The organism is Tenacibaculum xiamenense, assembly GCF_964513065.1.
Lineage (GTDB): Bacteria > Bacteroidota > Bacteroidia > Flavobacteriales > Flavobacteriaceae > Polaribacter > Polaribacter xiamenense.
The window spans coordinates 1-57,671 of record NZ_CAZEQU010000014.1; the positions used below are offsets into that span (position 1 = coordinate 1).

45 protein-coding genes and 1 pseudogene (1 of these 46 running past the window's edge) are annotated in these 57,671 nt (G+C 32.6%); 32 read left to right on the forward strand and 14 right to left on the reverse strand.

What is annotated here, in order from left to right; translation table 11 throughout:
* The 4 genes and pseudogenes from ACKTTV_RS05280 to murQ form a co-directional block, all read right to left on the reverse strand.
* Positions 1–933, reverse strand: a pseudogene (locus ACKTTV_RS05280) (hypothetical protein); the annotation flags it as partial.
* Positions 934–1,037: 104 nt separating this feature from the next.
* Positions 1,038–2,087 carry an ATP-grasp domain-containing protein gene (locus ACKTTV_RS05285; RefSeq protein ID WP_408029777.1) on the reverse strand — a complete coding sequence of 350 codons (1,050 nt, stop codon included), beginning with the start codon at positions 2,085–2,087 and terminating at the stop codon, positions 1,038–1,040.
* 11 nt (positions 2,088–2,098) lie between these two features.
* Positions 2,099–2,320 (reverse strand): DUF6095 family protein, encoded by a 222-nt coding sequence (locus ACKTTV_RS05290; protein ID WP_408029778.1) that lies wholly within the window; start codon positions 2,318–2,320, stop codon positions 2,099–2,101.
* 4 nt (positions 2,321–2,324) lie between these two features.
* Entirely contained in the window at positions 2,325–3,140 is an 816-nt protein-coding gene (gene murQ, locus ACKTTV_RS05295) for an N-acetylmuramic acid 6-phosphate etherase (protein WP_408029779.1), read from the reverse strand.
* A gap of 107 nt (positions 3,141–3,247) precedes the next feature.
* On the opposite strand from murQ, the gene ACKTTV_RS05300 reads away from it, so the two are divergent.
* Positions 3,248–4,078: a mechanosensitive ion channel family protein gene (locus tag ACKTTV_RS05300; RefSeq protein ID WP_408029780.1), complete on the forward strand. Its 831-nt coding sequence runs from the start codon at positions 3,248–3,250 to the stop codon at positions 4,076–4,078.
* Between the two features lie 72 nt (positions 4,079–4,150).
* Here ACKTTV_RS05300 and ACKTTV_RS05305 read toward each other — a convergent pair whose 3' ends face one another.
* Together ACKTTV_RS05305 and rplS are read right to left on the reverse strand one after the other, a co-directional pair.
* Positions 4,151–6,391 (reverse strand): NADP-dependent isocitrate dehydrogenase, encoded by a 2,241-nt coding sequence (locus ACKTTV_RS05305; RefSeq protein ID WP_408029781.1) that lies wholly within the window; start codon positions 6,389–6,391, stop codon positions 4,151–4,153.
* Positions 6,392–6,936: 545 nt separating this feature from the next.
* Entirely contained in the window at positions 6,937–7,287 is a 351-nt protein-coding gene (gene rplS, locus ACKTTV_RS05310; RefSeq protein WP_408029782.1) for a 50S ribosomal protein L19, read from the reverse strand.
* Positions 7,288–7,553: 266 nt separating this feature from the next.
* On the opposite strand from rplS, the gene ACKTTV_RS05315 reads away from it, so the two are divergent.
* Positions 7,554–8,249, forward strand: coding sequence for a phosphatase PAP2 family protein (locus ACKTTV_RS05315; protein WP_408029783.1), 696 nt, complete (start codon positions 7,554–7,556; stop codon positions 8,247–8,249).
* A gap of 5 nt (positions 8,250–8,254) precedes the next feature.
* Positions 8,255–9,751 carry an ArnT family glycosyltransferase gene (locus ACKTTV_RS05320; protein WP_408029784.1) on the forward strand — a complete coding sequence of 499 codons (1,497 nt, stop codon included), beginning with the start codon at positions 8,255–8,257 and terminating at the stop codon, positions 9,749–9,751.
* Here ACKTTV_RS05320 and ACKTTV_RS05325 read toward each other — a convergent pair.
* Together ACKTTV_RS05325 and trmD are read right to left on the reverse strand one after the other, a co-directional pair.
* Positions 9,741–11,219, reverse strand: coding sequence for an ArnT family glycosyltransferase (locus ACKTTV_RS05325; protein WP_408029785.1), 1,479 nt, complete (start codon positions 11,217–11,219; stop codon positions 9,741–9,743). The two genes, ACKTTV_RS05320 and ACKTTV_RS05325, sit on opposite strands and share 11 nt — an antisense overlap.
* A gap of 69 nt (positions 11,220–11,288) precedes the next feature.
* On the reverse strand, positions 11,289–11,966 hold the full coding sequence (gene trmD / locus ACKTTV_RS05330) for a tRNA (guanosine(37)-N1)-methyltransferase TrmD (protein WP_408029786.1): 678 nt from the start codon (positions 11,964–11,966) through the stop codon (positions 11,289–11,291).
* A 273-nt stretch (positions 11,967–12,239) separates the two neighbouring features.
* Between trmD and ACKTTV_RS05335 the strand changes: the two genes are divergently transcribed.
* From ACKTTV_RS05335 to ACKTTV_RS05465, 27 genes are all read left to right on the forward strand, one after another.
* Positions 12,240–13,088 carry a helix-turn-helix transcriptional regulator gene (locus tag ACKTTV_RS05335; protein WP_408029787.1) on the forward strand — a complete coding sequence of 283 codons (849 nt, stop codon included), beginning with the start codon at positions 12,240–12,242 and terminating at the stop codon, positions 13,086–13,088.
* A gap of 379 nt (positions 13,089–13,467) precedes the next feature.
* Positions 13,468–14,037 carry a Pvc16 family protein gene (locus ACKTTV_RS05340; RefSeq protein ID WP_408029788.1) on the forward strand — a complete coding sequence of 190 codons (570 nt, stop codon included), beginning with the start codon at positions 13,468–13,470 and terminating at the stop codon, positions 14,035–14,037.
* A gap of 1 nt (position 14,038) precedes the next feature.
* Positions 14,039–14,842, forward strand: coding sequence for a hypothetical protein (locus ACKTTV_RS05345; protein ID WP_408029789.1), 804 nt, complete (start codon positions 14,039–14,041; stop codon positions 14,840–14,842).
* Positions 14,843–14,974: 132 nt separating this feature from the next.
* On the forward strand, positions 14,975–16,555 hold the full coding sequence (locus ACKTTV_RS05350; protein ID WP_408029790.1) for a phage tail sheath family protein: 1,581 nt from the start codon (positions 14,975–14,977) through the stop codon (positions 16,553–16,555).
* A gap of 61 nt (positions 16,556–16,616) precedes the next feature.
* Positions 16,617–17,078, forward strand: coding sequence for a phage tail protein (locus tag ACKTTV_RS05355; protein ID WP_408029791.1), 462 nt, complete (start codon positions 16,617–16,619; stop codon positions 17,076–17,078).
* On the forward strand, positions 17,071–17,541 hold the full coding sequence (locus ACKTTV_RS05360; protein WP_408029792.1) for a phage tail protein: 471 nt from the start codon (positions 17,071–17,073) through the stop codon (positions 17,539–17,541). Before ACKTTV_RS05355 ends, ACKTTV_RS05360 begins: the two co-directional genes overlap by 8 nt.
* A gap of 35 nt (positions 17,542–17,576) precedes the next feature.
* Positions 17,577–17,747, forward strand: a complete 171-nt coding sequence (locus ACKTTV_RS05365) for a DUF5908 family protein (protein ID WP_408029793.1) — start codon at positions 17,577–17,579, stop codon at positions 17,745–17,747.
* An 8-nt stretch (positions 17,748–17,755) separates the two neighbouring features.
* A complete protein-coding gene (locus ACKTTV_RS05370; RefSeq protein ID WP_408029794.1) occupies positions 17,756–18,430 on the forward strand; it encodes a CIS tube protein in 675 nt (224 codons plus the stop codon).
* Positions 18,427–20,226, forward strand: a complete 1,800-nt coding sequence (vgrG, locus tag ACKTTV_RS05375) for a type VI secretion system tip protein VgrG (protein ID WP_408029795.1) — start codon at positions 18,427–18,429, stop codon at positions 20,224–20,226. Before ACKTTV_RS05370 ends, vgrG begins: the two co-directional genes overlap by 4 nt.
* Before the next feature lie 121 nt (positions 20,227–20,347).
* On the forward strand, positions 20,348–20,650 hold the full coding sequence (locus ACKTTV_RS05380) for a PAAR domain-containing protein (RefSeq protein ID WP_408029796.1): 303 nt from the start codon (positions 20,348–20,350) through the stop codon (positions 20,648–20,650).
* Between the two features lies 1 nt (position 20,651).
* Complete coding sequence (locus ACKTTV_RS05385; protein ID WP_408029797.1) at positions 20,652–21,068, forward strand: GPW/gp25 family protein; 417 nt, start codon at positions 20,652–20,654, stop codon at positions 21,066–21,068.
* 35 nt (positions 21,069–21,103) lie between these two features.
* The gene (locus ACKTTV_RS05390) at positions 21,104–25,711 is read left to right on the forward strand and encodes a hypothetical protein (protein WP_408029798.1); all 4,608 of its coding nucleotides are present in this window, start codon (positions 21,104–21,106) and stop codon (positions 25,709–25,711) included.
* Positions 25,708–28,353, forward strand: coding sequence for a hypothetical protein (locus tag ACKTTV_RS05395; RefSeq protein WP_408029799.1), 2,646 nt, complete (start codon positions 25,708–25,710; stop codon positions 28,351–28,353). The genes ACKTTV_RS05390 and ACKTTV_RS05395 overlap by 4 nt, the downstream gene beginning before the upstream one ends.
* Positions 28,350–32,516 carry a contractile injection system tape measure protein gene (locus tag ACKTTV_RS05400; RefSeq protein WP_408029800.1) on the forward strand — a complete coding sequence of 1,389 codons (4,167 nt, stop codon included), beginning with the start codon at positions 28,350–28,352 and terminating at the stop codon, positions 32,514–32,516. Before ACKTTV_RS05395 ends, ACKTTV_RS05400 begins: the two co-directional genes overlap by 4 nt.
* Before the next feature lie 140 nt (positions 32,517–32,656).
* Entirely contained in the window at positions 32,657–34,825 is a 2,169-nt protein-coding gene (locus ACKTTV_RS05405; RefSeq protein ID WP_408029801.1) for a hypothetical protein, read from the forward strand.
* Between the two features lie 2 nt (positions 34,826–34,827).
* A complete protein-coding gene (locus ACKTTV_RS05410) occupies positions 34,828–35,655 on the forward strand; it encodes a hypothetical protein (protein ID WP_408029802.1) in 828 nt (275 codons plus the stop codon).
* 491 nt (positions 35,656–36,146) lie between these two features.
* Entirely contained in the window at positions 36,147–37,067 is a 921-nt protein-coding gene (locus tag ACKTTV_RS05415) for a hypothetical protein (RefSeq protein WP_408029803.1), read from the forward strand.
* Positions 37,064–38,413, forward strand: coding sequence for an ATP-binding protein (locus tag ACKTTV_RS05420; RefSeq protein WP_408029804.1), 1,350 nt, complete (start codon positions 37,064–37,066; stop codon positions 38,411–38,413). Before ACKTTV_RS05415 ends, ACKTTV_RS05420 begins: the two co-directional genes overlap by 4 nt.
* A gap of 75 nt (positions 38,414–38,488) precedes the next feature.
* Complete coding sequence (locus tag ACKTTV_RS05425) at positions 38,489–39,010, forward strand: hypothetical protein (RefSeq protein WP_408029805.1); 522 nt, start codon at positions 38,489–38,491, stop codon at positions 39,008–39,010.
* A 93-nt stretch (positions 39,011–39,103) separates the two neighbouring features.
* The gene (locus ACKTTV_RS05430) at positions 39,104–39,775 is read left to right on the forward strand and encodes a hypothetical protein (RefSeq protein ID WP_408029806.1); all 672 of its coding nucleotides are present in this window, start codon (positions 39,104–39,106) and stop codon (positions 39,773–39,775) included.
* 49 nt (positions 39,776–39,824) lie between these two features.
* Positions 39,825–40,484, forward strand: coding sequence for a hypothetical protein (locus ACKTTV_RS05435; protein WP_408029807.1), 660 nt, complete (start codon positions 39,825–39,827; stop codon positions 40,482–40,484).
* A gap of 93 nt (positions 40,485–40,577) precedes the next feature.
* The gene (locus ACKTTV_RS05440; RefSeq protein WP_408029808.1) at positions 40,578–41,627 is read left to right on the forward strand and encodes a hypothetical protein; all 1,050 of its coding nucleotides are present in this window, start codon (positions 40,578–40,580) and stop codon (positions 41,625–41,627) included.
* Positions 41,628–41,713: 86 nt separating this feature from the next.
* Positions 41,714–43,321, forward strand: coding sequence for an eCIS core domain-containing protein (locus ACKTTV_RS05445; RefSeq protein ID WP_408029809.1), 1,608 nt, complete (start codon positions 41,714–41,716; stop codon positions 43,319–43,321).
* Between the two features lie 19 nt (positions 43,322–43,340).
* On the forward strand, positions 43,341–44,951 hold the full coding sequence (locus tag ACKTTV_RS05450; RefSeq protein WP_408029810.1) for an eCIS core domain-containing protein: 1,611 nt from the start codon (positions 43,341–43,343) through the stop codon (positions 44,949–44,951).
* A 223-nt stretch (positions 44,952–45,174) separates the two neighbouring features.
* The gene (locus ACKTTV_RS05455) at positions 45,175–46,155 is read left to right on the forward strand and encodes a hypothetical protein (RefSeq protein ID WP_408029811.1); all 981 of its coding nucleotides are present in this window, start codon (positions 45,175–45,177) and stop codon (positions 46,153–46,155) included.
* 270 nt (positions 46,156–46,425) lie between these two features.
* On the forward strand, positions 46,426–46,920 hold the full coding sequence (locus ACKTTV_RS05460; protein WP_408029812.1) for a cupin domain-containing protein: 495 nt from the start codon (positions 46,426–46,428) through the stop codon (positions 46,918–46,920).
* Positions 46,921–46,937: 17 nt separating this feature from the next.
* The gene (locus ACKTTV_RS05465) at positions 46,938–47,984 is read left to right on the forward strand and encodes a hypothetical protein (protein WP_408029813.1); all 1,047 of its coding nucleotides are present in this window, start codon (positions 46,938–46,940) and stop codon (positions 47,982–47,984) included.
* Positions 47,985–48,030: 46 nt separating this feature from the next.
* Here ACKTTV_RS05465 and ACKTTV_RS05470 read toward each other — a convergent pair whose 3' ends face one another.
* From ACKTTV_RS05470 to ACKTTV_RS05480, 3 genes are all read right to left on the reverse strand, one after another.
* Positions 48,031–48,528: a hypothetical protein gene (locus tag ACKTTV_RS05470; RefSeq protein ID WP_408029814.1), complete on the reverse strand. Its 498-nt coding sequence runs from the start codon at positions 48,526–48,528 to the stop codon at positions 48,031–48,033.
* A gap of 51 nt (positions 48,529–48,579) precedes the next feature.
* Complete coding sequence (locus ACKTTV_RS05475; RefSeq protein WP_408029815.1) at positions 48,580–49,443, reverse strand: RluA family pseudouridine synthase; 864 nt, start codon at positions 49,441–49,443, stop codon at positions 48,580–48,582.
* Positions 49,444–49,600: 157 nt separating this feature from the next.
* Positions 49,601–52,888: a S41 family peptidase gene (locus ACKTTV_RS05480; RefSeq protein ID WP_408029816.1), complete on the reverse strand. Its 3,288-nt coding sequence runs from the start codon at positions 52,886–52,888 to the stop codon at positions 49,601–49,603.
* A 188-nt stretch (positions 52,889–53,076) separates the two neighbouring features.
* Here ACKTTV_RS05480 and ACKTTV_RS05485 point away from each other — a divergent pair, with 188 nt between their 5' ends.
* Positions 53,077–53,616: an HD domain-containing protein gene (locus tag ACKTTV_RS05485; protein WP_408029817.1), complete on the forward strand. Its 540-nt coding sequence runs from the start codon at positions 53,077–53,079 to the stop codon at positions 53,614–53,616.
* A 36-nt stretch (positions 53,617–53,652) separates the two neighbouring features.
* Here the strand turns inward: ACKTTV_RS05485 and ACKTTV_RS05490 are convergent, their stop codons facing one another.
* The 3 genes from ACKTTV_RS05490 to ACKTTV_RS05500 are packed head-to-tail and all read right to left on the reverse strand — an operon-like array spanning position 53,653 to position 57,343.
* Positions 53,653–55,437 carry an aminopeptidase P family protein gene (locus tag ACKTTV_RS05490; protein ID WP_408029818.1) on the reverse strand — a complete coding sequence of 595 codons (1,785 nt, stop codon included), beginning with the start codon at positions 55,435–55,437 and terminating at the stop codon, positions 53,653–53,655.
* Between the two features lie 10 nt (positions 55,438–55,447).
* Positions 55,448–56,362 carry a 3-hydroxybutyryl-CoA dehydrogenase gene (locus ACKTTV_RS05495; protein ID WP_408029990.1) on the reverse strand — a complete coding sequence of 305 codons (915 nt, stop codon included), beginning with the start codon at positions 56,360–56,362 and terminating at the stop codon, positions 55,448–55,450.
* Positions 56,363–56,377: 15 nt separating this feature from the next.
* Positions 56,378–57,343 (reverse strand): Gfo/Idh/MocA family protein, encoded by a 966-nt coding sequence (locus ACKTTV_RS05500; protein WP_408029819.1) that lies wholly within the window; start codon positions 57,341–57,343, stop codon positions 56,378–56,380.
* 184 nt (positions 57,344–57,527) lie between these two features.
* Between ACKTTV_RS05500 and ACKTTV_RS05505 the strand changes: the two genes are divergently transcribed.
* On the forward strand, positions 57,528–57,671 hold the 5' portion of the coding sequence (locus ACKTTV_RS05505) for a protein-L-isoaspartate(D-aspartate) O-methyltransferase (RefSeq protein WP_408029820.1). The gene runs 498 nt beyond the window's last position; 144 of the gene's 642 nt are visible here — the first part of the coding sequence; the start codon lies at positions 57,528–57,530; its stop codon lies off the right edge, out of view.

The window sequence follows — 57,671 nt, forward strand, 5'->3', positions numbered from 1 at the left end:
CTCATCGGTATAAGTAAAGGTACCATTAGCGTTTTCAGCAATAGTTGTTAAAGTTTCAAGATTTCTAACAATATTGGTAAGGTCTAATTGAGTTGTAACCCCATCCTCGTCAGTATAATCGATGTTTGTATTATCTGCATTTAGAGCAATTGTAGTAAGCGTTTCAAGATTCTTAACATCAATATCGGTAGTTCCTCCATTTTCATCGGTATAAGTAAAGGTACCATTAGCATTTTCAGTAATAGTTGTTAAGGTTTCAAGGTTTCTAACAACATTAGTAAGGTCTAATTGAGTTGTAACCCCATCCTCATCGGTATAATCAATATTGATATTATCATTATTAAGAACAATAGATGTTAGTGTTTCAAGGTTTTTAACATCAATAACGGTTGGAGTACCACTTTCATTAGTATATGTAAATGTTCCATTATTATTTTCGACAATTGTTGTAATGGTTTCAATGTCACTTATAATGTCACCTAAATTTACACTACCTCCATTAACTAAATTTAATGTATTCGTAGTATTATCGAAAGTTAGTACTTGAATTTCGTTTGTAGGATCATTATCGGCATCATCAATTAGTGAGCTCAAATTAACTTGCCCCCAATCACCTAATGATAATATGTTGGTGTTGGTATCAAATTCGAGAGGTCTACTTCCAACTTGATCACATAAACTTGTCCAGGTCATATTTCCATATTGGTAAATACAGTCCTGATCGGTATTGTAGACAATTGCTCCTTCCAAAGGGAAAATTAAATTCATCTGAGCATCAGTAACTCGAGTAATGACAAGTACTTTATCACTACTTTCAAGTTCTAGAACAGAGCTTCCATTAATTACGTTGGGATTGTCTCCAATTTTTACTTGACCTAAGGTACTAGCAATTGATGTAAAAATCAGAGCAAATAAAATAATAATTCTCTTCATAATATCACGTTATTAATCCACCGAAGTTGAGATGGCTCCAGTAGATATAAGGGGTTATATAATATTTAGACGTTGTTTTCTTTAAATAGTCACAAATATAGGGTTTAAATTATATTTTTAATAGTTGATATATAGTTTTTTAACTGTAAGATTTCCTTTGAAAATTCTCTTGTATTTTTGTAAGGAATCTTTAATGCTTTATGGTTTGTAGTAGATATATTGTATAGGTTTTTCCAGTGATTTCGAATTTCTTTTAAGGCTTCTAGGTAGGTAAAGTTCTCACTATCATATATGTGAGTGGGTTCAGCAATGATGCCGTTAATTTCCAGTATTTTTATATTTTCTCCTCTTTCAAGTTCTTCGAAGGAGTTGTATTTGATGTCAAGACGTCCGTAATACCATCCATTAATTGATTTATTTATTTTATCAAAGGTGTCATGAAGCTTCTGACTAATCAAATAATTGCCATTTATGAATTGAGTTCCTTTACAATGATTTCCTATAACAGACAGTTTTATCGATTCATTTTTCGCAGGGATTTTTTCCAATTCAGAAAACTTAGTTTGACAAATAATATCAAAATAGAGTTTGGCCCTATCATCGTTCAAAACAAGATCTTTTAATTTAGTAACCCCATCTCCTTTAACAGAAAGAAACTTCTTTAAGGTTATTGATGTTATTTTACCTTTTTCAGCTTTAGGGTTTCTTACATAGAAAATACCACATTCATTATTTAAGTCAACGTATTCCTGAATAATGATGTCAATTTTATACTTCTCTAAATAATTTTTTAATTCGCTTTCAGATTTTATTTTTTTTACCAGCAATCCTCTAAATCCAATATCAGGTTTCGCTATTAATGGGAAGATAATTTTATTTCTATTTAAATCTTCAAGAACAGAGTTGAAACTGGTATTAGGTTTAACAAGTAAAGACTTTGGTCTTAAATCTTCTGGGATTAACTGTATTGTTTCATACTTACTTTCGGTACCATTACCAGAGCTTTTTATGCTTGGATTTGCAGCTGTGAAAAAGGTGAGTTTCTTTGCTCTCCATGCCAAATAAAATGCATAGGGAAGATTGGGGATGTAGAAAAATGACGATGGCCAATACTCCCAATTAAAGATTTTATGGTACTTTTTACTATACTTCAAATTAACGTTCTTTATTCTTTGAAAAGAGAATCTAAAATGGTTTTTATTGTTTTAAATCCGAAATATATTGTATATAAAGTTAAGAAAATACTTAGAATAAATAAAGAATAAGCAATAAATATTTTTGGAGATGTTGTAAAAACTCTCAAAGCTTTAAACGAAATATTTAATAATATGGGGGATAATATTAGCAAAAAAAGAAGGATAAGTGTATTTCTAAAACCTTTTTCCATAGTATTATTTTTGTTTAAAATTTTTCAGGGCATTTCTTACACTTCCATGAGTTTTTAAGAGGTTTTCGGCTTCAAGTTCTTCGATGTTGAGTTCAGACTTGAGAATGTCAATACCTCTTTTTACAAGTTTATTGTTAGAAAGCTGCATATCAACCATTTTATTGCCTTTTACTTTCCCAAGTTGAATCATAGTTGAAGTAGAAATCATATTAAGAACTAACTTTTGTGCTGTTCCTGCTTTCATTCTTGAACTACCTGTAACATATTCTGGTCCAACAATTACGACAACTGGGAATTGAGCGGTTAATGCTAATGGGCTTTTATCATTACAAGTTATGCATCCAGTGATAATGTTATTTTCATTACATTTTTCAAGAGCAGCAATAACATAAGGTGTTGTTCCAGAAGCTGCTATTCCAATAACAACATCATTGTCGTTAATATCGTGTTCTGATAGATCTTTCCATCCTTGTGTTTTTGAGTCTTCGGCAAACTCAACGGATTTACGAATGGCTTGATCTCCTCCAGCAATTAACCCTACTACAAGTTCATGAGAAACACCAAAGGTAGGTGGACATTCACTTGCGTCAACAATACCGAGTCTGCCGCTTGTTCCTGCTCCAATGTAAAAAAGTCTACCACCGTTTTTAAGTTTAGCAACAATTTGGGTAACGAGTGCTTTAATTTGAGGGATAGCTTTTTCAACAGCGATTGGAACCGTTTTGTCCTCACGATTCATATCACTAAGGATTTCCAAAAGCTCTTTTTTTTCTAAATTATTGTAGTTAGAATCTTGTTCTGTTGTCTTTATAAATGTCATAGAACAAAGTTACAAATATTCACTTTACTGAAGTATTAAATTTCTTAAAGTGACCAACAAAAAAAAGAGGGGTCATACTATATGTAAAAACAAAAAATTAAAGTATAATGGAAACAATACAAAATTCTTTAACCAACTTTTATAATTCTATTGCTGCTGGTATTGGTGATTGGGGACTTAAACTTCTTGGAGCACTAGCTGCGCTGATAATTGGGTTGTGGATAATCCGATTTATTATGAAAGCGGTTTCTCGTGCCTTTGAGTCAAAACATGTGGATGAAACGCTAAGGCCTTTTTTAGTTACTCTTTTAGGGTTTGTGCTGAAGGCATTACTTATTATTTCAATAGCGGGAATAGTTGGGGTTCCAATAGCGACTTTTGCGGCTTTAATAGCTGGTGTAGGTGTTGCGATTGGTGCAGCATTTAATGGTTCGTTAGGGCATTTAGCTTCAGGTATTATGTTGTTAATTTTCCGACCTTTTAAAGTTGGAGATTTAATAAAGACAAATGGCGCTTTTGGTTTTGTGAAGGAGATATCTGTTTTTGTAACCGTTATTGAAACTTTTCAAAAAGAAACTGAGATTATACCTAATTCAGCAATTACTGCAGGAAAAATAACCAATTTATCAACTGTAGGGAGTTTGCGTATAGATATGCCATTCGCAATTCGATATGGTGCTGATATTTCTAAAGCAAAAGATATAGTACTTGATGTTTTGGTTAAAGATATTAATGTATTGAAAATAGAAGGGATGCAGCCGAGAGTTGCTGTTAATAATCTGGGAGAGAATAGTGTTGAATTGTTAGCTTTACCATATGTGAAAAGTGAAAACTATTGGGATGTGTATTGGGATACCAGGCAAAAAATAGTTGAAGCTTTAGGTAGTGCTGGTTATGAAGCTCCATTACCACAGAGAGTTGTAACGATGCATAAGTAATGATACAATAGATATAAAATAAAAAAGGAATCAAATTTGATTCCTTTTTTATTTTATATTGTAATCTCTGTATTAAGAAACAGCAACGTTTATATTATCAATAATTGAATTGAATGTGTTACTTGGTCTCATAATAGCATCAGCAAGTTTATCGTTTGGTTCATAATAACCACCAATATTTGCACTAACACCTTGAACAGAGTTTAGTTCTTCTACAATAGTAGCTTCACTTTCAGCTAAACTTTTAGCGATACCCTCAAATTGAGATCTTAATTCATTATCTAAATCTTGTGTAGCTAAAGCTTCTGCCCAGTATAGAGCTAAGTAAAAATGAGAACCTCTATTATCTAATTCACCAGTCTTTCTTGAAGGACTCTTTTTGTTTTCTAAAAGTTTTCCAGTAGCGAAATCTAATGAGTCGGCAAGTACTTTAGCTTTTGGGTTATTATTTACTTCAGATAAGTGTTCTAAAGAAACAGCTAAAGCCAAAAACTCACCAAGAGAGTCCCAACGTAAGTGATTTTCCCCTGTTAATTGCTCAACATGCTTTGGAGCAGAACCACCAGCACCAGTTTCAAATAAACCACCACCATTCATTAAAGGAACAATTGATAACATTTTTGCAGATGTACCAAGCTCAAGAATAGGGAAGAGGTCAGTTAAGTAATCACGTAAAACGTTTCCTGTTACGGAAATTGTGTCTTCACCTGCTTTAACTCTTTCTAAAGTATATTTAGTAGCTTCTACTGGAGATAAGATTTTAATTTCTAACCCAGAAGTATCATGATTAGGTAAATATTTCTCTACTTTCTTAATGATTTCAGCGTCATGAGCTCTATTTTTACCTAACCAGAAAACTGCAGGCGATCCAGTAGCTCTTGCTCTTGAAACAGCTAATTTAATCCAATCTTGAATAGGAGCATCTTTTGTTTGACACATTCTCCAAATATCTCCTTCTTCAACGTCATGTTCAATAAGAACATTGTTGTTGCTATCTAAAACTTGAACTTTACCGTTTGAAGCTATTTCAAAAGTTTTGTCGTGAGAACCATATTCTTCAGCTTTCTTTGCCATTAAACCAACATTAGGAACAGTTCCCATTGTAGTTGGATCAAAAGCTCCATTCTTTTTACAGAAATCAATTGTTTCTTGATATAGTCCTGCATAAGAACTGTCAGGAATCACAGCTTTCGTGTCTTGAGTTTTTCCTTCTTTATTCCACATTTGACCTGAAGTACGGATCATAGCAGGCATAGAAGCATCAATAATAACATCAGAAGGAACATGTAGGTTGGTAATTCCTTTGTCAGAATTTACCATAGCAAGATCAGGGTTGCTCGCATAAATAGCCTCAATATCTTTTAATATTTCAGCTTTCTTTTCATCGGAAACTTCGTCTAAGTTTCTTAATAAGTTACCAAATCCGTTATTTACGTCAACACCAATTTCTTCAAATGTTTCACCATGCTTTTCAAATAAATCTTTAAAGAATACTCTTACTGCATGTCCAAAAATAATAGGATCAGAAACCTTCATCATGGTAGCTTTCATATGCAAAGAGAAAAGAACTCCATCGTTTTTCGCATCAGTAACTTGCTCTTCTAAAAATGCGATAAGTTTCTTTTTGTTCATTACAGAGGCATCAATAACTTCTCCGTCTAATAAAGAAACTTTTTCTTTTAAAACGGTTGAATTTCCATTAGCATCCGTATGAACTATTTTAACATCTGTACCTTTATCTAATGTTACAGATTTTTCATTATGTGCAAAATCACCATCTGTCATTGTAGCAACGTGTGTCTTAGAGTCAGAACTCCAAGCACCCATTGAATGAGGATTTTTCTTAGCGTAATTCTTTACTGCCTTAGGTGCTCTTCTATCAGAGTTTCCTTCACGTAAAACTGGGTTCACAGCAGAACCTTTTACTTTATTATAACGGTCTAAAATAGCTTTCTCGTCATCATTGGTTACTTCTTCAGGGTATTCAGGAAGAGCGAAACCAAGATCTTGTAATTCTTTTATTGCAGCCTTTAATTGAGGTACAGAAGCCGAAATATTTGGAAGTTTAATAATATTAGCCTCTGGTTTTGTTGCTAAATCGCCAAGAAAAGCTAAAGCATCTTCAACTTTTTGGTCTTCTGGTAATAAGTCAGAAAAATTAGCAAGAATACGTCCTGCTAATGAAATATCTTTAATTTCAATTTCTATATTCGATGATTTTGTAAAAGCTTTTACTATAGGTAAAAACGAACGAGTTGCTAACGCTGGAGCTTCATCCGTTTTGGTATACATGATTTTAGCCGTATTGCTCATAAGTAAGAATTAAATTAATTATTTTGAAGTCAGGCAAATTTATGAATAACCTGCGAATTTTTTGATGCAAAATTATTATTAATTCAGTGGTTTTATTGATTTTATAATAATTGTTAAAGGCTTTTTTGAGGATTTGTTGATAAAAGTAAAAGCCATATTAAAATTTTTGGGTTTTAATATGGCTTTTTTAAAATAGTTAAACTTAAGTAGGTTTAGCTATTTTATAGAACCTTGCGGCTCCTATATTAGGTAACTCTTTTCATTAATTCAATAACTATTATTACTTAAATCAAGATATACAACTAATTCATCTTATGAATAAAAATGTATTGTTACTATCCTTCTCATTTGTTAAAAAAAGAACAAAAGTTTACCTAAAATTTATATGATAAAGATCTTTATATTTCAAAGATACAAACTTAACGTGATTTTTACTTCTATTTTAACTGTTTAGTTATTAATAAGTTATGAACCGGGGTTGTTAACTTTTGTTAATAAAAAAAGCGCAGTACAAACTGCGCTTTTCTGAAAATATAAACTTGTGTTTAGTTTCTTCTTTCTTTGATTCTTGCTTTTTTACCAGTAAGACCTCTAAAGTAGTAAATACGTGCTCTACGAACTTTTCCTCTTTTATTAACTTCAATTTTTTGAATTGAAGGTAAGTTTACTGGGAAAATACGCTCAACACCAATAGTTCCTGACATTTTTCTAATAGTAAATGTTTCAGAGCTACCATTACCTCTTCTTTGAATAACAACACCTCTAAAGAACTGAGTACGTGTTTTATTCCCTTCTTTAATTTCGTAATAAACTGTTATTGTATCACCAGCAGCAAATTCTGGTAAGTCATTTTTTGCTACAAATTCGTCTTGTACAAATTTTACTAAAGATTCCATTTTAATCTATATTTTATGGTTTTACGAAAAACAACATTCACGATTCTCGTCAGAGGTTGATTTTGTGCGTGCAAATTTATGACTTTTTTCTATATAATAAACCTAAGAGTTAAATTATTTTTAAGTTATTTTAATTTCAATAGGTTTTTAATAAAATGTTGCGCTAAAGTTAATTAGGTTGAATTCTTTAAACTTCCTTAAGAATATTTTAAAACAGTGGCAATCTTCCTTATATAGATTTACAATCTATTTAAAAGTAAAGGAAAATGAATACCAGCTTAGTATTAAAATCAAATCAAAAACAAAGAAAACAATCTAAAAGAGGCATTTATAAAATCAAAAACATTTTATGGGATTTGATAATATCTATTCGAGTACAAACCTATATTATGTATGGTGTGTTTTTTCTGATTTCATTTTTCTTAGTGATGCTAGTGAATAAATTTACTCTACATACTATTACAAATAAATTTCATAGTTCCTTTTTCGATGTGTTTTTTAAATATGCCACTCATATTGGAGATGGAGTAATGTTTGGAGTGTTAGTGCTAGTATTTTTATCTGTAAAGCGTAAAATGGCATTGGTTTTTTTGGTAGGAGGAATATTAACGCTTCTTGTTACTCATTTATTAAAGAAGGTTGTTTTTAAAGGAATAGCAAGACCTGTTGGTGCTTTAGGGGAAGATGTATTACACTTGGTTGATGGGGTTAAAATAGCATTATGGAATTCATTTCCTTCGGGACATACAATTACCGCATTTACCATTTTTACTATTTTGTCTTTATATTTTACGAAATGCAAATCTCAGTATTTATGGTTTTCGCTAGCTATTATAGCAGCACTCTCACGAGTGTATCTATCTCAGCACTTTTTAATTGACGTTTTTGTTGGATCGTTTATCGGAATTCTAATTGGGTTTCTAAGTATGGCTATTTTTAATAAACCTAAAACAATTCATTAAGAGGAATGGATTATAAGAAAGCCGTTCTGTTGTTAATAGGTGTAAGTACATTCGCTAGAATTATTCTAGCAAATCAATTAGAATTTGGAAATGATGAAGTGTATTATTGGTTGTATGCTAAATATCCAGATCTAAGCCATTTCGACCACCCTCCATTTGTGGGGTTTTTTATTCAGTTTTTTACTTTTGACTTATTTTTTGATAGTGAACTTGCAATTAGGTTAGCCGCAATTTTACCAGCAAGTATTTCAATGTACCTGGTATTTTTAATAGGAAGTTATATCGGAGACGAAAGAACTGGTTTTATTTCAGTTTTGTTATACAATATAAGTATTTACGGATTCATAATTTCAGGTTTATTTATTCTTCCAGATGCTCCGTTGTTACTTTTTTGGTTGTTGAGTTTTTACTGCCTAGTTCAAGCTTTACCGAAAGTACCTGCCAAGAATTCGAGATTGAAACTTTTTTTAGGTTTCTTTTTTATTGGTTGCGCAATTTATTCAAAATATCAAGGAGTGTTTCTATTGCTTGGAGTCCTACTTTATATAATTTTTATTAATAAAGATTGGTTAAAGGATTGGAGCTTGTATGTAGCATTGATTTTTCCGATTTCATTTATTGCTCTCATCGTTTTATGGAATTACAATAATGATTTTATTAGTTATTCATTTCATAATGATAGAGTTTCTTTGTTTAGTTTTAAGTTTAACAGGCACTCTTTTTTGCGGGAATGGTTAGGGCAAATTCTTTACAATAATCCTTATGTATATGTAATGATTATTTTTATGTTTATTGGAATTCTTAAAAAGAAGTTCACTATTCAAAGGGAGTATTTATGGATGTTCTTGTTTTTTAGTCTTCCGTTAATATTTGTAACACTATACCTATCATTGTTTAGAGACACCTTACCTCATTGGTCTGCCTTGTCGTATATAACAATTTTACCTTTATTAGCAGTTTTTCTTGAAAGGAAGAAAAAGCTAGCAAGAAATTTAAAGATTGGGTTCACATTTTTTGTTATGCTCTGTCTTTTAGCTTCGGTATGGATTAATAACGGATGGTTTTCTTCTCAGAAGGGAAATACGAATAAAGAAATGTATGGGAGGAATGATGCGATCTTGGATATGTATGGTTGGGAACAAGCATCAAAGAAGGTTTCTAATTATTTGATGGATAAAAAGCTTTTAAACCTACCGATAGTTTCAGATAAATGGTTTCCAGCAGCACATATAGATTATTACCTGGCTCGACCTAATAATATGAATGTATACGGAATAGGGGAACTTAAGAATATTCATAAGTATTATTGGATAAATAAACAGCGACCATCTATAAAAAATAATGAAGAGTTCTTATACATTACTGATAGCCGAAATTTTAGAAGTCCAAAGGAAGTATACCAAGATAAATATCAAGAATATAAGCTACTTGAAGTATTTCCAATAAGCAGAAATAATCAAGTTGTTAAGAATGTGTTTCTTTACTTATTAATTAAGGGTTAGCATTGTATTCTTTGCAGTAAAACACCCAGAATTTACGCAGCTTTTTGCCGTTTTTTTCAATAATTATAGGTTCAAGTTCAGTAACGTTTGAAAAATAATTATTAAGTAAAGGATTAATTTCTCCTTTTTTATTATCGTTTTTAAAGCGTGTATCAGAATCGATGAAAATGGCATTTTTACCATTTAAAGTGGATAAATCATCTCCTAAATAATCAAAATGTAAAGCGTGTTTTCCGATAATATTTTGAGCATAAACTTTATCATTCATGTAAAAATTAAGAACAGCTGACGTTTTGTATTTATCATCTGAAAAAACAAATGAATCAGGATATTTATTTTGGATTTTTTGAGTTTCTAAAGCTAATTCTTCCCAACCTACCCAAGTATCATCACTTTTGACTGGAACAAAATAAAAAACTACTTGAAGTGCTACTAAAAAATGTAAAACAACTGAGATAATTAATTGGATTTTCAGAAGTTTTCTTGTAATAAACATTGAAGCCAAGATAATTCCCGTAACATACGAAGGCATTAACCAGTTTAGCTTTACCCAGTAAAATGGAGTTAAAATCATAAATCCTAGAAATGTAGGAATAAAAAAAGCTAATAAAAACAATGTTTTTGTACTTGGTAATTTAAATTTTATAAGGGCTCTTTTTACGTATTTGAAGGTGAAAACCAAAAAGATTGAGAATAAGATTGGTAATAATAAAAATAATTGATGACCAAGAGCTCCAAAGAAAAACTTAGGGTGAATTTTGAATCCAGACATTGAGGAGGTTCTCTCTGAAGATTGGAATAAGAATGAAGCAAAATCATGTTGATAATTCCACCACCAAACTGGAAAAGTAATTAATGCAGAAATAACAAGACTTGCCCAAAACCAAGGAGAGAATAACAGCTTTCTCTTTTTATTCGAAAATAAAATAAAGGCGATTAACCCAAATTGAAGTAATAGCGCCGTGTATTTACTGTCAAAAGCCAATCCCATGGTAATTCCTGCATAAATCCAGTAAGCTTTTTTGTTTTCGAAAATAGCTCTATAAAGGAACAAAACACTTAAAGTCCAAAAGAGCATTAACGGAACATCAGGTGTAGAGTTAAACGATAATATCGAAATAAATAAGGTTGAAATTAGTAGTAATAAAGATTTTAATACTTTATCCTTAGATAAAAATAGCGTTGATAATTTATAGAAACTAAGAATAGTTAATGTGGTAACCACGAAATTAGCCAGTTTTACCACAAAAACGTATTTACCAAAGGTTATTGTAAACATTCTTAACATATATCCAATCATTCCTGGATGATCAAAATATGATAACGAAAGATTTTCACCATAAAAATGATAGTAAGCGTCTTGTGGCATTAGCCCCATAGAAGGAAGTAAGCAAAATCTAAATAACTGAAAAGCAATAACAATGGTTATTGCAGGATTTTTTTCAATGAATGTGGTTATTGTGTTCAAATTATCTATTATGGTTTTAAACGCTGTTTTTATTGAAAATCTTTAAGATAAGCTTGTAAGATATGGTATTTACTCATCAAGTAAATCAGGACGAATAGACTTTGTTCTTTCATAAGCCTTTTCAGTTCTCCATTCTTCAATCTTTGGAAAGTTTCCAGATAATAAAACTTCTGGTACTTTCATACCTTCATATTCGGCAGGTCTAGTGTAAACAGGAGGTGATAACAAATTATCTTGAAAAGAATCTGTTAAGGCAGAAGTTTCATCTCCAAGTACTCCAGGAATCAATCGAATTACAGCATCACAGAGAACAGCAGCTGCTAATTCACCTCCGGTTAAAACATAATCTCCAATAGAAACTTCTTTGGTAATATATTTATCACGAACTCTTTGATCAACACCTTTATAATGCCCTGTTAAAATAATGATGTTTTCTTTTAGTGATAAAGTATTCGCAGTAGCCTGATTTAGTGTAGGAGCGTCAGGAGTCATATAAATGATTTCGTCATATTCTCTTTCGGCTTTTAATTTCTCAATACACTTTGCTATTGGTTCAATCATTAAAACCATACCTGCACCACCACCAAATTGATAATCGTCAACTTGACGATAATTTCCAAAGCCAAATTCTCTCAAATTATGAAGATGAACTTCGGCGAGATTTTTTTCAATGGCTCTTTTCATCATTGAGTTTTCAAAAGGACTTCTTAATAAATCTGGTTCTACAGTAATAATATCGATTCGCATTTGGCAAAAGTAAGATTTACATTCTTTATGTTACAAATTATATTTCAAATGATATTCAAACTAAAAAATTTCATAAGGGAAAAACGGTCGCTCTTACCCAAAATTTTAACGCTGATAGATTTTCTTTTAAAGGGATTTAATAATTAACTAACTTAAATGGAAATGGTTATAAATAGTTCTAAAGTTCACCTATGATAGTTCTATTTGTAGACAACTAACGTAAATGGAGCAATTCATTTTGTTTGAGAGTAAATTCTAACTAAACTACACTTAATGATGAAAGAAAAATATATAATCATTGTATCTGATTATAGTAAAACACTTTCTAAAATAATGAATGCGCTTGAGTGTATAAAGGGGTATAACAAGTTAACAATTAACTCTATATCCCTATTAGATCAAATGTCATCGCTTAAACCTGAGCTTATTATTGTAAGTTGTAAAAATAATGTTATCGAACTTACAAAACTGAATAATTTGAAAGAGAAGACTTTACCTAAAGTACTTTGCTTAATTAATAGATTTGAAAATATAAACTATTCTCAGATTAATACACCGCTCATAACATTATCGTTAGAACAGTCTTTAGAGAAAAAATATTTACTTTCGAATGTAAATAGTTTACTTCAGATTAATTGTCAAGTGGAGAAAAACAATTCTCCTTCAAAAGATTATAAGGGGAAGTCGTTGAGTTTAATAAATGAAAATAAAAACCTAGCGAGATATGTTCTTGAACTTGACCAAAAAAGAGAGCTTTTAAAGAATATAGTGGAAAAAGTAAGAGAATTAGGAGGGCTCGTAGATTCTGAAATTAAAGTAAAATTGAATTCTATTATTAATCAAATAAAACTTGATGGTAACTCTAATCATTGGGAAGATTTTAAAGTGTATTTCGAAAATATAAATCCTGGTTTTATAAAGTCGTTAAGCTTAAAATATCCTTCTCTTACTTCTAAAGATTTGAAATATTGTTGCTATCTAAAAATGAATATGTCTAACGAAGACATAAGAAATCTCCTCGGAATTAACCAAGAAAGCGTAAGGACTCATAAATATAGATTAAAGAAGAAGATGGTATTGAAAAAGGAACAAGATTTAAAGAGCTATATCAATTTATTCTAAGAGTTCTTATAATCCTTAAAGCTACAAGCTTTTATTATTTGATTAACTTATTGTTGCTATAACATAACATCCATTAAGCCATATAATTCCTTTTTTGAGATAACCTCAATAGTTATACTTTTTATCCCAATGTTTTTATAATAATACATTTATTTTCTTATATCAATAGGTCTTTTAACCTGTTTTAAGGAAAGGTATGATTAGAACAGAAATCATGTTTTTCTCTTTTAATGTTGTTCCATTGAAAAAGCGCGATGTCTATGAATTGTCTACGCTTAAAAGACTTGTAGAAGTAACTGTATATGAATTGTAGACAGTAGGTATTGGGAAAGAACCTTGCTTGCCAATTAACTTTGTAGATGAACCAAGCAAACTAATAATGATAGCAAGCGCTTTACGATATACTAAGTTAACTTTTGATCAATTTTTGAAGTCAAAATTTGGTTTAAATGATACTATCGTAGCACTTGATAGAATTATAGACCAAAATGGAACAGTTCCTTTAGAAATTAAAAATAAAGTTGTTCTAACCCTTATTCATGTTGAGCAGGAAACTGTCAAACCTTTTTATAATAGAAACAGAGGACTTGATAATGGAAAGTTTGAGCATACTTCAACAGAAGAAAAGTATAATTTATTTCTACTAGTCAGTTCCTGTTTTGATGATTATGAGGAGACATTAAAATTTTTGGATGTTTCAATTCATTTTTTTCAAACTTATGGAACTATAGATAAAAGTGTGAATTCATTAATTCCTAAAGGAATAAAAAAACTGGAATTCGAATTTCAAACAGGAAATGACTATTTGCAAATGCATAATCTATGGAGTGCATTAGGGGCAAAATATCAACCTTCGGTAATTTATAAAATGAAACTAATTACCATTGGAGGTAGCGAGGTGAAAGAATTTATATCAGGAGTTAATCAATCATCAAATACGGTTAATTAAGGTGATAAGTGATTATAAAAAAATATTTCAGTTAAAGGTAAATCATTCATATTATGAAGATGGTGTTTGCAAAGAATTGAGCTATATTCCATCAGATGATACCAAGGAAGTTTTTTCTAGATACCAGTTTAAAACTAAAATTAATAATGACGGTTTTTCTCTGTTTTTTTCTAGTAAAAATAACAGCAATACTTTTTTGAATTATATAATCAAAGCAACTGGGATAAAGGAATTTGAATTTACTATAGCGGCGGATGAGAATTTTTATCAAATAACGCAATGGCCAAATAGTAAAATAGGATATTTCAGTGCAACAACTTCTTCCGTAATAAAGGGAGCTGAAAATTATGATTTAATAAAAACTTTTAATGAAGTTGCTGACTCAAAAAAAGTGGTAAAAATAACATTCAATATTGAAGATTTGTTAAACAATTCAGGTAAAAGTTATGTGCTGAATTTCACGGCAAAAAAAACTCAGTTAAGTTATGCTTTTATCAATCAGAGCAACCAATTTTATAAGAAACTATATATCCAATCCGTTCCGGAAATTAAATTCTCAGATGCTAATAATATTATTCTCGAAAATGGTCAAGATGCTATCTCTTTTCTTTCGGAAAACACGGAAATACAGTTGTCTGAGCGACCGAAGTATCAGCTTAATCTTTGTGCAGAAAACGAAAAGTTAGGTACAAAAAGAAATAAAGTTATTTATAGAGGATTACCACATCCAAACCCATCGGTTTATCAAATATTGAAGCAAGAAAATAAAAACATAATAAGATCCTTAATGTACGTGTACATATGATATTCTTCTAAAGAATTAGGAAGATAACGTTTTAACTCATAGTAAACTATTATTCTGATTGAGCAGATAAAATTGAGTGAACGTATAAATACAAACAAATATTATTTAATAATAAAAATATAATCTGACCTTATGAATCTATCTACTATTAAAACACCCGGGGTGTATATTAATGAATTAAATGCATTTGGTAATTCTGTTGTTCCAGTAGCAACGGCAGTACCCGCATTTATAGGATATACTCCTCAGGCGGTATATGAAGGGAAATCATATACAAACGTTCCAACAAAAATTAGCTCGTTTTCAGAGTTTAAAACAATTTTTTGTTATCCAGACCCTCCAGCACCAGCTGATCCTGCTAAGCAATATAATCCCGAGTATTATTTGGTAGCAGAGAAAAGCCAACCAGAAAAAGGAGACTATATTCTAATTGAAGATACTTACTATTCTATTGTACCAGATCCAAATACCATTTATTATTTATACAACAGTATTCGTTTATTTTATGAAAATGGAGGAGCTGATGCGTATATAGTTTCGGTGGGTACTTATGGAGCATCTTCAGGTAAACCAATGACTCCAGGTGATCAAATTGTGAATCCAAACGTTCAGTTGAATGATTTAACAAGTGGCTTGGCTTTACTTAAAAATGAGGAAGAACCAACCATGTACATTTGTCCCGAAGCAACATTATTAGCTCCGGCAAATAATGAAACTTTAATGCAAGAAATGTTGTTGCAATGTACTGAAATGCAAACTGCCGTTAGTATTTTCGATGTTATTGGAGGAAGAAATCCAGATCCTATTTTATGGACTCAAGACATTCAAAATTTTAGAAACAGCACAGGAACTAATGGTTTAGATTATGGAGTTGCTTATTATCCTTTTATTGGTACTACCATAATGCAAACTTCAGATATTGACTATACCAATCTTTTCGGAGGTGATTTAAAAAAATTACAACCTTTATTGAGTACAGCCAGTAACCCAAATCAAGCGGTTGAAACAATTATTTCAAATATTGAATCTCCATCAGGAAACCCATTAACGGTAAGTCAGTATAACAATTCATTAATTACGGCTAGTAAAACGTATAGTACAATTATTAATCATGTTCTAAGCGATGCTAATATTTTACCTCCAAGTTCAGGAATGGCCGGAGTAATTACTGTAACAGATAATCAAGTTGGTCCTTGGCAAGCCCCTGCCAATACTTCAATAGTTGGTGCGGCTAGTTTACCAATTAAACTATCAGACTCACAACAAGCTGGACTAAATGTTGACGCTGTATCAGGAAAGTCAATAAATGCGATTCGATTTTTCAACGGATTAGGAATTTTAGTTTGGGGAGCAAGAACTTTAGATGGAAATAGTTTAGACTGGCGATATATTTCAGTAAGAAGAACCATGACCTTCCTTGAGCAGTCATGTAAGCTAGCTTGTCATGCCTATGTTTTTGAACCAAATGATAAGAATACTTGGGAAGGAGTAAAGGCTATGATAGGAAGTTTCCTTAATGGAATATGGAAACAAGGAGGGCTTCAAGGGGCCAGCGCTGCGGATGCATTTTCTGTAGAGTGCGGTTTAGGAACTACAATGACTTCAGAAGATATTTTAAATGGATTTATGAATGTTACGATAAAAGTGGCAGTTGTAAGACCTGCAGAATTTATCGTGCTTACATTCCAACAAGAAATGGCTAAATCAAGTTAATTGAGGAAGGCTTAATACTAAAAAATATAACCAATATAAAAATAACTAAAAAAATAAAGACATGGCAGATGATGGTAGTAAGGAAGGGTCAACGTGGCCCATGCCTAAGTTTCGATTTGAAGTAGATTTAGGAACTGAATTAAAAGGAGTTGCATTTCAGGAGGTTTCTGGAATGGACGTAGAAAACCAAATAATAGAATACCGTAAAAGTAATAGCCCGCTGTTTTCAACAGAAAAGATGCCAGGTATTGTGAAATACGGTAATGTAACAATGAAGCGTGGAATTTTCGTAAATGACAATACTTTTTGGGATTGGCATGCGCAAATTAAAATGAACACTATTAAAAGAAGAACAGTGTTAATTAAGCTATTAGATGAAAATGGTAAAGTAACTATGCAATGGCAATTAAATAATGCGTGGCCAACAAAAATTACAAGTACTGATCTGAAATCTGATGGAAATGAAGTAGCTGTTGATACTATTGAAATAGCTCATGAACAGTTGATTATAACAAATGGATAGTAATAATCCATATCCTGTAGGATTTTATTTTGAACTTTCATTTAAAGGACAGGATGCTGCTTTCAAAGAAGTATCAGGATTGTCAAAAGAATTAAGCTTAGAAGAAGTTACTTGCGGTGGGGAGAATCGCTTCAAATATCGACTCCCTACAGTAACTTCAACTAAAAATATTGTTTTGAAACGAGCCTTAATTCCAGAAGGGTCTCCTTTGGTCGATTGGTGTGCCAGCTCTCTGGATGAAGGCCTAGCCAATCCGATTGAAGTTCATGATGTTTCAGTGAATTTGTTGGATGAAGAAGGGAAGGTGTCAGTAAAATGGACTTTCTATAATGCTTATCCAGTAAAATATTCCGTATCTGATTTGAAATCGCAAGAGAGTGAAATAGTAATGGAGTCTATGGAACTTGCATACACCTATTTTGAAGTTGCACAAGACACTTCTATTGCTGATTTATTTTCATAAATACATTATTCATACTATTTCAAAAAGAAATAATTATGCCTATAGAAATTAGAGAATTAATCATAAAGACAGAAATAAAGTCGATTGAGCAAGTTCAAGCGCCAATTGTTTCGAGTGCTTTAATTAATGATTTAAAAAATGAAGTTTTAGAAAACTGTAAAAAAATGATTGTAGATAGTACCAAAAGAAAAGTATACAATAGATAATAAACAATATGGCAAGTTTAGAGTTGTTGAAAATAACGGGGTTTAAGGACAAAAATTATCAATCTCAGATAGGAGATCCTTATTCGGTAATGATAAATCCTTCGAGCATAAAGCTCAACAGAAGTGTTGAGTACAATGCACAGATGCCTAAGGATTCATCAGCTCCTAATTTAAAGTTTAAAGGAATGCCTGCGGAAAAACTCAACTTTGATATTGTAATTGATTGTACTGGAATCGTTGATGGGAAACGCATAACCATGTCTAAAGAAATAGGAACTCTTGAAAAAATTGTGTACACGTATAATGGTAACATTCACCGACCCAATTATGTAAAAGTACAATGGGGAGATATTTCTTTCAATGGAGTACTCACTTCCTTTAATACTTCTTATACGCTATTTAAGCCAGATGGTAGTCCATTAAGAGCAAAAGTATCATTGGCTTTTGACAGTTTTATTTCTGCTAAAGAACGTAAACAACGAGAAAAAAAGAGTTCTCCTGACATGACCCACATAATAAACGTGGTTCAAGGAGATAGCCTACCTAATTTATGTTATAAAGTTTGGAATTCAACAGATTATTATGTGCAAGTAGCTGCTTTTAACAACCTGAACAAGTTTAGACATTTAAAGGGAGGAGAACAATTAATATTTCCACCTATAGAAAAAGAATCGAAAGTATGAGTGAAACTGCAACAAATATAACCACAGGAGGTTTGGTAACCGCTACTGTAAAAGTAGCTGGTAGCGATATTACTGAATCTGTAGATATCAGAAGTATTGAAGTGATTAAAAAAGCAAACAAAATATCCTATGCTAAAATCGTGATGTTGGATGGCGATGCTGCCGAAGAAAGTTTCACAATTAGTTCTTCTTCAACTTTTGTACCTGGTAATGAAGTAGTGATTGAAGCGGGATATGATTCCCAAAATAACACAATTTTTAAAGGAATTATTACAGGACAAAATATCAGTGTTCATTCTGAAGGACCTGTGCTGGAAATTACCTGCAGAGATGAAGCAATTAAAATGGTGGTAGGTAGAAAAAATATAACCTATTCTAAAAAGAAAGACAGTGATATCATTTCAAGTATTATAGGGAATTATTCGGGATTATCGTCTGATGTTTCAGCAACACCAACAGAGTGGTCTGAGCAAGTACAATATTACGTTACCGATTGGGATTTTATTTTGGCAAGAGCCGAGGCGAATGGACTTATTGTTACAACACTCGAAAACAAAGTTTCCGTTTTTGCACCAGATGCGAATACCTCATCTGTAATAACCATTGAATATGGAAACAATTTAATGAGTTTTAGTGCGGATTTAGATGCGGTTACCCAACTTTCAGAAACAAAAGCAAGTTCATGGGATTTCCAAAATCAACAGGTTACTACAGGTCAACAATCCAATAGTTTTTCAGGACCAGGAAATTTAACAGCGAAAAAATTATCCGAAGTGGTAGGTCTTTCTGATTTTGATTTGCAAAGTACGGCACCTATTCAAAGCGCTGATTTAACTAACTGGGCAAAAGCACAATTAGTAAAAAGTAATTATGCTAAAATACGTGGTGAAGTAACATTTCAAGGAAGCGAGTTAGCAAACCCAGGAAATTATATCACCTTGAGTGGGTTAGGAGATCGTTTCGACGGAGATCATTTGGTATCAGGTGTTACTCATACAATCGAACATGGTAATTGGATTACGGAAGTATCTTTTGGAATGTCACCAATTTGGTTCACAGAAGAACCTGATGTAATGGCACCAGCGGCTTCTGGACTATTACCAGGTGCAAAAGGGTTGTTCAATGGAACGGTTAAAAAAATGTATGAAGATCCTGATTCACAGTTCAGAGTTTTAGTTGATATCCCGATGTTTGACCCAAACGGAGAAGGTATTTGGGCACGATTAACTAATTTTTATTCTACTTCAGGAGCTGGAGCATTTTTTATGCCAGAAGTTGGTGATGAGGTGATTCTCGGTTTTTTAAATGAAGACCCAAGATATCCAATTATTCTAGGAAGTGTTTATAGTAACTCAAAAAATAAACCTTTTGATGGATTGGATCCTGATGAAAAAAACACAAAAAAGGCCATTGTTTCAAAAGAAGGAATATTCATTCAATTTGATGATGAAAATAAGGTGTTTACAATTGAAACTCCAAGCAAAAATACTGCTGTGTTCAGTGATCAAGACAAGCAAATAGAAATAAAAGATCAAAACGGAAATAGTATTGTAATGTCAGAAAGCGGAATAACCATAAAAAGCGAAAAAGACATCAATATTGAAGCAGATCAGAATGTAACTATCAAAGGAAGTCAAGGAGTTACGATTGAATCGTCTCCCGGCGATGTTTCTGTAAAAGGAATGAATGTGAATATTAATGCAGAAACACAACTATCTGCAAAAGGTTCCGCTACAGCTCAAATAGAAGGAGGAGCAGAAACTACTATAAAAGGAGCTATGGTAATGATTAATTAATAGCTATGAAGATATAAGAAGGGGTAGAAATTAGATCTTAACACAGAACTGTAAAGATCAGAGATAAAAAAATAAGAGATTAAAAATCTCAATACTAACATCTAAATACAAACAAAAAACGATGCCACCAGCAGCAAGATTAACAGATTTTCATGAATGTCCAATGGAAACACCAGCAGTTCCGGCACCAATTCCGCACGTTGGTGGACCCATAACAGGACCAGGAGAACCTACCGTTTTAATTGGAGGACTTCCAGCCGCCCGAGTAGGAGATATGCTGGTTTGTGTTGGTCCGCCCGATTCTATAGTAAAAGGTTCGGCTACAGTAACAATAGGAGGAATGCCAGCGGCAAGAATTGGAGATTCTACCGCCCATGGCGGTGAAATTATAGTAGGTTGCTTTACAGTAATGATAGGAGGGTGATATGGAAACAAAAGAGGTTAAAGAATTTTTAGGCTCGGGATGGGCTTTCCCAATAACGTTTTCAGAAGGAAACTATGAGTTAAATGTTACTAAATATGAAGCAAATGTTGAAGATAGTATCAACATTATTATGCAAACTAATTTTGGTGAAAGACCTATGGAACCACAGTTTGGATCTGGGCTTCAGAAGTTCTTTTTTAGAAAAATGGACAAAGCACTTAAGGCCGATATAACCGAGGTTGTTCAGACAAGTTTATTGCAAAATGAGCCAAGAATTACAGTTAAAGCTGTAGAGGTTATTTACAAAGATTTTCAAACTGGGCTCATTGAAATAACAATTGATTATTTGTTTAATCAAACAAATACAAGACATAACTATATATACCCATTTTATATAAAGGAAGGAACAAACTTATAAATAGTAAGACTTAAATGGTAGTTAATTCGAAAAATATGTTAATCTCTATAGAGAATGCTTTACTTAATACCAATAATTTGGTAGATGGTAAGACAGAGATGGATCATGTTTTCTTTTTAACAGAGTTTGCGTCCCTAGTCAATTTCTATGATCAATCGAATAATATAAAGGGAGATTGGTCTCCGTTCTTATTAAAAGACCCTCTTTTTTTGTTAGGATATATTGCGAAAACTCCTAAACGAAAATTTCAAGACTTATACATAGCTACAATTTTGAAGTTTGAAAAAGAACTAGAAAATACTCAAGAAAATCCACTAGGAATAATTGACTTGGTAAAAGTATCAGGTTTGATGAATAGTTTTTTCTATCAAATAACTGAAATATTCAAGTTAATGGGGAAATGGGTGAAATGTTTCGTGCAATCTACCTATCAATACAATTTCAAAACTTATTTTTTAAAGAATATAAAAAACTCATACAGTATACTGCTTTGGGCTATTTTATCGCTTCAGGAGCAGTTATGTTTAACAAAATTGTTACCAGATATAATGCCTGTAAATTGGTTTGATTTAAAGGTGTTTGAAAACAAAACATGGCTCGAAAATAAAGGAAAGTACCCTTATTGGGAAATCTTTGGTTTGAAAGCTTCATTAAAGGAAGTTTCTAAAGAAGAACTTACATCAGAGGACCAAAGTTCGTTTATTGCAAAGCTTTACAATAATTTAAAAGCCGTCGGAGATAAAATATTTACATTTTTAAATTCTTGTGTTGGAGCTGCAAATGAGGCTTATCAATCATTTAAAAAAGAGAAAAATAAATATCCAGACACTATGTTGTTGCGAACCTTTACGTCTTTGCTGCAACAATATAAGGAGCAAATAAATACAATAACAAATAGGCATTTAGATTTTTATTACCAAGATATTCTGAAGGAATACCCATCTAGAGGTACAGCAGATTCAGTATACGTTTGTATTGATTTATTAAAAAATGATGAAACGTTTTTACTCCCAGTTAAAACATTGTTTAACGCAGGTTTAGATAAAAATAAAAAAGCAATTGAATTTCAATCACTCGAGGCTGTTAACTTAAATCCAGCAGTTATTACGAATGCATATACGTTAAATACAGTTAAAAAAGAGAACAACGCAAGCCTTTTATATCTTGGAAATATTGAAACACCATCCAAACTAAAGAAAGATCCAGAAGATAAAGTAGTTTCATGGAATACTTTTGGGAGCCAACGAAATACTGGAGATTTAACTGTTCAAAATATGGGGTTTTCGATAGCATCTCCAATGCTATATCTTAAGGATGGATCAAGAACGATTACTATTGATATTAATTTTACGGACCCTATAAACAATAAACTCTTTGAAAAATCAACATATTATTTAAGTACAAAAGCTAAATGGTTTGAATTAACTGAAAAAGCCAAGAGTTTATCAATAAAGACAGGCAAACAAAATGTAACATTCCATATCACTTTAGGAGCTAAAGATTTTCCCATTGAAGCATTTGCAAAGCAACAAGACGGCATTTCTAAATTGTGGCCAATGTTTAGAATTGTTTTTGATGAATTTACAGATTTAGAAACCCCGCCAAAAATAAAAAGTATTCAAATCGATGTTGAGGTAAGCAGCTCTAAAAGTTTTGAGCTGTACAATGATTTTGGCCCTTTAGCGATGAATAAAAAGTTTCAGGTTTTGGGACCAACACCAGTTAAAGGTGCAAGTTTTATTGTTGGTAGTAAAGAAGCTTTTAGTAAACCAATAACAAATTTAAATGTTACTTTAAATTGGGCAAAGTTACCTGAAGCGGATACAAGTCAAAGTTTAGATAATTTTGGAAGTTATTATGAACAATATAACCAATATTTAGATGGGCAATTTAAAATAGTTTCAAGCAAATGCAATACAACACCAGAACCGAATCAAGATTATTTAAATAACACAGCATTCAAGGTTGTTTTTGAGCAATTAAGTAATGAGGTTTGGGAGAATATTCAAGTAATTGAAAATAAGACCAAGGTATCTGAGGTTTCTCTCTTCCAAGAAAAAATACTACCTCCAGAAAAGTTACATTTAGAGGAAGATCAACCCAAAGAAAAAGAAGGCTTTTTTAGTTGGCTTCATTGGCCATGGCATTCGGATGAAAAGGACGATGAAACAATTTCGCCTAAAGAGAAGAAGGAACTGCTTAATTCAAGTTCATTTTCATTTGAGAATTTATATGAAAATGAGAAGCGAAATGCACTGTTACAAAGAGATAACACGCCCTTTTCAAACCTGTCTGATTCTGGATATCTAAGAATGCGACTATCAGAACCTCAATATGGTTTTGGAGCAAACCTATACGCACAAGTAGTAAATGCGATAGCATTATTTAATGCTGAAGCTATCGCCAAATCATATAAGAGGGGAAAGCCTGTAACTATAAATCATACACCTAACATCCCTTATATTCCTGAAGGAGCTAGTTTTGAAGGTAGCTATAAAGCCAGTAAAAAATATTATTTCGATGTGAACAACGTTCATTATGGTTCACTTGAAATAGAGTTGGATAAATTAAAAATTCTTGCAGACAAGGCTGAGATTTCTATGCTTGAAGCCATAGAATCAATTATTAAAATAATTATTGATTTTATTAGTAATAGCATAGTCATAGTTAAAGAATTATTAGGTTGGATTAAAAACCTAAAGAATGATTTTATCGCCGCTTTAAAACAAATAATAAATCATATAAAATCAAGATTAGGTGTATTTAAAGATGAAGTACACGATATATCTAATTCTGATTTAGCGAAGAAATTTGAAACTCTGGTAAATGACATTTCTAATAAAGACAATTTTTTCACCATTATTAAATCTGTATTTGGAGAAGTACTTACAGAATTGTTTGAAAAAATAGTTGGACATAATCATAATGAGGTACAAACTAACGAAAAACTTAATGAAGTTAATTTACATCAAATAGCAAGAAGCTCCTTATCAAAATTAAAACTTAAGATACAAGAAGCAATAACAACATACAGTATTCAATGCAAGCATAAAATAAGTGATATGATTGTTGGTATGTTGAGCGATGTAAAACATAATTCAGCAAAAACAGAAAGTAGTGAGCCTATCCAACAATTAGAGAATTTTATTGAAACAATAGTAGGTAAGATTGAAGGATTTACAAATGATATTGAGGGAGATGCAGAACGACTACACATGATACTTTCGGATAAAGATTTATCTAAAATTATAAATGAATATATCCAAAATCATTTCATAACACCGCTGAAAGAAGATATTCAACGATACGAATTGAATATTCAAGGAATAAGTGAAGAGTACCCGATAGAATGCTTTTATGAAACTCCGTTTAAAAGTTTCAAGATTTATGATACTATTTCAGAAGTTGAAACGGAAAGATTAAGTCTTGGAGGCACAATAGCAAGTACTAACGACCTAACTCTTTATCCAACTATTTCTTTCGAAGGACAACTTTTCTTGGAATTAAACAATATTGTTTCTGGCAACACAATTAATTTATACTTTGAGTTAGAAAGGCAGTATTCAGATGTAAGTTCAATTTCGGAGTCCGAACTTAATTATTTTGGATATACCGATACTGGATGGGAAAAGTTGAATATTGTAAGTGATACAACAAACAATTTGATTTGTTCAGGTATTGTTACGTTAGAGCTTCCTTTAACTATGATTAAAGGAACATCAACAATGCCGAGCAATAGCTTTTGGTTGAATATTGGAGTAAGCAACAATCCCAATAGCTACGCAAAAACCATCTTTTTAGATACAAATGGGGTTCTTTTAACACGTGTTGAAAACCAGAATGCTCCTAACGTAAATAATGAAATAAAAGCAAATTCAATTTCTTCAACCTTTAAAAGTATTCCTGAGTTGGCTACAATCATTCAACCTTTCAATTCTTTCGGAGGGAAATCTTTTGAAACAAAAAAGGATATGAATAGAAGGGTGAGCTCAAGGTTGAGAACAAAAAATAGATGTACTACTCCTTTTGATTTTTATACATTAATTGAACAAAAATTTAGTTCTGTTTTTTATTCGAAAGCATTTTTCATAAAAGCCCATAACTGCAACACAATTTTCTTAGTGAAGAAAGTGAATGATTTTCAACAATCGAATGCCTTTACACCTATGGTCAGTGAATGTGTCGAATTAAAAGTTCAAAATTATCTACAAGAGAATTCATCAAACGCATTTCCTTTAAAAGTGACCAACTTTATATTCAAATATGTGAAGTTAGAAGGAATAATAAAAGTGGCTAAGAAATACCAGCTTAAAACAGCAGAGCAACAAATAAATTCATTAATAAATGTGTTCCTATCTCCATGGATACGAGCAGAGCAGGAGCAAATAATGATAGATAATGGTTTGAGTACTTCTCAGATAGCATCCTTTATAAATAAAAATGATTTGGTAGATGAGGTGAATCAACTTCGTATGTATATAGGCACTAAAAATAATGAAACAGGGGAGATAGAATATTCGGAGAATTCATTTTTAAGAGTTGTAAATGATAAAACACATTCGAACGACGATTGTTTTCTCTTAAACAAAGGTGAATTACTTGTTACATCGTTGGATTATTCAAAAATTAACTATAGTAAATGATAGGGAAAAACCACATACAAGATATTCAATTACCCACAACAATGGATTTTAACCTTCTTAAGGAAGAAGGGCTTAAATTCATTCAAGAGGGAAGTGGTTCTGAGTGGACTAATTTGAATCCAAGTGACCCTGGAATTACAATTTTGGATCAACTATGTTTTGCCCTAACTGAGCTTGGATATTGTATGAACTTTTCTGTCAAAGACATTTTAACTGATAGGAAAGGGAGTCTTATTATGAAAAATCAATTCTTTCAGCCAGACACTATTTTAACGACTTCTGCTATTACAGCAAATGATTATATAAAACTTATTGTAGATGCCATACCTCAGGTTGAAAATGTAATTATTAAACCTGTAAACACTGGACTTAGTTTTTTGGGAGGCCTTTATCAAGTTTATTTAGCGGTTGATTTGAATAATAAAAGTGAAGAGAATTTACAGAATATATGTTTAGCAACCTATATTCAGTTAAACACCAACAGAAATCTTCAAGAGTCTTTTATCACACCAAAAATACTGGAAACAAAGATTTATAATACACATTGTCACATTCAGTTTGAAGAACATGTGAATCACAATGATATTGTAGCAAAAATGAATCAAGCAATAAGTGAGTTCATATTTCCAAGTGTTGTGCAAACAGGATATGATAAGCTGGTTGCAGAAGGTGAAAACAGTAATACTATTTTTAATGGTCCAAAATTAAAAAATGGTTGGGTAAAAAATGAGAGTATAAGTGGAAAAAAAGATACAATTTATGCTTTTGAAATATCTCAGATAATAGAGTCTATAGAAGGAGTTATCCGAGTAGATGATTTATATTTTTATGAAAGTAATTCTTCAGAGAAAGAATATATGATAACTTCAAAGACAGATGAATTACTGATTATTAAGGTTGCGCGAGAGTCTACTAAGAAGTTTGAAAAAGTTTTAAATAGCGAACATCATATTAATGAAAGTATAGTGAGTTATTTGAATGATATAACTACTAAAATAGATCCTAATAATGAGGTAGAAAGTGTCAAACTAACCCCAGAATTACCGAAAGGAAACTACAGAGATATTCAATCTTATTATTCCATTCAAAATACAATGCCTGATGCTTATAAAGTTGGAGAAAATTCTTTGGACGAAAGCGCAAATAAGTTCCAAGTTGCACAGTCGCGACAATTAAAAGGGTATTTAATGTTGTTTGACCAAGTGTTGACAAATCAATTCGCTCAATTGGCAAACATCAATCAGTTGTTTTCCTTTCAAAATGCCATTTCAGGTACTCCTTTCGACAGAGAAAATTATTATAACAGGCAAGATAAGTTTGAACAATTACATCAAAAATACCCTGTGCCTTATGAAAGTTTTTCACCAACCTATTTTTATCAGTCATTATACGATTCTGTTTCAGACATAAAGCCTTTATTAAAACATAGCAAAGAGTTTGATTTTAGTAATACAGTTGTCTCAGCGAAAGAATTGGAATATGAGTCGTGGGAGGAGTATAGAGAAGATCCATATAATTCATATATCTGGCGATTGAACGCTATCATGGAAGATGATGATGACAATTTACAGCGTAGAAACCAAATATTAGACCACCTTTTGGCCCGTCATGGAGAGTCGCCATTATTTATTAATAACCTTTGTAACTCTTCAATTTTAACAGGAAACATACTCAAAGACAAAGTTATTATTAAGAGTAATTACCTTCAGAATTATCAGAAATTATCATACAACAGAACAAAAGGCTATAATTATTTAGGGGCGAATAAATTGTTTTTGAATACTAAGCTGAGATCAACCGAAGAGTTTACCCCAGTTTCTGAAGGAACAAGACAGAAGTACGAGTTAGGAAATCAAACTGATTTCATCGTTAATATTAAGGCGTTAGATGAAGAACTAAAAGTATCTCCTTCTGATGTTATCAATTATTCGGGAATAGATTTAAAGATGAATATCTTATTTCTTTTGAATCAGTATTATAAAAATTACATAATTGATACTTCTTCGGAAACGGCTTTCTGGTTCTTGAATAATAGAAAAGGGTTTATCAGTGTTGAAAGTAGTTTGTTATTACGTTTTGCAAAATTTGAAATTCTTTTTAAAGAAAGCAAAGGCAATTGGATTACAACTGAAAATATATCCTTTGAAGAGCTATTAAAATTAAGTGAAAAGGTAAATCAACTTAAGATTCAAGGAGAAGGTGAGTTTGTACAAATTAAAAAAGACTACTCATTAAAAGTAACAAATAACAGAGGAAATGCGAATGAATTTATTGAAATTTCTCAATCGTTATGTTGGTCTATCAATGCAGTTTTTAATGATGAAAAATTAAATGTAACGAGCTCTTTTTCACTATTGAATGGAACTGTTTTATACTTTTTTCCAAAGTATATTCCGCAATTTAATTCAAGTAGTTTTCAAAATAAAATAGCTATGTTCTTTGAGGAGGAACTACCAATTCATTGTGAAGCTAAGTTTTTGTTAGTTGATGAAAGTACATTAAAACCTTTCATAAAATCATATGTCAATTGGCATAATGCCTTTATTGCTTGGGTGGATAATAACAATAACTCTACGGATTTATTGGAAGATAATAGTAATGCTTTGGCTAAAATAATCATTCAAAATTTTATTGAAGAATGATGAATACTAACCAACATATCGTAGCAAAATGTTCTTGGAATACAAGTTTTGATGACAAAGAGAGAGGAACCGAACTTCAAAACAATATAAGTACCTGGTGTCAACATCATTTTCAAGAGGTTTTAACGGAGGTATTTGATGAAGTATGTCCTAAGGAAAAAACATTTAGAATTAAAAGATTAGAACTGAATTTAGGGGAAATTGATTATCACAATTTTTATGAAGATTTAGCAGATAAAGTAAAAAGAGAGCTCTATAAAAACTTAGAAAACATTGTTCAGTACCCTTACAAATACAGGCAAGGTGTTGAAATTATTAACGAGAAAACTTCCCATGTAAGAGCGTTAGAATATTTCTTGTTAAATGGGGTTATGCCATGGAATTATCAGGCAAAATATGGAAATATCAATCAAATAATTTCTATTCAATGGCAACTCAATAAAGAGGAAGTGGTTCAAATGCTGCAATTAATAGGAAAGAATGAGCATGTCAGAAAGAGAATTGCTTGGCAGTTTGAAGAACGTAATATAATGACGTTGATACAAAACATTGAACAAAGCAATCATAAATACATAAAAGATGTAACAGGAGAGCTCATAAAGATTCAAGAGAAAGAAAATATAATTCAGGCAGGAATACAAGATTTTAAAAGGAATATCTGGTTCTGGATATTAAACTATTTGTTTATAGAAAGAGGAACAATGTTTAATAAATATGCATTTGTAAAAAGTGCTATTAAACAAATGGCAAGCCATTTCAATATTGAGTATAACGAGCTATTAGAGATTATTGAAGAAGCGGTTAACCGTGTTAAAAGTCAATATTTCATTAAAACAGAATTCATAGCAATTATTCAAGAACTGTCAAAAGAACAATTGACAGGAAATATAAAATCAAACACCACTGAAAAACAATTTGAGTATTATTGGGAGCTATTGACAAATCAGTTTAATAACCATACTTTAAGGAGCTCAGCAATTCAAAAGAAGGAATTCAATGATTTAATCATAAATCTAAAAAACCAAAATGAATCCCGATTTAAAAAACTTATAGAGTCGCTATTAGCAAATGATATACAATACTGGGAGTATGTTTTACAAGATTTAGAATTAAGAACAATCTCAGAAATAGTTCGAGTTGTTAATAGAGATTTTAATGGCTTATGTACTCAAATTAGCTATATAGAATCATTGAAATTATCCGAAAAATTAAAACTTTCTTCTAGAGTTTTATGGACAATTGGTTTTATGTATGCAAGGAAGTTTCTGCATTCGAATAAAGAAACATTTTTGACCTATCTTATTCAAGATACTAGTAAAAGAACAAATTCTAAAGAAATAGATGTAATTGATGCATTCTGGGTTTCACAAGTGTCGTCGATGCAAAAACATGTTAAAAATTTAACCATATACAATGCTATTAAGACGGCATACATGGAGAAAACGTATTCTAGTGATAGAAAGAATTCAATATCGATAGTTTCCATAGTAGATCAACTGTATTTGATGTTACAGAGTAGAAAATTTGATGTTGAATTTATAGATAGACTAAAGGAATCATTCGAATATTATATTGAAAACCGACCTTATGAAGTAATTAACTTATTGAAAGAAAATCGTTCAAAAAGAGTACTAATGGTAACTACTTCTTTAATTGATGAGGTTTTAGTTGAAAAGTTAATTGCTAAAGCAGTGCCTTCTTACAAGAAAATCATAACTATTGTGGATACAATTTTTGTGGACTTTGAAATAGAAGGGGAAACTACAAGAGGATTGCATAGAGAGACTAAAGTCTTACTCAATAAGTTACTTTTAAATACTATTTCAGAAGGGAAACAACTCTCAAACTTTGAAATTTTCAAACAATTTATCGGTAAGCTAACTAGAATAAATAGTATACGTAAAAATCAACAATCTTTTTATAAGGAAATAATAAATGGTTCGAATTATGTTGGATTAGGCTTTTCTTCTCAACAGGTTTTTGAAATTGAAAATTGGGCGAATCAGCAATTTAAAGTTTCTCACATTGATCATATAATTGAAATGATTCATAAAAAAGAATCTAAGCGGGAGGTCGTTGAGTTTTTGAAGAAATTCCTACTTACTACAGATGGAGCTTATGTTTTCTTAGAGAAGTATTCTGATATAATAATCAATTATTTTTTAAACAGAGAAAAAGAGGTAAAAGATGAATTGATAAAGGAATATACGAATAAAATCAATGTTGTTTATAAAAATGAGAGCACTGAGACAGTTGCCAAAATCTTGTTAGCATTATTCTGGAACTGCTTAATGAGAGTTCAAGAATATTCAGGAGATAAAACTAAGTTACAAGACTTGTTTAGACATGGAGTACTTAAAAGATTTCCACTAGTAAATAAAGAGATTCAAGAAAAAGAGTTGAACACTGCAGAATACTATAATAATCCATTTTTAGAAAGAAGTCGTGTGGAAAAAGTAGTTGATGTTATGTTTACTTATTTGGAGTCTAAGGAAAATGAATCTGATTTCATTGTAAACAAGATTAAACATAGCCCAGAGCACGCAATTATTTGGAGTTTGGAAATGGATTCTGATAGAGTGTTTCTAAAAATAAGGAATTCGAAAAATCCAATTGACGTAAAGAATAAGTTTAAGAAAAGGCTCGGTTTCGATCAATTTACACAGTTGTTGTTACACTCTTCAAAGCAACCAATCGAAGTAAATAATCACTTGGAAGGAATTTTAAACTACTATAGGATATGTAGAGAATTTATACAATCTAAGAGATTTACGGATTTATTCTGGAATGAATTATTTGAAATAATTACAAAGAATACATACTTGGATGAAAGCTTTATTCAATTTGTATCAAGAGTTATTTTAGAGATACAAAAAAGTAAAAAAATAAACTCTAAAGATATACTTTCTGTAATTCATGATAAGAAAATAAAGGTATCTGAATTATTATTGAAAGCATTAGCGAAGCAGAAATCAGAATTCGAGGAAGTATTGCAAGTAACTAAAGAAAACTCTGAGAAATCGCTTAAAAATTTTGATGAAAAACAATTGAAAGAAGCTTTGGTAAATGTAATTGAATTGCAACAACTTCCTTATTGGTTCCATTATAAAAGGACTTCTTCATTTGAAGTATTTATCAATGATATTATTGAGTGTAGACCATTGGTATTCTTAAGAGTTTTAAGATCGAAAATGTATTCTAGAATAAAATTACAAGAAGTTATTCATGCTCTGAAGTTTAGCCAATTCATAAAATCACTTACAAACTTATATCCTGAAAGGCGAAGACAACTTTTAATTATTGAAAAATTTTACAAGGCTATTCGAAATGTTTCCTTAAAAAAGACTCCTGTTTATCAAATACAAAATTTAATCACAGAAATGGTTTTGAAAGCATGGATTACGGTTAACTGGAAGCAAATAGATACAATTACCATTTGGAACGAGTTGGTATGGGAATTAACAACTAGAAAAAGAATATCTGAAGAAGAGTTTTTCAAAGCTTTTGATAAGATAAAAGAGAACATTCCAGTGGCTTTGCAGCTAACATATGAGAGTATACAGGAAAATGAAAAGAAAGAAAAAAGAATAAAGGTAAAAACAGAACAAAAACAAAAGATGAAAATAGAACATAAAAACGAAGTAATAAAAACAATTTCTGTAGGGGTTCCTGTTAAAAATGCAGGAATGGTGTTGATCAATAGCTATTTTTCAATGTTGTTGGAAAGGTTGAATTTAGTAAAGAATTCGAGCTTTATTTCAGATGAGGCACAGCAAAAAGCAGCACATTACCTACAATATTTAGTAACGGGGCTAGAGAGTACTGACGAATACGATTTACCACTTAACAAAATTTTTTGCGGGATTCCATTGCATACCCCAATCATTGCAGGAATTGATGTTTCAGAAGAAGAAACACAATTGATTAATGGATTAATCCATTCATGTATTAACTATTGGAGTGCTATTGGTTCCTGTTCGGTAAACGGATTTAGAGGCAATTGGCTAGTAAGAGATGGTTTGCTGATGGAAGAAGAAGACCGTTGGCAATTGACTGTTGAACATAGACCTTATGATGTATTGATGTTGAAATCACCATTTTCATTTTCAATTATCAAATTACCATGGATGAAAAAGCCATTACATGTTACATGGCCATTTTAATCTTAAGTAATAGACAAAACCAAACATAATTCCCCAGATAAAAAATTAGAGGAATTAAAATAAAAACATTTCGACTGTCATGTCGAATCATTTAAAGCTCATTTAGAGAGTAAAAGTATATTAACTAAAAACGAAAACTTATGAACTCATACAACGAAAATTTGAATTCAAGTGTATCGTCTTCCTTAAACAATCAAGAGGTTGCTTTAAAAAAGGCAGAATCACAATTAGACGCAACGATGTTCTCTTTGTACTACGCTCAAGGAGATTATATTACTATTTATGAAAACTTAGAAGTTGAAAACAGCAAGAATACTTTCAACCAAAAGTTATTCAATGATATGGTAGTTGATAGCGACATTTCTACCAATGTTTTGTCTTCAGCAAATCATGGAAAAGCGTTGGTAGCAACAAGTACTAGCAATGCCAGTGTTGCTGCTTCAGATGTGCAACTTGCAACAAATGCCATAGTAAAATTAGCTAGTGATATTGGTAGTATTTTTAATATAGTCAGTGCTGCGGACTATGGTAGTGAAATTTACGAACAAAGTGAAGATGCTCAAATTTTAATAGGAGAAACGGCTTATTTAGCAGAGGTTCTTTCTCAAACAACTATGGATACATCAGCAGCAATTTCTGAAGTTTCTGCAGAAGAATTGGCAACGAAAGCAGAAGCGAGTGATACCATGGTAAAGAAGTTATTAGCAGTAACGAAGTCTGAATTCGAAAAGTCAGCTAGTCAAGTAAATACTGAAAACAATAATTTGGCTGAAGCAAGTACAAATGAAAAGAAATTAGAAGGAGAATTGGAAGATTCAAAGGTTAACTTCGATGCATCAAAAGAGGCATATAAATTGACCAATGAACAGTTAAACCTAAATTTAACGGTTAAACCAAAAAATAGGAAGAACCTTGAATACAAAGTAAGCTTTGCTCCTTATCAGAGTCCATTTCAAATTAGTGAAAATAACTTGCCAAGTGGATATCCTGTTGATTCTTATTACATATTTTTAGTAAAAGAAAGCAAAAAGAAAATTTTTTCTATTTCAAGTGCCGAAGGTATTGTTAGCAAGGAAGAAAGTAAAAATTATATTAGTATCAAGGTTAAAGGAGCTGGTGCAAATAACAATGGTTTTACAATAGGGAAAAATGAAATAAGTGGAATCATTAGATACAATGGTTTAAATGATACAGATGGAGATGCGCTTGAAATAGGTAGTGATTATGTATTATTTGTCATGGCAATGTTAAGTACTGAGTATAAAAAGCTAATTAATAATTTTGACGATTATTTATCTGCTCCATCGGCAACATTTAATCTAACGAATCAATTAGTTGTTCCACAGGTCAATCAAATTAAAATAAACAACTTGTCGTCAAAGCAATCTGTGTTGTCTTTAGCAGATAAAATTGTTCATGGTGACCCTATTTCTGATATTGATTTTACAGGATCAAATCCATCAAATAATCAGACCGTTGAGCAAGAATTGGAGTTTAGTGTTAAACAAAGTTCAAATTTCCAGTTGAATAAAGGTACTAAAGATGTAGTAACAGAGTATCGTTGCATGTTTTTACCTGATAATTCAGAATTTATAAAAGGATTGTTAACTTCTCAAGAACTCAATTATTTAACAACATCAGTTGAAGATGATGATGCTGTTGCATCAGAGTTATCCGAATTAAAATTAAGAGAAGTAAAACTAAGTGCTGAATTAGAAAAACTAGAAAGCTCTCAAAGTGCTGATGCTGATGTGAAAAAATGGTTTGCAAGTGTTCAAAAATCGGTAAGCTCGAAAACCTTAGAAACTTTAGTAGAAACGAAAGCTTTGGCAGAAGGAGGAGAAGAAAACCTTCAAACAGTATTAAAAAAGCTTACAGTTAAAAATATTAGTACGAAGTTATCAGTAAAGATCATATTGAAATCTATTGTTTTGATTATCGATCTTTCTTTGGTTCAAAGAAGTATTACTGCTGAAGAAAAGGAGCAGAGTCAGAGTATTGAGGAAAGCAGCAATAACAAATTCAAGCCTGGATTTATGTTTAATTCATTAATCGCAGGAAAAATTCCAGCGGGAAGTTATTCAAGTCCAACCCAAAACGGAGATACGTTTACAGTTGCAATAACACCAGATGTAACTGATAATTTTGGAAACAGATTAATTCCTGGCGATTTATACATCCCGGTAGTATTTGCTTTAAATGGTCAGGCAGAAGAAATTAGTAAACAATTTAGTAATGCCTTATCTGATTTTCAAGAAACACCTCCTTTTACATATAAAAATCAAGCTATTCCTAACCAAAACAAATAATTATGTCTATTTATAAAATAAATACAATAAAAAATAAGTACGGAGTTACCGAACAAAAAAAAGAGACTTTAGATGCTTTATCAAATCAGGTATTAGATGCACAAAATGAAGTAGCTCAATTACAAGCGATTGTTCAATCGTTAACTGAAAAATCAAATAAGTTGACAAATCAATTGAATTTAGCAGAAGAAAATAAAAAACAAGCTTTAAGTAACAAAGAATTAGGTGATGAAGTAATCTCAAAAGTTAAAGAGTTAGATCAATTATCTGGAACTGCAGTTAGTGAAGTTGGTATAGCTAATGAAAAGGCCAAAAGTTGCGCATCTCAAGTAAAAGTTTTAATAGATAAGCTTATTTATTCGGCTGAAGTGATTAATAAATTAGCCAATCTTGTAATCAGAAAGAAAGCTCTAAATCCATTAATATCTGATGAATTGGTTGAAATGATTTCAAAAGCAGGTACAGATGCTAACAATGCAGTAGCGCTAACGTTAAAGGCATTGGAAGCAGTTTTTGCATCTCAAGCGACAATACTTGAATCAAATGGAGCATTGGCAATAGAAAACGAGCAAGCAACAAAACTTTATGAGTTTTTTATTGGTGAAGAAGTTGATAATGTCGAAAATTCAATCCCCGATACGAATGTAAAGGAATTGTTAGGAGTAGCCTATGATGTATCAATATCAACGTATAATAGCGCTCTATTGGCATCTGAAGACAATACGAATCAACTGAATGCCGCTGAAAGCGAGTTAAACAGAGCCACAATAAAGTTAGCTTCGTTAGAATCAGGATATGCAGCAGCGAAGGCGGCAGCTTTAGCTTCTTAATATGGCTTTATTGTAAGAGAAAGCCTAAAAGATAACTGTTTGCAATTAACAGTAATTTTAAATTGTAGATGGTATTAGTTCTATCATAAAACTACAGGTGAAGGAAAAATGCAAAATGATTATTTTAATATTTTTCCTTCACTTGATAGAACTTCTCTTTTGAAATTTTCAAAAATCTAACCACATGAAAGGAGCGATAATGAATCTCGGTTTATAATGAGATGATTATTGGTGAATTATGCAAATTTTATTTTAGATTTTCGTGTATTTCTATGGTTGAAATGTCAGTTCGAGTGTTTTTTGCCAAGTGTTAACGAAGTGAAAAAAATGTATCGAGAACAGTATACAGTAACAGAGAACACTTCTCGATACAAATTATTCTTCATTACATTCCTTATAATTTTACTCGAAGAGACAAACGTAATTCCACGAAATCAATATTTTAAAACTGTATTACATCTGATCAATTAGTAAGTATAAAAAATAAACAGATGAAAGACGTATTCAAACAATTTTATAAAGACTGTTATATTAAAACTCAGGGGTTTATACCTTCTAAACCAATAGAACAGCATTTATTTCCAGGTGATTTTTTTCAAATAAAAAATGGAAATATTGTTGTATTAGGTAATATTTTTAAAGGGAAATTGATCGCAGCAGAAGAAATTTCATTTATCAATGGAATGTCCATTAATCAATCCGATTGGGCCTTTAATCATAGTGTCTCTAAAACCTATTCTGGAAGAGAGGTAGGAGAGAGTAAGTTACAAGGAGAATTCAATTATAGCAAACAAGTAATTTCCTTTAATGGTTATGGTAGTTTTTATTTTAAGGCAGTAGGTCCGGAGGTGGTTAAAATAAATAATTGGAATCAAATAGCAGAGGAGTTAATTATTAAACTTACTCAAACAATTTATTCTTTTAGAGAGGTTTACGTTGTTACAGATGTTGCTACGGCTTCTCATTGGACTTTAGCAGTAGGAGGCGATGAAAATGCTGAGCTCGAAATTGTAACTGAACAAGAAAACTTCGGATTAGTTGATATTTTTGGAAATGGTAATTCTCAGACCATTCAAGCTAGACATATTGAATATTATCATGAAGAAACAAATAGAAAGCCTTCATTTTTTAAAGCAAAGAAGTTAGTGGTAAACCCTCGACAACTTGATGTTTTTGTAAGCGATTTAATTGCAAAACAATCGAGCAGATCAAGTTGGGTTAAAGATTTCTATGACTACGATTTTAATCACGATTCTATTGATTTCTCTTCGTCTGCACCTTATGTATCAAGTCAAAATATTTTAGATATGCTACAGGCAAATCAATTAAATCCGAATACGGCTTTGTTGTATTTCGATTGGGCAGAAACCAGTTTAGATGATGTTCAAAAGCTCTTTAATACTGTTTTATGACTGTTGAAACAAACATAAAAGCGTTACTTTCTGAAATCGACTGGCTTGAAATGGTAATCCATCATGTAATTAGTAGATATTTAGAGCATGAGGGCGATTGGTGTCATTGGACTGATTTAGATATGCCGGTAGTTGATGATTCCGTTTATCATCACTGGTGTGAAAAAAACAAAGTAAATCAATATCAGCGTTTAGCATTGGCGCTTGCATTAGCACCACAAATAAAACCTGAAGTACTCGATATTTTCTTCGGGAAAAATCAAATATACGATAGAGGTTTCACAGAGTTTGGAGGTATTATCGACGCAAATCATAGTGGTTTTCTGCCTACAGGACAAACCTTAATGTTTTTGGCAACGGCAATAGAACCTACTCTAAGAAATGAGGTGAAATCATTGTTTCGAAGCGACGGACTATTTAGTACAGAGCAAATCTTATCAATTGAAAGCACATCCTCTTACATTCCAGATTTAAATGGCGTACTTGTCTTAAATAAAAGATGGCTACGTTATTTCCAAACGGGTAAAATGGTGGATATTGAGCAATCAATAGAATTTCCAGCGAAGCGGATTGGAACTCAGTTAGAATGGGAAGATGTTGTATTAAATGATCAAGTAATGGATCAGATTATGGAGTTGAAAACTTGGTTGTTGTATGGAGAAACGTTGATGAGTGAATGGGAGTTAAGAAAGAAGATAAAACCAGGATATAGAACGTTGTTTTACGGGCCTCCAGGAACGGGTAAAACATTAACAGTTACCTTACTAGGTAAGGTGACAAATAGAGAGGTATATCGAGTAGATTTATCTATGATTGTTTCCAAATACATCGGAGAAACTGAAAAAAACTTATCGAAAATATTTGACATTGCTCAATATAAAAACTGGATTTTGTTTTTTGATGAAGCTGATGCTTTATTTGGAAAGCGTACTGAAGCTAATTCTTCAAATGACAGACATGCAAATCAACAAACCTCATATTTATTACAACGCATTGAAGACTTTCCAGGGGTAATCATTTTGGCATCTAATCTTAAAACGAATATGGATGCAGCCTTTACAAGGCGTTTTCAGTCGATGATCCATTTTCCTATGCCCGATGTTAATGAGCGATATCAACTCTGGGAAAATGCATTTTCAGGTACTTGTGTATTGCATGACGATGTAGATTTATGGAAGATAGCCGAAAATTATGAATTAGCAGGAGGAGCTATTATCAACGTTTTAAGATTTTGTGCTCTTGCAGCAATTCAAAGAAATGATACTGTTGTGCAATACCATGAACTTATAGAAGGTATTCGTAAAGAATTTAAAAAAGAGAATAGAACAATTATCAGTTATCAATAATCAGTTGTAATTGCAACTCAATAATTGATAATTGAACACTGATAATTGATAACTGATCACTGATCACTGAAAATAATGAAGATAATAGAAGAAATAATAATTCAAGAGAACTACACGTTCGTTAAACAAGAGATGGTTTTAGAACTAACCGATTGGGTTGAAGATTTGCCTTCTGAACAAGTGAAACTCTGTTTGGCTAAGGTTTTAAATATAACTGTGAATGATGGTGATATTATTATTAAGGGGTATTTGATAAAAAAACGGACGTTATATTTAATTGCTTATTTGGTAGAAAGTGTGGGAGAATTTCTTCAGAAGTTAGAAAAACTCATTCGAATGGAATTACGTAATTATTTTAATCCGAAGATATTTTCTGAAAATTATAGTGATGATTTTCTTGATGCGGAAGTACTTTTTGTTAGACATAGGTTCAACAATGCATATCTAAAGAACTTTTTGTTAGGGTACACAATAAAATTACCCTATTTCGATCCATACGTTGATTGGTTAAAAAAGGAAGTATCACAGCAAAACTTCTGTTCATATTTAGATTATACTGGGGCGATAGGTCCTGTAAAAGTAGATGTGAGATTTTAATAATTTATGTTCCCTCAAAACAAGCACTTAAAACATAGAATATTTTGGTTGTACATGAAGTGTTTAAGCAAGTAATAATTAAAACAAATTGAAATGTTTTCAAAAAAAGCGAAGTTAGTTAAGAGAGGAACGGTTGTTAATTCAGTTAGTCAAACGAAAAAAAGGAAGGGAATATTCCTTTCGGATAACAGGAAGAAGATTAATAGTCTTATTTCGAGTAACCCAATTCAGATGAGGCAGAGAGGTAGGGGATTTAAAGGTCGCCCTACTAGAACGAGTAACCCTACAAAGGGAGTGCGACAGGCTCCAGATGATAAACTAGGGCCTTTAAGAATTACAGTGCAGCAAGGAAATCTGATACCCAACCATGGTGTAGGACAAGCAGCTAACGTAAATGCGGTAATTCCTCATATAACAACAGCAAATATGTATGCAGCTCCAATTTCAACCCAAATTGAAGATGTAAATGGAATGCGTATGGATCAGCAGCAGGGAGCGAATCCCCATGATAGAAATATTGCGATTCAAAACAATATTCATCCGCAAAACCTAAGTCAAACGTTTGCCGCTGCTTATGTTGATGCTGATGCATTAGAGAATAATGAAGGGGAAGATCGATATGCACTCAGAATGGTAAAACACGCACTCAGACAATCGAATAGAGATCGACATATTTATAGAGTACATGGAAGAAGAGCAGTGATGTCTCAGGCTAATTATGTTCCATATAATCAAAAACAAGAGATGAGAAATGCGAATCCATAACAATCAAACTCGATTATTTGTAAAAATTAAAGAATCATAAATAAAAAAAATGTACGTAAACAGGGAAGGAAAAAACACAACACAATTGAAATCAAGAGGTGTTTCTCAAAACGAAAAGAAAGTTAATGTGTTGAAAGATAATAGGAATACAACTCAACTTAAAGGTATTGTTCAACGGGTTACAAAGACATTTGAAGAGTTGTCCGATGATAAAAAAATTGAAGCAAGTAATTTTTTTAACATGAATAAAGGATTGGCAGGTGTATTTCATGGATTAGATAGTAAACTTAGTGTTTACAACACGCTAGCTACCCAAACGTATCTTGACATGGTATTAAAAGATATTGATGTTCGTGCAAATGAAAGTAATAGAAAAGAATTACTCGCGTATTTAAAAATAAAATTACTAGAACCTAAGAAGAAAGAGGCAAAAGGAGTTGATAAAAGCATGTTTGTTGGAAGTACGTTCAGCTGTACCAATGGTCAAATATCAAATATGGCAAGTAATAAAACGCAAGGAGCATTAGCAGGACAAACGTACTCTAATAAACAAATTTACCATATTGAAGGTAAGTATCCTGATGTTGGAAAACCACTATGGGTTTTATCAGGAGGTAAAATTAGTGTCATAGGTTTATACCGACACGGAGCAACCAATAAAATTTATATAAAAAATGAAGGATTTGGCCCCAAAAGAATCAACTTATAGCAGTGAAACCTTCTGGCAATATGATATGCTCTCTCTTTTAAGTTATAAGATGAATATAAGTATTTAGTTAAGCATCTCTTTTAAATAGTAGCAATGATGGAATATCAAGATAGAAAATATGCGTATAAGTTAAATATAGTTCAAAGAGTAACTAAAAATGGTATTGCTATTCAAGATAATAGAGAACATGCTACTAAATTCAATTCAGGAAAGAAAAAACATGGTCAAAATACCATTACTCCAGTTTCAAATGTGATTCAAACTTATAGTTGGAAAAAGGCATTAGGTTGGGGTGTCGCTGGAGGACTAGGAACAGCTGCAGCAGTTATAGGAGCTCCTTGGTTGGTTGGTGGTGCTTTGGCAGGTGGCTTGAGTGCTAGCCAAGTGGCTTTGGCTGGTTTAGTTGGAGGAATTGTTACAGGAGGTTTAGCCGGGAGACAAAAGATGATTACAACTACCAACGGTCATTATGGAATACATCCATCTAACCCATCTATGCTTTACAGTATTAAAGGAGTTCCTGCTCCAGTTCCAAGAGGGTTATATATAAAAGGGACTGCCAAAATTGGCAAAAAGGAATACAATACATGGAAGCCTAATGTGATGTTTTTTCATGGTTCAAGTAAAAAGAACCCAACTATAAAAGAGGTGGATAATATTATGAAAACGGTGGAAACGGCTAATAAAAGAGATAATAATACATCTTGGGCAGTAGTAGGGAAGAACGATTGTGCTGGTTTTGCGACTACTTTACAAGCTCTGATTTTAAATGATGGACATGTGGGCAAACATGGTTCGGAAATTGGTAAAATGTGGACTCATCGTTTTAAAAACAACCCTAATTGTGAATATCATGCAGCAACCGTAGTAGCCGAGGATGGAAGCCAGGTGACTTTGGAAGGGCATGTAAGCAAAGATATCAAAGCTCCCGAATTTCATATACGCAACGGGATTGTTGGTTTTATGAAGGATAATCAAGCCAAAAGTAGTTCAGACTTAGGAAAAGAACATTATTCGGCAGATAAACCCCCCACAGAAGTAGGCGAACTTCTAAAAGCTCGTGAAATGACATATGGTATGCTTAAAGAAAGTAGCGAGCATATTGCAGGTTCATCGAATTTACCAGTTCACCGATTAAAATAACGAAGAATACTGATTAAGGTAAAAAAAATCAAGAGAAGTTGAAGTTTTAAAGTAGATGGGAATTGATAATCTTAAACAAAAAAACAATGAAATATCAAGATAAAGAACGTCGTAATAAATCTAATCCTGCTCAAAGAGCGGAAGCAAAAGGGAAGGCAATTAAAGATAACAGAGAACATAACACTATCCAAAGAAAACCGAATAATACAGGCTTGCCCGATAACTTAAAATCTGGAATAGAAAACCTTTCAGGACATTCTATGGATGATGTTAAAGTTCATTATAATTCAAATAAACCTGCTCAATTAAATGCACATGCCTATGCACAAGGAACCAATATTCATCTGGGGGCTGGGCAAGAAAAACACTTAGCTCATGAAGCTTGGCATGTAGTACAACAAAAACAGGGACGAGTACAACCTACTACTTCGGTTAATGGATCAAGTGTTAACGATAGCACAAGTTTAGAAAACGAAGCTGATGTAATGGGATCTAAGGCTTCTAGTTTTCAATTAAAAAAAGACGAAAGCAAAACATTTAAAAATAACTCAATAAAAACAGGAGCTATCCAACTTAAAAAAGATCAGGGATTTTACAAAGCAAACGACGGAGGAAAAGTGAGAAGTGTTGACGATAAAAGTAAAGTATTAGGAACATATCAGAAAGGAGGAAGGTTAAAGATTACAGATGGCGTAAATACTAAAGATTCTAAGTTCAAAACTGGTGGGATGTTTAGTTCAGAAAGAGAACATGTAAAAGGGTTCGCATTTACAAAAGATAAAATTACCCATGTAGGATGGATTAATGAAGAGAAAATAGGAGCCCCTTTACCGAATGATGTTGGGAAAAAGAATGAGGTCAATGATAATAACAAAATAAAGTTAGAGGAGATATACACAAGGGCAGTTTCATATCTTAAAAATAAGAATGCCAAAGATGATTTATTATCAGAGACAAATGCAAAATATAAATACAATAAAACATTATATGGTATGCTTGGAACAGGAGATGCTCCAGGTTACACCGCATCTAGAGATTATTCTGTCTCAAATAATGTCCCCAAGGGGTTTGATCCTCAAGGAGGAGTTGGAGGGCAAAAGTACGGTGCTTATTTTCATGTAGATAATAAGAAAAAGCAAGATCCTACTAAGACTCAAAGAAGAATGATTTTCAATGTAAAGAGTCAGAGCTCGGCGCATTTTGTAGCAAGTGCCCTTAGAGAGGACATGAAAACTAATAATGTGATTGTTTCATTCAAGTTTTACGGAAGTGATGACAAAAGTGAGACCACACTTAAATATGATAAAGTGGTGGTGTATTATCAGGCGGAAAAATCAAAAATAGGGGACGCCAAAGAGTTTGTTGAATCGACAGTAAAGGGTATGTTGAACGATCATGCAAGTAAAAAGGATAAAAAAGCAGGAGTGAAGCGCTCTGAGAATGAGAAAAAAGAAGCTTATAAGTCTTTGTTAGCAGATAAAGTATCACCTTTTTATAATCAAATAGATAAAGGAATAGGTGATGGAGTAGAAATTGCTGGTACTTCATTTACAATTGATAGAACAAAAAATTTAATGGAGTTTATAACAAAGCATAAAGATGACTTAGAATCTGGTAAAATGTCGAAAGAAGAATTTGTCAAAGAAGCAGAGAAATTTGTTAAGGAAAAGGTTGATGCTGAGGAAAGTAAATAATAAGCATTACGAATAGATTATGGAATACCTCAATAAAAAGAAGAATAAACAGCTACATATAACTCAAAGAGTAGCAAAAAAAGGAGTAATACTTCAAGATAATAGAGAACATAAAACTATTCAAAGAAAACCAAATAATACTGGCTTACCTGATAATTTGAAGTCGGGAATTGAACATTTATCTGGTCATTCTATGGATGATGTTAAAGTTCATTATAATTCGAATAAACCGGCTCAATTAAATGCACATGCATATGCTCAAGGAACAAATATTCATTTGGCATCAGGACAAGAAAAACACCTGCCACATGAAGCATGGCATGTAGTTCAACAAAAACAAGGAAGAGTGCAGCCGACCACTTCATTGAATGGTACTAATATTAACGATAATGCAGGTTTAGAAAAAGAAGCGGATGTAATGGGAAGTAAGGCTATTCAGATGAAGATCAACAATTCCTTTTCTGACGAAAAAAAGGCTCAAGGTGTTAACGAACCCGTTGTCCAAAAAGTAACCAAACCAACAGCGGCTGTTTTAGGTGGAGTATTAGGAGGAGCGATTGGAATGGTTGGAGGTCCTGTTGGTGCAGGAATAGGCGCTTGGGCTGGAGCGGGAATAGGAGCTATTGCTGGTATTGGGGTAGGCGCCTTATTAGGAGGAAATGCACCGAATCAACAAAATAATGTAAATCAAGGTAATCAAAACGCTCAACAAAACCAACAGCAGGTCCCTCCTGTTCAACAGCCAATTGTTCCAGCTCCAGCACCAGCTCCAGTAAATTTAAGACCTCAAATTAATGCTGATATGCAACAAGTTACTAATGTAAGGGTACAAATAAGAGCGTTATTGCCAAATGGTTTTTGGGGATATCAACATAACGAATCACACATCCAAGATCAAATAGATACGATGAATGGATACTTAAATCATAATAATGTAAATGTTATACAAAATGATCAAATGGCTTTACAAAGAGCGAATCAGTTAAGACTAGATTCCGCAGCTACGCTTCAATGGTTGCAGCAAAATCATACTAAAGTAAGTTTTATTGTCGAGCTATATAATTCTTATGCTCCTTTGCCAGCAGGTATCCCTACTTTACAACATGTATGGCAAAGCGTATTAGGAGCTAATCGCCCAAATAATAATCAATTTCAACAATACAATACAACTATAAAGCAAGTGTTTACGACACATGCAAAGACTGGTTTTAATGGTGCAGCAAACAAAGATGTAAGATTTATTCATTTGATGAAAATGGGAGGGATATCGGTAGGAACGAAAGGGAAAGGAAAAGGAATTCATGGTATTTATGAATCTGAATTTGATGCAAGAAAAGGAGCTTTTGGGGCAGAATGGGAAGTTAATGGCTTGGATGGATGGGTACTTCATGGGCATGGAAGAATTCATGAAGATCATAGAAGTTTTGATTTAAATAGAATGCATATCAAGAGATCTGATCAGGCAATGGCTCTTGGGGTTTCCACAGTTATTGATAATGACGATGTTAGAAATAGTGTTATAAACAGTTCCAAGGGACACTTAAGTAAAATGGCGAAGAATAAATACTACAAGCATATTTTCGATATAAATAAATCAAAAATAAGAGAAAATAGAGGTACCATCTATTAAATAATGGTTTTCTCAATATCCTTGACTTTATAGTTTGAAAAGAATTAGTTCAATAAGACTTAAAGTTTTACAATATACATACCTACCCAATAAAGTTATAAACTTTATTCATTTGAGAGTATACTGTTTTGGAAATTGATAATTCTTAGATGGTATATTTCATGAGACCAATTGAACCATTGGCTAGATTTACACCATTGATGTTGAATAAAAAAGAGAGACTTTGAACACATACTTTGAAAAGAAAACATTCACTAACAAAATACCTAGACTATCGGTAGCTCGGTATGTGACTCAGTTAAAAAATACTAGGAATCCAGATGGATATTTAATTGATAACCGACAAAAAAAACATAAAAGTAATTTTCATAAAAAATCCGCTACAAATTTATCTGTAAATAACATTGTTCAGCGTAGAATAAATTATGGTTCTACATCTCAGGCATTAAATGGAGGACATTCAATTAACAGTAAAGTCGGAGTAATTCAGGCTTTGTCGAATCGATGGCCTCATCTGAACCAACAAAGAATCAAAGATATAGTGAACATTATGGAAGGTCAAGGAGGGCTATGGTCCATGGCTCAAATTCATGATTATTTTAAACAATTGGTTGTAAAAGAATCGGCCGTTCCAACAAGTGGAAAAGGGAGACCCCCAACGTTATTTACCTATACTCATACTGCTTCTGGTAATGAAATTAGTGGATATGGTATTCCCCAGGGGCCTCACACATTGGGGTATTCAGCTATTAAAGAGGCATTATATGTTGGACATGGCGGAAGAATGACTTTAGATAGATTTAATAGCCAAATTAGTACACCAGTTAATTGGTGGGCCAGTGTGCAATCCGAGCTTTCCCAATCGCAGTTAGGAGATGAAGAACTCATGGCTCGCCTTAAAAAAGCACAATTAAGCTATAATAATTATTATAATGAAGCAACTTTGATTTGGGGAAATGTTAGTAAAATGAATCAAAAACAAAAAGAACATGCCTTGGCTAGAATCAAACTTCTTATGGAACATATGATGCAGCTTGATCCCTATGCTACCTATGCTTGGGCAAATAAAGATTCTACTCCAAATGTTGATGGAAAAGGAGAGAACACTAATATAAATGATGAAAAAAATGTTGATAGAGGAGGTGTTTTCAAAAATCCTGATGAGTTAGAAGGTTATATTGCTAAGAGAAGACAATTGGTTTAAATCAAAACCAAAACCAAAAGTTTGTATTATAATGTACTAATCAATAAAGTTACAAACTTCACTCATTTGGTATTGTACAGTTTTTACAAATAGACAATATGTTGTTGAATTATCTCCAGACCTGTTACCCAGTAACAAATACTTCATATTTTAAGAAGTTGTTTTTAATGATTACACTTATACCTTAAATTTTAACACTCATTACTATTATTTATTTAGATAAAAGGTTAATAACTAACTTATACGTAATTAACCTTAAAATAAATTATTATGGCAACCTTAACTAAGTCCCCATTTGTAAGTGAACTTTCATCAAAAAGCTTATCGACAACTAGTTTTCCTGATTTACCAAAACTGCAAGACGGATTACCAGCGGGAATGCAGCGAATTATTATTCCGTCAGGACATTTATTAACACCTCATTTACATCCAGATACCAATGAAACAACCATTTGTTTGAGAGGATCGGGTGTCGTAGGGATTATACAACCAGATGTAACCAAAGAAAACCCAATAGGAACAAACATTATAGAATCCGATTTTAATGAAAATGAAGTAGTGTTTTTACCCCAAGGCTATCCTCACTATTTTAAAAATACCGGTTCAGAAGAAATGGAACTCTTATTAACGTTCGAAAATTATGATTTTAATATTATCACGATAGCTGATATTTTAGAAGACTTACCTACCAATGTTTTCGAAGCAGCTGACAAAAGTAAAAGTGAAGCAGGACGTTCTCCGATTATACCATACAACAGTAACTAAAAACTAAATTATTAAATATGGAACTAAAAGAAAAAACAGTTGATATACCTTCAGGTTGGGTAGGCGGATTTGCCGAATCTAACCCAGCGTTCGCATATCCTAATCCAGATTTGACTTCATTACCAATGCCTGACAATATGTTGAACATAAATAGACTTCAACGTCAACAAGCTGTGAAGTGGCCAGAGTTTAGTTGGGAAACACAACCTGATGAGAAAGACACGAAACGTTGTTATCAGATGTTTGCTCCTGATATTTCAAGAATAGGATATACCGATGAAGGCAGAGTTTTCTCAATTATTTGCCCGCAACAAGGTATTACGTCACCGTTATTAGGAACATTAAATGTTGAAGTCACCGTAACAGGAACTAGAGGCTGGGTAAATGAAGACAATAGAGAATTAGCAGCTGATATGGGAGTGATTGGTAAAGTATGGTTTAGTCCTCCAAAAGGGAAAGAAAGTTTTATCATAAAAGCCATTCAAAACCTAATTTGGAATAAATTGGAAGGAAGTCATTTTCCATTTCCTTTTGCAAAATCACAAGCAATTATGGTAACGACCCATAAAGTAGATTATCCAGAACAACCAGTATTTCCAGTGAGAAGAGGATTAAGTACTGGGTTTCCAATTCCTGATTTTGCCATGCATGAGAAAGAAGCTTGGACGGTTGGAAACTTAGGTGTACAAATTGGACCTATCGTAAAAACAGGGTATCCAGTTGTTGATGAATTTAATCAACTAATCATGGATATATTCAACCTAGGATCTGGTAACATGCTCTTGAAAGGAAATGTTCTTACTTGGAATGTTTGGTTTACTTCGCCAGAGTTAGTAGACCAAAATGAATGGGCGAGTCATGCATGGAGATGGAGGCAATCTATTGATGCAGATCACGGTTCTCCAGATGGGCCAGGAACGGAAGCGAGGTATTACGATGGATCACCTTTTAAAGTGGATTTAAAATCGATTCTAGAAGAAGAAAGAGGAAAGTTAATTCACTTCTTGAGGCATTTTGAAGGAGAAGAAAAAGATAAAATTCTATCTGCTATTAAAGACATTTAGAAGTATAATCAAATCAGAAGTTTTTTGAACTTCTGATTTGAATTTTTTATAATTTTCGTAAGTCGAATAAAGGCTTCTTAATAGGTGTCTCTTTCCTTTTAACGGGACTTGGAAATGTTAAATTTGTACTTGAATAATATGTCCCAAAGGTAAGGTTTGCCAGATATACCTGTGAAATAGCGTCTCGAATTTGATGCTCGCTAAGTTCCTTTAATGGGTGTGTGAAAACTGACCATAAAATATCTTCAGAAATAGCGTATTTTACATCTAACGCAGTATGAAAATTGGCAATCAATGAGTTTAGTAACAACTCTTCATTAAGTTGTTCTTTCCTGGCTATAGGTGAAATTATACGCATTCTATTTGCCTTTTCATCAGCAATACACATCATAAGTCTTTCTTTATAAGTAAATTTCCAAGTATTATTGGTTTTAAGAATAGTATCTGATTCAGAGGATATGATAGCGTCAAGTTTTTCTAACTTCATATTTTGCCCAACAGCGGAACCAATGCTGAAAATCAAAAAAAATAGAAAGTATTTCATAATTTAAAGTTTTCTATTGAGTCGTAAATAAGTAGGAAAACTAACAATCTGTTAAGGAAATATTCTCTCAAATTTTTTGGGTAGATTACTCGAGATGTTTATTGTTTTTGAAGTAAAAGGATGAATGAATTTAAGTGAAGAAGCATAAAGATAAAGTCCGTTTCCTTTTAAAATTAAACCTTCTAAATAATAATCTTTATCTCCTAGAATAGGAGAGTTTAAGCTAAATAAATGTTTACGAAGTTGATGTCTTCTTCCGGTACTCGGTTGAAGTTCCACTAAATTTAAATTACCGAAACGTTCAGAAGACACAGTTTTTAACACAGAAAACTTTGTCAAAGCAACCTTAGAATCAATAGGAGTGTTAATTTCTCCATTCTTAGGAAGATTACCGATTGAAATAGCGTGATACGTTTTTTGAATCAATTTTAATTCAAAAAGCCTATTCAATTCAATAATACTTGAAGTTGTTTTACCTATTAGTAAGAGTCCACTTGTTGGGTAATCCAAGCGATGTACTGGTCTTGGAATTGTTACATCACTCAGACTGCTCCTTTTTAGATTCTGAGGTAAGGCATTGTTAATCGTAGCAAAAGAGTTTCCGCTAACCAAAACACCTGCTGGCTTGTTTATGATAGCTAAATATTCATCTTCAAAAAGTATTTCTAATGTAATATCGAATTTCTTCTTTGAGGTGTTAATATCAGTTTCTCCTTCATAGAGCTCTATTTTCTCACTTCCTTTTATCAATAGGGCAGTAGATGCTTTTTCTCCATTGACAAAAACCAAGCCTTTTTTTATAGCTTTTTTTAATGCTGATTTAGTAGGAATCGTTTCAAAAATACCCACAGCATATTCCTGAATACGAATCGAGGTATTTTGTTTTTTAGAAATGTGAGTGGCTATGAGTTTCAAAAGTTAATTTAGAGTTAGAATAATAAAAAACGGATTGTTTATTCAAAATTAAACAATCCGTTTCTAAATACAATCAATAAAAGTTTTCTATTGATATTGTTTGATGTCATATCTTGATTTTAAATACCCAAGGGGTTTAAAACCTTTGAATGATTACCTAGTTATCATTTTTATAACCTGCTGGTCGTTTCCATCTTACTGGAGGGGCAGGTTCAGGCTTATATTTAAATTCTTTGTTTTTCAGAAGTCGAAGCGCTTCATTAATAGCCGCTTCTAATTGAGGATCGTTTCCTTTGTTTACTTCTTTCGGTGATTGAATAACCTCGATGTCGGGAGCAACACCTTCACCTTCAACTGCCCAATTTCCATCAACATCGAAGAAACCACCTCTTGGAGCAACCATTCTACCACCATCAATGAATCTGGGAGTATCCCAAGTACCAACTAAACCACCCCAAGTTCTTGTTCCTACTAGCGGCCCAAGCTTTTTCATTTTAAACATGTAAGGAAGTAAATCACCTCCCGATCCAGCTCTTTCATTAATAATCATAACTTTTGGTCCCCAAATTCCAGCCATTGGTGTGGTCCAGGGTTTTCTGTTATTTGCTTTACTGTTGAAGTACCCAAAAGGCTCTCTGGCCATGATATCAATCATATAATCAGCGGCACTTCCTCCACCGTTATTTCTTTCATCGACAACAACCCCTTTTTTATTTTGCTGAGAAAAATAGTATCTATTGAAAGAAGTGAATCCGCCACCACCAGTATTAGGTACATATACATAAGCTAATTTTCCATTCGACAGTTCGTCAACTTTTCTTCTATTACCTTCAATCCAGTCAATCGTTCTTAATCGACCTTCGTTTGAAACAGGTTTGATTAAGATGTCTTTAGCATCTTTTTCAGTAGGCTTAGAATTAACCTTGATGTAAATTTCTCTATTTGCAGTTTGTTCTAACAGTTGATAAGGATTCATATCGGCAGTTAAAGAAACTCCGTTAATTGCAATTAAATAATCACCTTCTTTAATATCTGTACCAGGAAGTCCTAAAGGAGCTTTGATAGAAGGATTCCAACGTTCTCCTTTATAGATTTTTGAAATCTTATAAAGTCCCTTGTCCTTTTCAAAATCACAACCTAACAATCCTACAGAAACTCTTTTAATATTAGGAGTATCCCCGCCATATACATATGAATGCCCGATAGCAACCTCTCCACTCATAATGTCAACTACATAGTTTAAATCTGTTCTATGTCTTACGTGATCAATCCAAGGAGAATACCATTTATAAACGTCATCCCAAGGCGCACCGTGTACATTATCTACATATAAGAAGTCTCTCATAAAACGCCATCCTTCTTTAAAAATTTGATGAGCTTCCGCTTTCGGATCCACCTTAATTTTAAAGTTGGTTTTTACCGTACCTTTCCCAGGTTTAATTGGAGATTTGCTAGAAGCAATGCCCCAATTTCCTTTTTTATAAAATAAAATAGAGTTTAAATCATGCGATATTGCTAAAGAGTTAATGTCTTTTCCAAATTCCGTTGCTTTTTGTTTGGTAACATCGTAACTATGAACAATTGAAGATCGAGATTCATCACTGTACTCTGTGATAAACACTTTATCTTTTGGTCCTTTTAATAAAGAAACATAGTTCTTAGCAGGTAATTTTAAAGGAACAACACGGTTTAAGATTCCTTTTTCATCGATAGTAACCTTAATCTTTTTAGCATCTTTATCCTTTTTGGAATCTTTGGCGTCTTTTTTATCTTTTTTCTTTTCCTTTTTATCCTTCTTCTTATCATCCTCTTTTTTCTCAATTTCTTCCTCATCGGTTTTTGGAAGGTTAGGAGCTTTGTCTTTTGAGTTTAATACGATAGCATATAAACTGCGAGTTACAGACGGATCGTAAGAACTCATATCCAACCACCCTGAAGTCAATCCATAATTGGTACTTGCCAATGTGTAGATATATTTTCCAGAGGCATCCCAAACAGGGCTGATAGCATCTGCCATTGGATCGGTAAGTTGAATCGTTTTTTTCGAGCTAACCTGATATGCAAAAATCGACTTAAAATGGTTTTCATTCTGTTTTGCATACACAATCCAATCGCTATCAGGAGACCATTTTGGATGCATGGTTCTGTTTGGATGTGCGTAATTGTCAGTCGCAACTATTTCAGATTTTTTCGTTTCAAGGTTTACAATCCAAATATTGAAATGAGTATCAGTAAACGCTAAATATTTTCCATCAGGTGACCAATCAGGTGTAAAATAAAATGTAGGGTTTGGTAGTGAAATATAGGATACATTGTTACCGTTTTGATCGGCAATAGCTAATTGATATTCTCCACTTTTATCGGAAAACCAGGCCAGTTTATCTCCTTTTGGAGACCAAACAGGATCACGATCCGCTACACCTGGCGTATTGGTAATATTTCTCCATGTTCCGTTTTCTTTAGGTGTAGTGAAAATCTCTCCTCTATATTCGAAAATAGCACGTTTTCCTTTAGGAGAAATATTGGCATTGCTTAGGTCTCTTCCCGAAACATCCATCCATCGGTCTCTAGAATAGTTTAAATCACCTTTTACATTAATAGTGATTTGTCTAGATTTCAATGTTGAAGGATCGATAAAATGTAAGTAACCACCTTGCTCATATACAATTACGTTTTCACTTGCATCTAAACTTTTAACATCGAATTTTTTGTGAAATGTTATTTGTTTCTCAGTGTTGGTATTAATATCATATGACCAGATATTACTTGTATAATCTCTTTCAGAAAGATAGTAAACTATACCATTGTGCCATACAGGATCAAGGTGTCTTTCCTTATCTTTTTGTGGGGTATAAGTTAAGTTATCGTTTTTCAGGTTTAAAATCCAGATAGGGTAGGCTTGACCGCCTCGGTAATTTCTCCATTCAGCATCCCAACTTGTAAAAGGAGTGTAGGCTAAGTATTTTCCATCTGGAGAAATTTCTCCATAAGCAGCTCTAGAGTCTTTTATTTTTTCTGGCATTCCACCGTCAACAGAAATCTTATAAAACTTGTTCGTTTGCGTTGGTCGCGATTCTCTTGAAGATCTGAATACTATTTTATTATCAGGTGTCCAGCCTTGAACAAAGTCGCCACTTGGGTGGTAAGTTAACCTTTTCGGTTCACCGCCATCGGCAGGAATAACAAATACGTCAGTATTCCCATCGTACTGAGCGGTAAAGGCAATCATTTTACCATCATTAGAAAAATGAGGATTAAATTCATAACCTGTATCGCTTGTTAAGCGAATGGCATCGCCTCCATTTAAAGGAACTTTCCATAAATCGTTAGCGTATACAAAAACAATATCCGTTTTTGAAACAGTAGGTTGTCTAAGAAGCCTTGTGCCTTGTGAGAAAGCAAAAGAACTCATAAAAAGACAAGCCATAGCAATAGCTTTTTTCATGTTTAAATTAGTTTATAAGGTATAATAACCAAAGCTAATTAATAAGATTTTAACAACTAGTGAAAAATATGTTAAAGAAAATCAAGGGTTTGCTTTTGTCATATTGAAAGTAGATGGACATAGAAGAAACGAAAGCGGATTTTAGTTTCAATTTAAAAGAGTAACTTTATCGGATAAATTATAAAACTATGACACAAGAAATTTATCAAAAGGCTATGAAGTTTGCTGGTGAAAAACACAGTGAGCAAAAAGTCCCAGGAAGTCAAGCCAATTATTTGTTACATATATCGAATGTAGCCATGGAAGTGCTAACCTCGTATTGTCATGAAAAGGTATTTGATATTGATTTCGCTATTCAATTGGCAATTTTACATGATACGATTGAAGATACTTCGGCTACTTATGAGGAAATACAACAAGAGTTTGGAAGAAATGTTGCTCAAGGGGTATTGGCATTGACAAAAAATAATGAACTGCCTTCAAAAAGAGAAAGTATGCTCGATAGTTTGGATAGAATAAATAAGCTATCTAAAGAAGTGGGATTGGTGAAATTAGCGGATAGAATCACTAATTTACAAACACCTCCGAGTTATTGGGATTCTGTAAAGATTAAAGCGTATCAAGAAGAAGCAAAACTTATTGCTGAAAAATTACAGGATAAAAATAAATATCTACATGATCGTTTATTGAAAAAGATTGAAGAGTATAATAAATACTTAAACAAATAAAAAACCTAGCTACAGAGCTAGGTTTTTTATTTGTTTTTAAATGGCTTTACATTTTTGTTGTAACCATTGTTTTTCATCCTCATTTAACAAAGGAGAGAGTTTATCAAATACTAACTGGTGATAGTTGTTTAACCAGTCTTTTTCATTATTGCTTAGTTCTTCAATATTGATCAACTGCGTATCGATATAGCAAAGTGTTAAAGCTTCAAACCCTAAAAACGTTCCGAAATCTGTTGTATTTACCTCTTTTGACAATACTATGTTTTCGGTTCTAATACCAAATTCATTTGCAACATAACATCCTGGTTCAATAGTAGTCAATTGATTTGGTAAGTGGGGAGTCGTACCACGTTCTGTAGTTGGTCCAGTAGTAAATCCTTGAGCAGGTTCATGAACCATTCCAAAACTACCAATTCCATGTCCAGTGCCATGAGGATAGTTTAGTCCTTTTTTCCACAGGTGAACTCTGGCAAAGGCATCAATTTGAGCGCCTGTAGTTCCTTCTGGAAATTGTAATTGATCTAATTCAATATATCCTTTTAAAACACCTGTGTAAGCTGTTTTTACTTTCTCACTTGGAGTTCCCCCCAACCAAACAGTTCGAGTAATATCCGTAGTACCATCTTTGTACTGGGCACCACTATCAACTAACAAAATTCCTTCATTTGAAACTTCAGCAGAGTTTTCTTCAGGAGCCTTATAATGGATGATTGCACCATTTCCTTTATATCCAACAATTGCCGGGAAAGACTCTCCTGTATAGTATTCTTGCTGTTGTCTGAAACTATCTAGTTTTCTTCCTATTTTATATTCAGAAATGGTTTTAGTCGCCAATTCTTTTTCTAACCATATGAAGAACTTTGTTAGCGCAACTCCATCCTTGATCATACAGTTTCTAGAACCTGCAATTTCCACTTCATTTTTAACTGCTTTTAGTTGTTTTACCAAAGAGTTTTGATAAATAAACTTGCCATTAACGGCTTCAAAGCAGGCGTAGTTTAAACTTGAAGCATCAGTAACAATTCTTTTACCAGATGTTATTTCTGGAAGTATGGTTGCAATTGAATCGTAATCTTTAATGCTAATATTTAGTTTTTCGAAAACGGCAATTACATTCTCAGAGAAACGATTGGTATTACAGAATAAAATGGTTTGCTCAATACCTACAAGAGCATATGATGTAACCAATGGTGTAAAATCAACATCACGAGAGCGAATATTAAATAACCAAGCTATTTCATCTAAAGAAGAGAATAAGTAAAAATTAGCTTCTTGATTTTGAATTTCAGTTTGAACTTTTGCTAGTTTCGAAGCTGTAGTTTCTCCTGAAAATTCTAAAGGGTGAACCGAGACTTCAAAGTTTGGTAAATTGGGTCTGTTGGTCCATATTTCTTTAGCGAAATGAGGTTTATTTTGTAGTTTTATACTCTTAGGAGTTGTAAAGCTTAGAATATAATCGATTTGTGATTTTGAAAATTGTCTATAATCTACCCCAATAGTCGCATCTTTTTCCAATGAATCGCATAACCAAGCTACATGCTCTGGAGCATGCGGTATTGATTGTTTGTAAAGTGATACTTCCGAATCTTTACATTCATCTTCAAACTGCAAAAAATAACGCGAATCTGTCCATAAAGCAGCAACGTCTTGTGTTACGACTAAAATTCCAGCTGATCCCGTGAAACCAGAAAAATAGGCTCTTAATTTCCAATGATCCGCTACATATTCCGACTGATGTGGGTCAGTTGAGGGTATAATAAAGGCATCTAAATTTTTAGATGCCATATAATTTCTTAGTGCTTGTAATCTTTCAGCAATCATGTAGTATGTATTAAGAAAACATTTTAGCTACTTTCTCTGCTTTTCTACTTTCGCTGTAGTCGTAAAAACCTTCACCAGATTTAACTCCTAATTTTCCAGCCATTACCATATTTACTAATAACGGACATGGAGCGTATTTAGGATTTTTAAATCCGTCGTACATTACATTTAAGATTGATAAACATACGTCTAATCCAATGAAGTCTGCTAATTGTAAAGGTCCCATAGGGTGTGCCATTCCTAATTTCATTACAGTATCTATTTCAGCAACACCAGCAACACCATTGTATAATGTTTCAATAGATTCATTGATCATAGGCATTAAAATACGGTTTGCAACAAAACCAGGATAGTCATTTACTTCAACAGGTACTTTGTTAATTTTCTTAGTTAAATCAACAATAGTTTCCATTACTTCGTCAGTAGTATTATAACCTCTAATAATTTCTACTAACTTCATAATTGGCACAGGGTTCATAAAGTGCATTCCAATTACCTTTTCAGGTCTATTGGTAGCCGCGGCAATTTGCGTAATAGAAATAGATGAGGTGTTGGTAGCTAAAATGGTGTTTTCGTCTGAAAATGCATCAATATCTTTAAAGATTTTCAATTTCAAATCAACGTTTTCAGTAGCAGCCTCAACAACTAACTCAACATTTTTAACTCCATCTTTTAATTCGGTGAAAGTAGTAATGTTGTTTAGAGTATCGTTTTTATCATTTTCTGTAATTTTTTCTTTAGCAAGCATTCTATCCAAATTCTTGGTAATAGTTGCTAAACCTCTATCTAAAGCAGCTTGAGAAATATCAATTAAGTGTACATTGTATCCAAATTGTGCAAAAGTATGAGCAATTCCATTTCCCATAGTTCCTGCTCCAATTACAGCTATATTTTTCATGTGTTTGTTCGTTTGTTTATATTGAATATTTAGTTTGTCTGTTTAGTTGTCAAAACAATCTATTATTTGCTGAGCAACTCTTAAGGCTTCAGTACCTTGAGTAAGCGATACAATTGGTGTGGTATCATTTTGAATAGCATCAGCAAAAGATTCTAGTTCGTCGAGAATAGCGTTGTTTTGAACAATTTTAGGATTGTCAAAGTAAATCTGCTTTTTAACACCTTCGGCATTTTGTAAGATCATGGCAAATTCATCTGGTTTTTCAGGGGCATCTTTCATTTTTACAACCTCAGATTTTTTTGTTAAGAAATCAACAGAGATGTAAGCATCCTTTTGAAAGAAGCGAGATTTACGCATGTTTTTCATGGAAATTCTACTCGCTGTTAAATTAGCGACACACCCATTTTCAAATTCGATTCTTGCGTTGGCAATATCGGGAGTTTCAGAAATTACTGAAACACCACTAGCATTAATGTTTTTTACTTTCGATTTAACGACTGATAAAATAATATCGATATCGTGAATCATTAAATCCAAAACCACAGGTACATCAGTACCACGAGGATTGAATTCAGCTAATCGATGTGTTTCGATAAACATTGGAGTTCCGATCATGTCTTGCACTGCTGTAAACGCAGGATTAAAACGCTCAACATGTCCTACTTGTCCGCGGATGTGATTTTGACTAGCCAAGGTTCTAATTGCTTCGGCTTCCTGTAAGGTATTGGTGATAGGTTTTTCAATGAATATATGCTTTCCTTTTTCAATGGCTTGTTTAGCGCATTCAAAATGAGAAAGAGTTGGAGTAACAATATCAACAACATCCACGGCATCAATAAGTTCATCGACCGAGTTGAACAAGGTATATCCGAACTCTTTTGCTACTTTTTCAGCATTTTCAGTAAAAGGGTCGTAAAAACCAACCAATTCGTACCTTTCTGATTGTTGTAATAAACGCAGGTGTATCTTACCTAAATGTCCTGCTCCTAAAACTCCAGCTTTTAACATGTTTAATTTTCGTTTTAATTTTGAAGAAACCTAAAATTATTTTTTCGCAAAAAGAATTTAAAGTTGAATCCTCGTAATGAAAGTGTTATTCTCTAGTTAATGATTTTGTTAAAATCAACGCTAACAAAGATACACTTTTAAACATATTTATTCCTATTTTTGGCCTACCGAAATTGGCAAATTCGTGAGAGACACTACTAAACATCAAGGACTGAGAAATCAATTAGCGGCAACGCTAGAAGCAAAGGGGATTTTTGACACTAAAGTATTAAATGCTGTTAGAAAAATTCCACGCCATTTATTTATAGATAGTAGTTTCGAAGAACAC

Bases quoted from the DNA above. Each gene is read 5' to 3' on its own strand.
- ACKTTV_RS05360 (WP_408029792.1), top strand. From the start codon at position 17,071: ATGGATAGTAATAATCCATATCCTGTAGGATTTTATTTTGAACTTTCA.
- ACKTTV_RS05500 (WP_408029819.1), bottom strand. From the start codon at position 57,343: ATGTTAAAAGCTGGAGTTTTAGGAGCAGGACATTTAGGTAAGATACAC.
- ACKTTV_RS05380 (WP_408029796.1), top strand. From the start codon at position 20,348: ATGCCACCAGCAGCAAGATTAACAGATTTTCATGAATGTCCAATGGAA.
- ACKTTV_RS05320 (WP_408029784.1), top strand. From the start codon at position 8,255: ATGGATTATAAGAAAGCCGTTCTGTTGTTAATAGGTGTAAGTACATTC.
- ACKTTV_RS05430 (WP_408029806.1), top strand. From the start codon at position 39,104: ATGTTTTCAAAAAAAGCGAAGTTAGTTAAGAGAGGAACGGTTGTTAAT.
- ACKTTV_RS05300 (WP_408029780.1), top strand. From the start codon at position 3,248: ATGGAAACAATACAAAATTCTTTAACCAACTTTTATAATTCTATTGCT.
- ACKTTV_RS05335 (WP_408029787.1), top strand. From the start codon at position 12,240: ATGATGAAAGAAAAATATATAATCATTGTATCTGATTATAGTAAAACA.
- ACKTTV_RS05470 (WP_408029814.1), bottom strand. From the start codon at position 48,528: ATGAAATACTTTCTATTTTTTTTGATTTTCAGCATTGGTTCCGCTGTT.
- ACKTTV_RS05395 (WP_408029799.1), top strand. From the start codon at position 25,708: ATGATAGGGAAAAACCACATACAAGATATTCAATTACCCACAACAATG.
- ACKTTV_RS05480 (WP_408029816.1), bottom strand. From the start codon at position 52,888: ATGAAAAAAGCTATTGCTATGGCTTGTCTTTTTATGAGTTCTTTTGCT.
- ACKTTV_RS05355 (WP_408029791.1), top strand. From the start codon at position 16,617: ATGGCAGATGATGGTAGTAAGGAAGGGTCAACGTGGCCCATGCCTAAG.
- rplS (WP_408029782.1), bottom strand. From the start codon at position 7,287: ATGGAATCTTTAGTAAAATTTGTACAAGACGAATTTGTAGCAAAAAAT.
- ACKTTV_RS05460 (WP_408029812.1), top strand. From the start codon at position 46,426: ATGGCAACCTTAACTAAGTCCCCATTTGTAAGTGAACTTTCATCAAAA.
- ACKTTV_RS05340 (WP_408029788.1), top strand. From the start codon at position 13,468: ATGATAGCAAGCGCTTTACGATATACTAAGTTAACTTTTGATCAATTT.
- ACKTTV_RS05445 (WP_408029809.1), top strand. From the start codon at position 41,714: ATGAAATATCAAGATAAAGAACGTCGTAATAAATCTAATCCTGCTCAA.
- ACKTTV_RS05420 (WP_408029804.1), top strand. From the start codon at position 37,064: ATGACTGTTGAAACAAACATAAAAGCGTTACTTTCTGAAATCGACTGG.
- ACKTTV_RS05290 (WP_408029778.1), bottom strand. From the start codon at position 2,320: ATGGAAAAAGGTTTTAGAAATACACTTATCCTTCTTTTTTTGCTAATA.
- ACKTTV_RS05450 (WP_408029810.1), top strand. From the start codon at position 43,341: ATGGAATACCTCAATAAAAAGAAGAATAAACAGCTACATATAACTCAA.
- ACKTTV_RS05485 (WP_408029817.1), top strand. From the start codon at position 53,077: ATGACACAAGAAATTTATCAAAAGGCTATGAAGTTTGCTGGTGAAAAA.
- ACKTTV_RS05490 (WP_408029818.1), bottom strand. From the start codon at position 55,437: ATGATTGCTGAAAGATTACAAGCACTAAGAAATTATATGGCATCTAAA.
- ACKTTV_RS05305 (WP_408029781.1), bottom strand. From the start codon at position 6,391: ATGAGCAATACGGCTAAAATCATGTATACCAAAACGGATGAAGCTCCA.
- ACKTTV_RS05415 (WP_408029803.1), top strand. From the start codon at position 36,147: ATGAAAGACGTATTCAAACAATTTTATAAAGACTGTTATATTAAAACT.
- ACKTTV_RS05435 (WP_408029807.1), top strand. From the start codon at position 39,825: ATGTACGTAAACAGGGAAGGAAAAAACACAACACAATTGAAATCAAGA.
- ACKTTV_RS05465 (WP_408029813.1), top strand. From the start codon at position 46,938: ATGGAACTAAAAGAAAAAACAGTTGATATACCTTCAGGTTGGGTAGGC.
- ACKTTV_RS05405 (WP_408029801.1), top strand. From the start codon at position 32,657: ATGAACTCATACAACGAAAATTTGAATTCAAGTGTATCGTCTTCCTTA.
- ACKTTV_RS05365 (WP_408029793.1), top strand. From the start codon at position 17,577: ATGCCTATAGAAATTAGAGAATTAATCATAAAGACAGAAATAAAGTCG.
- ACKTTV_RS05385 (WP_408029797.1), top strand. From the start codon at position 20,652: ATGGAAACAAAAGAGGTTAAAGAATTTTTAGGCTCGGGATGGGCTTTC.
- murQ (WP_408029779.1), bottom strand. From the start codon at position 3,140: ATGACATTTATAAAGACAACAGAACAAGATTCTAACTACAATAATTTA.
- ACKTTV_RS05370 (WP_408029794.1), top strand. From the start codon at position 17,756: ATGGCAAGTTTAGAGTTGTTGAAAATAACGGGGTTTAAGGACAAAAAT.
- ACKTTV_RS05440 (WP_408029808.1), top strand. From the start codon at position 40,578: ATGATGGAATATCAAGATAGAAAATATGCGTATAAGTTAAATATAGTT.
- ACKTTV_RS05390 (WP_408029798.1), top strand. From the start codon at position 21,104: ATGTTAATCTCTATAGAGAATGCTTTACTTAATACCAATAATTTGGTA.
- trmD (WP_408029786.1), bottom strand. From the start codon at position 11,966: ATGCGAATCGATATTATTACTGTAGAACCAGATTTATTAAGAAGTCCT.
- ACKTTV_RS05425 (WP_408029805.1), top strand. From the start codon at position 38,489: ATGAAGATAATAGAAGAAATAATAATTCAAGAGAACTACACGTTCGTT.
- ACKTTV_RS05400 (WP_408029800.1), top strand. From the start codon at position 28,350: ATGATGAATACTAACCAACATATCGTAGCAAAATGTTCTTGGAATACA.
- ACKTTV_RS05315 (WP_408029783.1), top strand. From the start codon at position 7,554: ATGAATACCAGCTTAGTATTAAAATCAAATCAAAAACAAAGAAAACAA.
- vgrG (WP_408029795.1), top strand. From the start codon at position 18,427: ATGAGTGAAACTGCAACAAATATAACCACAGGAGGTTTGGTAACCGCT.
- ACKTTV_RS05350 (WP_408029790.1), top strand. From the start codon at position 14,975: ATGAATCTATCTACTATTAAAACACCCGGGGTGTATATTAATGAATTA.
- ACKTTV_RS05410 (WP_408029802.1), top strand. From the start codon at position 34,828: ATGTCTATTTATAAAATAAATACAATAAAAAATAAGTACGGAGTTACC.